The organism is Caulobacter sp. GW821-FHT10F06 (genome assembly GCF_058809215.1).
Genome location: NZ_JBXASK010000002.1, coordinates 1 through 55,037 on the forward strand (window position 1 = coordinate 1; position 55,037 = coordinate 55,037).

General features: G+C 67.4%; 54 protein-coding genes, 1 pseudogene and 1 riboswitch (1 of these 56 running past the window's edge). Of the genes and pseudogenes, 24 read left to right on the top strand and 31 right to left on the bottom strand.

What is annotated here, in order from left to right:
- The first annotated feature begins 278 nt into the window (after positions 1-278).
- Positions 279-614 carry a TFIIB-type zinc ribbon-containing protein gene (locus AC1RUS_RS03225; RefSeq protein WP_492912988.1) on the top strand — a complete coding sequence of 112 codons (336 nt, stop codon included), beginning with the start codon at positions 279-281 and terminating at the stop codon, positions 612-614.
- Between the two features lie 12 nt (positions 615-626).
- Positions 627-1,553 carry a zinc metalloprotease HtpX gene (gene htpX / locus AC1RUS_RS03230; protein ID WP_492912990.1) on the top strand — a complete coding sequence of 309 codons (927 nt, stop codon included), beginning with the start codon at positions 627-629 and terminating at the stop codon, positions 1,551-1,553.
- A 96-nt stretch (positions 1,554-1,649) separates the two neighbouring features.
- Here the strand turns inward: htpX and AC1RUS_RS03235 are convergent, their stop codons facing one another.
- Complete coding sequence (locus AC1RUS_RS03235) at positions 1,650-2,786, bottom strand: serine hydrolase domain-containing protein (protein WP_492912992.1); 1,137 nt, start codon at positions 2,784-2,786, stop codon at positions 1,650-1,652.
- Between the two features lie 56 nt (positions 2,787-2,842).
- Here AC1RUS_RS03235 and AC1RUS_RS03240 point away from each other — a divergent pair, with 56 nt between their 5' ends.
- Positions 2,843-3,214: a hypothetical protein gene (locus AC1RUS_RS03240; protein WP_492912994.1), complete on the top strand. Its 372-nt coding sequence runs from the start codon at positions 2,843-2,845 to the stop codon at positions 3,212-3,214.
- Between the two features lie 80 nt (positions 3,215-3,294).
- On the opposite strand, the gene AC1RUS_RS03245 is transcribed toward AC1RUS_RS03240, so the two are convergent.
- From AC1RUS_RS03245 to AC1RUS_RS03260, 4 genes are all read right to left on the bottom strand, one after another.
- A complete protein-coding gene (locus AC1RUS_RS03245) occupies positions 3,295-3,714 on the bottom strand; it encodes an acyl-CoA thioesterase (RefSeq protein ID WP_492912996.1) in 420 nt (139 codons plus the stop codon).
- Positions 3,711-4,052, bottom strand: a complete 342-nt coding sequence (gene grxD, locus AC1RUS_RS03250) for a Grx4 family monothiol glutaredoxin (RefSeq protein WP_492912998.1) — start codon at positions 4,050-4,052, stop codon at positions 3,711-3,713. The genes AC1RUS_RS03245 and grxD overlap by 4 nt, the downstream gene beginning before the upstream one ends.
- 67 nt (positions 4,053-4,119) lie before the next feature.
- Entirely contained in the window at positions 4,120-5,010 is an 891-nt protein-coding gene (locus AC1RUS_RS03255; RefSeq protein WP_492913000.1) for an aldo-keto reductase family protein, read from the bottom strand.
- Positions 5,011-5,014: 4 nt separating this feature from the next.
- Positions 5,015-5,251: a BolA family protein gene (locus AC1RUS_RS03260; protein WP_492913002.1), complete on the bottom strand. Its 237-nt coding sequence runs from the start codon at positions 5,249-5,251 to the stop codon at positions 5,015-5,017.
- Positions 5,252-5,400: 149 nt separating this feature from the next.
- On the opposite strand from AC1RUS_RS03260, the gene AC1RUS_RS03265 reads away from it, so the two are divergent.
- Positions 5,401-6,339, top strand: coding sequence for a M20/M25/M40 family metallo-hydrolase (locus AC1RUS_RS03265; RefSeq protein WP_492913004.1), 939 nt, complete (start codon positions 5,401-5,403; stop codon positions 6,337-6,339).
- 142 nt (positions 6,340-6,481) lie between these two features.
- Positions 6,482-8,314 carry a PAS domain-containing hybrid sensor histidine kinase/response regulator gene (locus AC1RUS_RS03270; protein WP_492913006.1) on the top strand — a complete coding sequence of 611 codons (1,833 nt, stop codon included), beginning with the start codon at positions 6,482-6,484 and terminating at the stop codon, positions 8,312-8,314.
- 577 nt (positions 8,315-8,891) lie between these two features.
- Here the strand turns inward: AC1RUS_RS03270 and AC1RUS_RS03275 are convergent.
- From AC1RUS_RS03275 to AC1RUS_RS03285, 3 genes are read right to left on the bottom strand one after another with little or no spacing between them, the layout of a single operon-like run.
- A complete protein-coding gene (locus tag AC1RUS_RS03275; protein ID WP_492913008.1) occupies positions 8,892-9,239 on the bottom strand; it encodes a hypothetical protein in 348 nt (115 codons plus the stop codon).
- Positions 9,240-9,250: 11 nt separating this feature from the next.
- A complete protein-coding gene (gene purL / locus AC1RUS_RS03280; RefSeq protein ID WP_492913010.1) occupies positions 9,251-11,467 on the bottom strand; it encodes a phosphoribosylformylglycinamidine synthase subunit PurL in 2,217 nt (738 codons plus the stop codon).
- A 44-nt stretch (positions 11,468-11,511) separates the two neighbouring features.
- Positions 11,512-11,769, bottom strand: coding sequence for a hypothetical protein (locus tag AC1RUS_RS03285; RefSeq protein WP_492913011.1), 258 nt, complete (start codon positions 11,767-11,769; stop codon positions 11,512-11,514).
- Positions 11,770-11,972: 203 nt separating this feature from the next.
- On the opposite strand from AC1RUS_RS03285, the gene AC1RUS_RS03290 reads away from it, so the two are divergent.
- Complete coding sequence (locus AC1RUS_RS03290; protein WP_492913013.1) at positions 11,973-12,581, top strand: peptidylprolyl isomerase; 609 nt, start codon at positions 11,973-11,975, stop codon at positions 12,579-12,581.
- Here AC1RUS_RS03290 and AC1RUS_RS03295 read toward each other — a convergent pair.
- The 6 genes from AC1RUS_RS03295 to purC form a co-directional block, all read right to left on the bottom strand.
- Positions 12,578-12,910, bottom strand: coding sequence for a hypothetical protein (locus AC1RUS_RS03295; RefSeq protein ID WP_492913015.1), 333 nt, complete (start codon positions 12,908-12,910; stop codon positions 12,578-12,580). The genes AC1RUS_RS03290 and AC1RUS_RS03295 overlap by 4 nt on opposite strands.
- Positions 12,911-12,929: 19 nt before the next feature.
- On the bottom strand, positions 12,930-14,843 hold the full coding sequence (locus tag AC1RUS_RS03300) for a CocE/NonD family hydrolase (protein ID WP_492913017.1): 1,914 nt from the start codon (positions 14,841-14,843) through the stop codon (positions 12,930-12,932).
- Between the two features lie 69 nt (positions 14,844-14,912).
- Entirely contained in the window at positions 14,913-15,575 is a 663-nt protein-coding gene (gene purQ, locus AC1RUS_RS03305; protein ID WP_492913019.1) for a phosphoribosylformylglycinamidine synthase subunit PurQ, read from the bottom strand.
- 55 nt (positions 15,576-15,630) lie between these two features.
- Positions 15,631-16,119, bottom strand: coding sequence for a DUF3291 domain-containing protein (locus AC1RUS_RS03310; RefSeq protein WP_492913021.1), 489 nt, complete (start codon positions 16,117-16,119; stop codon positions 15,631-15,633).
- Positions 16,120-16,209: 90 nt separating this feature from the next.
- Positions 16,210-16,449, bottom strand: coding sequence for a phosphoribosylformylglycinamidine synthase subunit PurS (gene purS, locus AC1RUS_RS03315; RefSeq protein WP_035044512.1), 240 nt, complete (start codon positions 16,447-16,449; stop codon positions 16,210-16,212).
- A gap of 130 nt (positions 16,450-16,579) precedes the next feature.
- Positions 16,580-17,338 carry a phosphoribosylaminoimidazolesuccinocarboxamide synthase gene (purC, locus tag AC1RUS_RS03320; protein WP_492913023.1) on the bottom strand — a complete coding sequence of 253 codons (759 nt, stop codon included), beginning with the start codon at positions 17,336-17,338 and terminating at the stop codon, positions 16,580-16,582.
- Positions 17,339-17,608: 270 nt separating this feature from the next.
- On the opposite strand from purC, the gene AC1RUS_RS03325 reads away from it, so the two are divergent.
- On the top strand, positions 17,609-17,926 hold the full coding sequence (locus AC1RUS_RS03325; RefSeq protein ID WP_492913025.1) for a DUF1476 domain-containing protein: 318 nt from the start codon (positions 17,609-17,611) through the stop codon (positions 17,924-17,926).
- A 198-nt stretch (positions 17,927-18,124) separates the two neighbouring features.
- Here the strand turns inward: AC1RUS_RS03325 and AC1RUS_RS03330 are convergent, their stop codons facing one another.
- The 9 genes from AC1RUS_RS03330 to AC1RUS_RS03370 form a co-directional block, all read right to left on the bottom strand.
- On the bottom strand, positions 18,125-19,621 hold the full coding sequence (locus tag AC1RUS_RS03330) for an amino acid permease (protein WP_492913027.1): 1,497 nt from the start codon (positions 19,619-19,621) through the stop codon (positions 18,125-18,127).
- Between the two features lie 218 nt (positions 19,622-19,839).
- Entirely contained in the window at positions 19,840-20,622 is a 783-nt protein-coding gene (eutC, locus tag AC1RUS_RS03335) for an ethanolamine ammonia-lyase subunit EutC (RefSeq protein WP_492913029.1), read from the bottom strand.
- Positions 20,619-21,995, bottom strand: a complete 1,377-nt coding sequence (locus tag AC1RUS_RS03340) for an ethanolamine ammonia-lyase subunit EutB (RefSeq protein ID WP_492913031.1) — start codon at positions 21,993-21,995, stop codon at positions 20,619-20,621. Before AC1RUS_RS03340 ends, eutC begins: the two co-directional genes overlap by 4 nt.
- Positions 21,996-22,080: 85 nt before the next feature.
- Entirely contained in the window at positions 22,081-22,590 is a 510-nt protein-coding gene (locus AC1RUS_RS03345; protein WP_492913033.1) for a DNA-deoxyinosine glycosylase, read from the bottom strand.
- Positions 22,580-23,320 (bottom strand): 2OG-Fe(II) oxygenase, encoded by a 741-nt coding sequence (locus AC1RUS_RS03350; protein ID WP_492913035.1) that lies wholly within the window; start codon positions 23,318-23,320, stop codon positions 22,580-22,582. Before AC1RUS_RS03350 ends, AC1RUS_RS03345 begins: the two co-directional genes overlap by 11 nt.
- Before the next feature lie 2 nt (positions 23,321-23,322).
- Positions 23,323-24,633 (bottom strand): adenylosuccinate lyase, encoded by a 1,311-nt coding sequence (purB, locus tag AC1RUS_RS03355; RefSeq protein ID WP_492913037.1) that lies wholly within the window; start codon positions 24,631-24,633, stop codon positions 23,323-23,325.
- A gap of 283 nt (positions 24,634-24,916) precedes the next feature.
- Complete coding sequence (locus tag AC1RUS_RS03360) at positions 24,917-25,414, bottom strand: RidA family protein (protein WP_492913039.1); 498 nt, start codon at positions 25,412-25,414, stop codon at positions 24,917-24,919.
- Between the two features lie 22 nt (positions 25,415-25,436).
- The gene (locus tag AC1RUS_RS03365) at positions 25,437-25,826 is read right to left on the bottom strand and encodes a c-type cytochrome (protein WP_492913041.1); all 390 of its coding nucleotides are present in this window, start codon (positions 25,824-25,826) and stop codon (positions 25,437-25,439) included.
- 15 nt (positions 25,827-25,841) lie between these two features.
- The gene (locus AC1RUS_RS03370; RefSeq protein WP_492913043.1) at positions 25,842-27,446 is read right to left on the bottom strand and encodes a flavin monoamine oxidase family protein; all 1,605 of its coding nucleotides are present in this window, start codon (positions 27,444-27,446) and stop codon (positions 25,842-25,844) included.
- 305 nt (positions 27,447-27,751) lie between these two features.
- Here AC1RUS_RS03370 and AC1RUS_RS03375 point away from each other — a divergent pair, with 305 nt between their 5' ends.
- Positions 27,752-28,297, top strand: coding sequence for a GNAT family N-acetyltransferase (locus tag AC1RUS_RS03375; RefSeq protein ID WP_492913045.1), 546 nt, complete (start codon positions 27,752-27,754; stop codon positions 28,295-28,297).
- A 108-nt stretch (positions 28,298-28,405) separates the two neighbouring features.
- Positions 28,406-28,735, top strand: a complete 330-nt coding sequence (locus AC1RUS_RS03380) for a hypothetical protein (protein WP_492913047.1) — start codon at positions 28,406-28,408, stop codon at positions 28,733-28,735.
- 72 nt (positions 28,736-28,807) lie between these two features.
- Here the strand turns inward: AC1RUS_RS03380 and AC1RUS_RS03385 are convergent, their stop codons facing one another.
- Both AC1RUS_RS03385 and AC1RUS_RS03390 read right to left on the bottom strand, forming a co-directional pair.
- On the bottom strand, positions 28,808-31,444 hold the full coding sequence (locus AC1RUS_RS03385) for a TonB-dependent receptor plug domain-containing protein (RefSeq protein ID WP_492913049.1): 2,637 nt from the start codon (positions 31,442-31,444) through the stop codon (positions 28,808-28,810).
- A gap of 272 nt (positions 31,445-31,716) precedes the next feature.
- The gene (locus tag AC1RUS_RS03390) at positions 31,717-32,061 is read right to left on the bottom strand and encodes a hypothetical protein (RefSeq protein ID WP_492913051.1); all 345 of its coding nucleotides are present in this window, start codon (positions 32,059-32,061) and stop codon (positions 31,717-31,719) included.
- Between the two features lie 72 nt (positions 32,062-32,133).
- On the opposite strand from AC1RUS_RS03390, the gene AC1RUS_RS03395 reads away from it, so the two are divergent.
- Positions 32,134-33,114, top strand: a complete 981-nt coding sequence (locus tag AC1RUS_RS03395; RefSeq protein ID WP_492913053.1) for a helix-turn-helix transcriptional regulator — start codon at positions 32,134-32,136, stop codon at positions 33,112-33,114.
- Here AC1RUS_RS03395 and AC1RUS_RS03400 read toward each other — a convergent pair.
- Positions 33,111-34,121 carry a DNA topoisomerase IB gene (locus AC1RUS_RS03400; RefSeq protein ID WP_492913055.1) on the bottom strand — a complete coding sequence of 337 codons (1,011 nt, stop codon included), beginning with the start codon at positions 34,119-34,121 and terminating at the stop codon, positions 33,111-33,113. The two genes, AC1RUS_RS03395 and AC1RUS_RS03400, sit on opposite strands and share 4 nt — an antisense overlap.
- A gap of 73 nt (positions 34,122-34,194) precedes the next feature.
- On the opposite strand from AC1RUS_RS03400, the gene rlmJ reads away from it, so the two are divergent.
- The 3 genes from rlmJ (at position 34,195) to phaH (ending at position 37,130) form a co-directional block, all read left to right on the top strand.
- On the top strand, positions 34,195-35,025 hold the full coding sequence (gene rlmJ, locus AC1RUS_RS03405) for a 23S rRNA (adenine(2030)-N(6))-methyltransferase RlmJ (protein ID WP_492913057.1): 831 nt from the start codon (positions 34,195-34,197) through the stop codon (positions 35,023-35,025).
- The gene (chrA, locus tag AC1RUS_RS03410; protein ID WP_492913059.1) at positions 35,022-36,302 is read left to right on the top strand and encodes a chromate efflux transporter; all 1,281 of its coding nucleotides are present in this window, start codon (positions 35,022-35,024) and stop codon (positions 36,300-36,302) included. The genes rlmJ and chrA overlap by 4 nt, the downstream gene beginning before the upstream one ends.
- An 81-nt stretch (positions 36,303-36,383) precedes the next feature.
- On the top strand, positions 36,384-37,130 hold the full coding sequence (phaH, locus tag AC1RUS_RS03415; RefSeq protein ID WP_492913061.1) for a phasin PhaH: 747 nt from the start codon (positions 36,384-36,386) through the stop codon (positions 37,128-37,130).
- A gap of 4 nt (positions 37,131-37,134) precedes the next feature.
- On the opposite strand, the gene AC1RUS_RS03420 is transcribed toward phaH, so the two are convergent.
- The gene (locus AC1RUS_RS03420; protein ID WP_492913063.1) at positions 37,135-39,165 is read right to left on the bottom strand and encodes an alpha/beta hydrolase family protein; all 2,031 of its coding nucleotides are present in this window, start codon (positions 39,163-39,165) and stop codon (positions 37,135-37,137) included.
- Between the two features lie 275 nt (positions 39,166-39,440).
- Between AC1RUS_RS03420 and AC1RUS_RS03425 the strand changes: the two genes are divergently transcribed.
- Together AC1RUS_RS03425 and AC1RUS_RS03430 are read left to right on the top strand one after the other, a co-directional pair.
- Positions 39,441-42,404 carry a TonB-dependent receptor plug domain-containing protein gene (locus tag AC1RUS_RS03425; protein ID WP_492913065.1) on the top strand — a complete coding sequence of 988 codons (2,964 nt, stop codon included), beginning with the start codon at positions 39,441-39,443 and terminating at the stop codon, positions 42,402-42,404.
- Between the two features lie 84 nt (positions 42,405-42,488).
- Complete coding sequence (locus tag AC1RUS_RS03430) at positions 42,489-43,277, top strand: hypothetical protein (protein WP_492913067.1); 789 nt, start codon at positions 42,489-42,491, stop codon at positions 43,275-43,277.
- On the opposite strand, the gene AC1RUS_RS03435 is transcribed toward AC1RUS_RS03430, so the two are convergent.
- Positions 43,274-43,591: a YbjQ family protein gene (locus AC1RUS_RS03435; protein WP_035044492.1), complete on the bottom strand. Its 318-nt coding sequence runs from the start codon at positions 43,589-43,591 to the stop codon at positions 43,274-43,276. The two genes, AC1RUS_RS03430 and AC1RUS_RS03435, sit on opposite strands and share 4 nt — an antisense overlap.
- Positions 43,592-43,784: 193 nt before the next feature.
- Here AC1RUS_RS03435 and AC1RUS_RS03440 point away from each other — a divergent pair, with 193 nt between their 5' ends.
- The gene (locus AC1RUS_RS03440; protein WP_492914127.1) at positions 43,785-44,249 is read left to right on the top strand and encodes a DUF4112 domain-containing protein; all 465 of its coding nucleotides are present in this window, start codon (positions 43,785-43,787) and stop codon (positions 44,247-44,249) included.
- A gap of 37 nt (positions 44,250-44,286) precedes the next feature.
- On the top strand, positions 44,287-44,733 hold the full coding sequence (locus AC1RUS_RS03445; RefSeq protein ID WP_492913069.1) for a DUF4112 domain-containing protein: 447 nt from the start codon (positions 44,287-44,289) through the stop codon (positions 44,731-44,733).
- Positions 44,734-44,738: 5 nt separating this feature from the next.
- Here the strand turns inward: AC1RUS_RS03445 and AC1RUS_RS03450 are convergent, their stop codons facing one another.
- A complete protein-coding gene (locus tag AC1RUS_RS03450; protein WP_492913071.1) occupies positions 44,739-45,050 on the bottom strand; it encodes a Uma2 family endonuclease in 312 nt (103 codons plus the stop codon).
- A gap of 26 nt (positions 45,051-45,076) precedes the next feature.
- Between AC1RUS_RS03450 and AC1RUS_RS03455 the strand changes: the two genes are divergently transcribed.
- Complete coding sequence (locus AC1RUS_RS03455; protein WP_492913073.1) at positions 45,077-45,418, top strand: hypothetical protein; 342 nt, start codon at positions 45,077-45,079, stop codon at positions 45,416-45,418.
- A 20-nt stretch (positions 45,419-45,438) separates the two neighbouring features.
- Here the strand turns inward: AC1RUS_RS03455 and scpA are convergent, their stop codons facing one another.
- Both scpA and AC1RUS_RS03465 read right to left on the bottom strand, forming a co-directional pair.
- Positions 45,439-47,592 carry a methylmalonyl-CoA mutase gene (gene scpA / locus AC1RUS_RS03460; RefSeq protein WP_492913075.1) on the bottom strand — a complete coding sequence of 718 codons (2,154 nt, stop codon included), beginning with the start codon at positions 47,590-47,592 and terminating at the stop codon, positions 45,439-45,441.
- A 2-nt stretch (positions 47,593-47,594) separates the two neighbouring features.
- Positions 47,595-49,046, bottom strand: a complete 1,452-nt coding sequence (locus AC1RUS_RS03465; RefSeq protein WP_492914129.1) for a methylmalonyl-CoA mutase family protein — start codon at positions 49,044-49,046, stop codon at positions 47,595-47,597.
- A 172-nt stretch (positions 49,047-49,218) separates the two neighbouring features.
- On the opposite strand from AC1RUS_RS03465, the gene AC1RUS_RS03470 reads away from it, so the two are divergent.
- The 6 genes and pseudogenes from AC1RUS_RS03470 to AC1RUS_RS03495 form a co-directional block, all read left to right on the top strand.
- Positions 49,219-50,226, top strand: a complete 1,008-nt coding sequence (locus tag AC1RUS_RS03470) for an NAD(P)H-dependent flavin oxidoreductase (RefSeq protein ID WP_492913077.1) — start codon at positions 49,219-49,221, stop codon at positions 50,224-50,226.
- 104 nt (positions 50,227-50,330) lie between these two features.
- The gene (locus tag AC1RUS_RS03475; RefSeq protein WP_492913079.1) at positions 50,331-51,068 is read left to right on the top strand and encodes a DUF2793 domain-containing protein; all 738 of its coding nucleotides are present in this window, start codon (positions 50,331-50,333) and stop codon (positions 51,066-51,068) included.
- Positions 51,049-51,192 (top strand): hypothetical protein, encoded by a 144-nt coding sequence (locus tag AC1RUS_RS03480; protein ID WP_492913081.1) that lies wholly within the window; start codon positions 51,049-51,051, stop codon positions 51,190-51,192. The genes AC1RUS_RS03475 and AC1RUS_RS03480 overlap by 20 nt, the downstream gene beginning before the upstream one ends.
- A gap of 25 nt (positions 51,193-51,217) precedes the next feature.
- Positions 51,218-51,326: riboswitch (yybP-ykoY riboswitch) on the top strand.
- Between the two features lie 86 nt (positions 51,327-51,412).
- A complete protein-coding gene (locus AC1RUS_RS03485; RefSeq protein WP_492913083.1) occupies positions 51,413-51,988 on the top strand; it encodes a TMEM165/GDT1 family protein in 576 nt (191 codons plus the stop codon).
- A gap of 12 nt (positions 51,989-52,000) precedes the next feature.
- Positions 52,001-52,075: pseudogene (locus AC1RUS_RS03490) on the top strand (hypothetical protein); the annotation flags it as partial.
- Positions 52,076-52,154: 79 nt separating this feature from the next.
- On the top strand, positions 52,155-55,037 hold the 5' portion of the coding sequence (locus AC1RUS_RS03495) for a hydantoinase B/oxoprolinase family protein (RefSeq protein ID WP_492913085.1). It continues 714 nt past the right edge of the window; 2,883 of the gene's 3,597 nt are visible here — the first part of the coding sequence; its start codon is at positions 52,155-52,157; the stop codon falls past the right edge of the window.

Genomic DNA, 55,037 nt, shown 5'->3' on the forward strand with positions numbered 1-55,037 from the left:
CCTCTCCGGCCTGCACCGTTGAGGACCCCCTCAGTCGCTCTGCGACAGCTCCCCCAGAGGGGGAGCATCTTTTGATCTTTTTTGCATCCGCCCCCTTGAACCGCGTTTCAGCCTGCTTAGCTTCTAGGAGCGGGCCGGGCCCCTCTGGCGAGTGATGCAAGCACTCGTGATGTCGGACCGCATCGGGTGTTCTCGATGTCTGGGTCCGGTGTCTCCCCCTCCCCCTCGGTCCGGATCCAGCGTCGAGAGCACCCATCCCAACCGGATAGGAGCCCCGAATGCCGCTACTGATGTGCCCCAATTGCGATGGATCGATGCAGGCCGTGCAGCGCGCGGGCGTCGAGTTCGACATGTGCCCCAAGTGCCGTGGCGTGTGGCTGGATCGCGGCGAGCTGGAAAAGCTGATGGCCCTGGAGCACGCGGAAGCCGCCGCCCAGGCCGCGCCGCCGCCTCAAGCCCAGACCTACGCCCCGCGCCCCCAGGAACACGTCCAGCAGCCCTACGCCCAACAGCGCTATGACGAGCCGCGCCGCTACAAGGACGACCACGGTCGTCGTGGCCAGCACGGCCATCACAAGAAAAAGCGCTTCGACCTGTTCGACATCTTCGACTGATCCCTGAAAGCCATGAACCACCTCAAGACTTACATCCTGCTCGCCGGCCTGACGGCCCTGTTCATGGGCGCGGGCTTCCTGATCGGCGGCCCCACAGGCATGCTGATCGCCTTCGTGCTGGCGCTCGGCATGAACGCGTTCTCGTACTGGAACGCCGACAAGATCGTGCTGCGCACCTATGGCGCGGTGGAGGTCGACGAGACCCACGCCGACCGTCGCATCCGCGACTATGTGGTCGACGTCCACGCCATGGCCGACAAGGCCGGCCTGCCGCGCCCGCGCGTCTGCGTGATGGAGAACGACCAGCCCAACGCCTTCGCCACCGGCCGTGATCCGCAACATGCCGCCGTGGCCGCCACGACGGGCCTGCTGGCCATGCTGGAGCGCGACGAGATCGCCGGCGTGATGGCCCACGAGCTGGCCCACGTGAAGAACCGCGACACCCTGACCATGACCGTGACGGCGACCATCGCCGGCGCGATCTCGGCCCTGGCCAATTTCGCGTTCTTCTTCGGCGGCCGCGACGACGAGGAGCGGCCTGGCGGCATGATCGGCGCGATCGCCATCGCCATCCTGGCGCCGATCGCCGCCATGCTGGTGCAGATGGCCATCAGCCGGGCCCGCGAATACGAGGCCGACCGCATCGGCGCCCAGATCGGCGGCGATCCCTCGGCCCTGGCCCGCGCGCTGGAGAAGATCGAGGCCTATGCCCGGGGCGGCTACGAGAACCACCAGGCCGAGCGCAATCCGGCCACGGCTCACATGTTCATCATCAACCCGCTGGCGGGCCGGGGCGCGGACAACCTGTTCTCGACCCACCCGGCCACCCACAACCGCGTCGAGGCCCTGCTGGCCTTGGGCGTGGGGCAGGGGACGCGGCGCATGGCGGCCACGACGGCCGTGCCGGTGAGCGGTAAGGCGGCGGGGCCTTGGAGCTAATCCACACTGTCATCCCGGCCGCAGCGTAGCGGAGAGCCGGGACCGCCGCATGCGCATGGGTTTCCGGCGGTCCCGGGTCTTCGCCCGGGATGACAATCATTGAGCCGCGGTGGGATCGTTCTCCCCATACTCCCAGCCCCACGGCATGCCCACATCGCCCAGCGCGGCCTTGGCCAGGGCCGGGAACACCCGCGCACCGACGCCGCTGTTGGTCAGCATCACCACGCAGCGACGGCTCTTCTCGACGCAGATCATCTGGTTGTCGGTGATGTCGTTGTGGCCGCCCTTGTAGAAGACGTGGCCCTGCGGTCCGTCGAACACCACGACACCGATCCCGGCCGCCAGGCCGATCCTGGCGTTGGCCGGGTTGTCGCGGATCAGGAACGGCGGAAACTGGCTCTGGCTGACGATCGGAAAGCTGGCCTTGGACAGCTCGGCCCGCGCCTTGGCTGACAGGTCCTTGCCCGACACCATGGCGGCGGCCAGCTTGCCCAGGTCGCTGATGGTGGTGTCCAGCGAGCCGGCGGCCTTGACGCTGGAGCGGTCGTCGTGGGCCTCCCACTTGCCGTCGGCGTGACGGCCGTCGGCCAGGTTCTCCTTGAAGTCGTCGCGCCAGATCATGCTGCTGCGGGTCATGCCCAGCGGCTGGAAGATCCGCCGGTCCATCTCGTCGCCGACCTTCAGGCCAAAGCTCTGTTCGATGACGAACTGCGCCAGGTTCACGCCTTCGTTCGAATAGGCGTAGCGGCTGGCGGGCTCCAGGTTGAAGCGGAACTTGTTTTCCGGATCGTAGAACCGCTGGTCGGCCAGCCCCGAGCTGTGGGTCAGCAGGCGGCGAATGGTGATCGTCTCCCAGCGGCTGTCGACGCCCAGGTCGGCGTAGCGGGGATAGTCGGGCAGGGGCTTTGGCAGATAGGCCTTGATCGGCTTGTCCAGGTCCAGCTTGCCGTCGCTGACCAGCATCAGCACGTAGTACGAGAACGCCGCCTTGGTGATCGAGGCGGCGTACATGATGGTGTCGGGCGTCAGCGGATCGCCCTTCTCGTTGCGGATCCCCAGGGCGGCGACGTGAATGACCTTGCCGTTGTCGACCAGCGCATAGGCCAGGCCCGGGGTCTGGCCCGTGGCCAGCAGGCGGGCCGCCTCGGCGTCGAGCGCCTTGTGGTCGGACGCCGCCAGTGCAGGGGCTTGGAGCGCCAGAGCCGCCATCAAGCCAAGAACGCCATTGCGCATGAACCATCTCTCCCCAAGACTCGCGCGGAGAGTTCCCTGAGGTTGTACAGCCGTCAATGCCGCCCTCGCGTCGATCCCTGCTGGTCTGCGGCGTCGCCTTGCTGGCGGCCGGCTGCGCGACGACGCCCAGCCTGGTGGCGAGTGACGGAACCTGGCCCGAGCTGGAGCCGATGACGGTGACCGCCGGGCGCGAGAGCCTGACGATCCGTGTGACGTCCAGGGGCTGCGCGCGGCGAGAGGATTTCGTGTTCCGGACGGATCGGAGCGGCGGAAAGGCGGTGATCGCCTTCGCGCGGCGGCGTCTGGAGACCTGCCGGTTCGGCGAGGTCGGGACAGCCGATCTGACGTTCAGCTACGAGGAGCTGGGCTTGAAGCGCGGCGAGCGTTTCGCGGTGGCTAATCCCACCCCTCTGTCATCCCGGCCGTAGCGTAGCAGAGAGCCGGGATCACAAGAGGCCCGGCGCTTGCGACGATCCCGGGTTTTCGCCCGGGATGACACTGAGAGCTCTCACCCCTTCGGCGTGAACCGCTCGACCATCCACGGCAACACCCGCGCGGGGCGCTTGGCGGCGATGTCGATGAGCACCCAGTCGGTGCGGCTCTGGGCGCACATCTCGCCATCGGGACCGTCGATGCGGACATAGCGCTCGAAGCGCGGGCCCTTCAGTTCGCCCACCCAGGTGTAGCCGGTGGCGACTTCATCCAACAGCAGTTCGCGGCGGTAGTCGATCTCGTGCCGGCGCGCGACCCAGCTCCACGGCGCGCGCTGTTCGGGCGTGGCCCAGGCTTCCCAGTGCGCGATCGCCAGGTCCTGACCCCAGGCCAGATAGACCACGTTGTTGACGTGGCCGTTGGCGTCGATGTCCGACGCCTTGGGCGTGAAGGTCAGGGGAAAGGCGTCGGCCGGCGGGACGAACAGTCGGCTCAAGCCGAGATCACGCCCTGCTCGACCAGCATCGTCTTCAGCTCGCCCGACTGGAACATCTCGCGGACGATGTCGCTGCCGCCGACGAATTCGCCCTTCACATAGAGCTGGGGAATGGTCGGCCAGTCGGTGAAGGTCTTGACGCCCTGGCGAAGCTCGTCGTCCTGCAGCACGTCGACGCCGATGAACTCGACGCCCAGGTGGTCCAGGATCTGCACGGTCACGGCCGAGAAGCCGCAGCGCGGCTGGTCGGGAACGCCCTTCATGAACAGCACCACGGCGTGATCGGCCACGGTCTTGGCGATGAAGTCGAGGGCGGGGGAGGAGGCGACGTCGGTCATGGTCGGAGAGATCCTTGCAAGTCTCTTCAGCTAGGCGCCCGAAGGTCGTGGGTCAAGGACATCCGCGTCAGGCGGGGCGCGTCTTTCGCTCGTTCTCCTGGGCGGAAAAGCGGGCCATTTCGATCTGGGCGGCGCAGCCGGTGGGCAGATCGCGCTCGACCACGGCGGCCAGGGCCTGGACCTGGTCGCGCTTGGTGGCGGTGATGCGCACCGTGGCCAGCGAGGGTTCGGTCAGGGCGTAGGACAGGCACAGCTCCTCGGCCGTCCAGCCGGGGGTGTTGTCCAGGAAGGCGTAGCCGCCGATGTCGACCAGCGGGTCGGTGCGCCGGCGCCACAGCGAGGGCTTGGGGGCCTGCTTGGCCTCGCGGTCACGCAGGGCCTGGGGCCAGAAGTCCTCGCCGATCACCGCCACGTCGCGGGTCACCGCGTCGCGGATGCGATTGCGCTCGGCCCAGCCCGACGACAGGTTGAACGGCGCGGCCAGGGCGGTGAACAGGCCCGAGGTGAAGACGAACGGATCGGAATCGCCTCGGCTGGCCAGGCCCAGGTCGCGGATCGCGCCGGTCTCGCGCATGGCGCGCAGGGCCTTGGCGGCGGCGTCGGGAAACTGCGGCGCCAGCGGATCGTCGATGACGGCCAGGTCGACATGGTCGATGCCGGGGTGATCGAGGGCGGCTTCGGCCATGGCGTGGACGGCGTCGGCCGTCAGTTGGCCCGCCGTATTGCGCAGCCGCCAGCTGATGAACAGCAGATGCCGCTCCACCGAGGCGAAGGCCTGGGCCGCGCCGCTCAGCAGGGCCGGCGAGGGGCCGTCGATCTGGAAGCTGTTGATCCCGCTTTCCAGCGCGCTGAACACCAGCCCCCGCCAGTCCTCGGCCCGCAGGCGCGGGGCGTCGGCCAGGCGCAAGGTCACGGCCGAGACCGCCACGCCAGACTTGCCGAAGGGGCGGTAACGCACGGCCCTAGTCCGCCGGGGCCGCGGTTTCGAGCGCCAGGGCGTGCAGCGTGCCGCCCAGCACGTCAGCCAACGCGCGGTTGACCATCTGGTGCTGCTTGACCCGGTTCAGGCCGCGAAAGGCCGGCGAGACGATGCGGGCCTTGTAGTGGTCGCCGTCACCCGCCAGATCGGTCAGCACGATCTCGGCGTCGGGAAAGGCGGCGTTGAGGCGCGCCTCGAGGTCGGCGGGGGACATGGGCACGGGAGGGAAGCTCCAATCCTAGCAAGGGTTGTATCGCCGCGAATCCTTAAGAACGGGCGTACGGCCAGCAAATAGGGGGTCTTTCGGTCCTGTGCATGGTTAAGTGGAATTAACTCCCTTTCCAACTGGTTGCCGGGCATAGGGTCGCCATGACATCGCGCATTCTTCTCCGTTTCGCTCCCGTCGCGGTTTTCGTGGCGCTCGCCGCCGCAGCACCGGCCCTGGCCGCCCCGGGCGACAAGGCGCTGGCCGACGTCCAGACCCTGTCGGCCGACGACATGCAGGGCCGCGCGCCCGGCACGCCCGGCTCGGCCCTGGCGCGGGCCTATATCCTCAAGCGTTTCGGCGAGATCGGCCTGGCCCCGGTCGGCGCCAGCTTCGAGCAGCCCTTCACCTACGAGAAGCGCGACGGGACCAAGGTCGAGGCCGTCAACCTGGTGGCCCGCATCCCGGGAACGGGCAAGAGCGGCAAGGCCATGGTCGTCTCGGCCCACTACGACCACCTGGGCGTCCGGGGCGGCGAGATCTTCAACGGCGCCGACGACAACGCCTCGGGCGTCGCCGGCCTGCTGGCCGTGGCCGAGGCCTTCAAGGCCCATCCGCCCAAGCACGACGTGATCCTGGCCGTGGTCGACGCCGAGGAGGGCGGTCTGCGCGGGGCCAAGGCCTTCGTCGCCAATCCGCCCGTGCCGCTGGCGTCCATCGTGCTGGACGTCAATTTCGACATGCTCAGCAAGAACCCCAAGAACGAGCTCTACGCCTCGGGCGCGGCGCCGTTCCCGGTGCTGAAGCCGATCCTGGTCAAGCTGGCCGCCAAGGTCCCGGTGACCCTGAAGCTGGGCCACGACACCGACGCCGATGGCAAGCAGAACAACTGGACCGACCAGTCGGATCACTATGCGTTCGGCGAGAAGGGCGTGCCGTGGATCTATTTCGGGGTCGAGGATCATCCCGAGTATCACAAAAGCACCGACGACTTCGCCACGATCCCGCAAGACTTCTTCAAGCGTTCGATCGCGACGGTGGTCCAGGCCAGCCTCGCCCTGAACGACGAGCTGGACGGCATCGCCCAGGCGACCGGTCGCTAAGTCCTTCGAAATGCGTCGGAATCCCGACGGAAGAAGCCGCGACCGATTGTCGCGCGGGTTGGCGAAGTTAATCTCTGTCCCATAGTCTTGCGGCGATCAGTACGGTTCTGATCATCCAAGGACGCCCGCGATCGCCCGCCTCATGCTGCGAGACAAGATCCTCAAGGCCGCCCCTATCGTGGGCGTTGTGGTCGCGATCGCCATGGTGGCGGACTACGTCCTCAACATCCTGATCCTGAAGATGCCGGCGGCCTATTCGCCGGTGGCCACCTTGTTGATCTCGGGCCTCATCGCCGCGCCGCTGTCCTATTCCCTGATCGGTCAGAAGATCGACCTGCAGCGCCTGCGCGACGACCTGTCCGGCAGCCTCGTCGCCAAGCAGGCCGCCATTGAGGAGGCTGAGCGCCGTCGCGCCGAGGCCGAGGACGCCCTGGCCAAGCTGGAGGAGAGCGACCGCCTCTATCGCCTGCTGGCCGAGAACCTGACCGACAATCTGGGCCTGTGGTCGGCCAATGGCGAGCGGCTCTACATCTCGCCGTCGATCGAGAAGCTGACCGGCTACACGGTCGAGGAGTATCTGCAGATGCCGGCGGCGGCCAACGCCGACCCCGAGCAGTTCAAGATGATCTTGCGCCTCATCCGGGGCCTGATTCCCGGCGGCCCGCCCGCCACGGCGGAGTACCAGCTGACCCGCAAGAACGGCGCGGTCATCTGGATCGAGAGCACCTATTCCAGGGTCGGCGACGGCTCGGGCGCGCTGATCACCGCCTCGCGCGACATCACCGAGCGCAAGACCCTGGCGCTGGAACTGACCCAGGCCCTGGAAGCCGCCCAGGCCGCGACGGCCGCCAAGTCCGACTTCCTGGCCAACATGACCCACGAGCTGCGGACGCCGCTGACGGCGATCATCGGCTTCGCCGAGGTGCTGAAGGGCTCCAAGGGCCTCAGCAAGCGCGACGCGCGCCATGTCGGCCTGATCCGCGACGCCAGCGGGGCCCTGCTGGGCGTGGTCAACGATGTGCTGGACTTTTCGCGCCTGGAGGCCGGCGCGCTGGAGCTGGACCCGCGTCCGTTCGATCCCGGCGCGATCGTCGCCTCGGCGGCCGCCCTGGTCGAGGACCAGGCGCGCCAGCGGGGCCTGGCGCTGGTCGTCTCGGCGCCCAAGCGGCTCAAGCCGATGGAGGCCGACGCCAACCGGCTCAGCCAAGTGCTGCTGAACTTCCTGTCCAACGCGGTGAAGTTCACCGAGGCGGGTTCGATCACCATTTCGGTCAAGCAGAAGGTCGAGGGCGACAGCGCCCGCCTGCGGATCGAAGTGGCCGACACCGGCATCGGCATCGCGCCCCACCAGCTGGACGGGGTGTTCGACCGCTTCTCGCAGGCCGACGCCACCGTCTCGCGGCGCTTTGGCGGCACCGGCCTGGGCCTGGCCATCTCGCGCCGGATCATCGAGCGCATGGGCGGCGACATCGGCGTCCACAGCACGCAGGGCGAAGGCTCGCGGTTCTGGTTCGAGATCGTCGCCCCCCTGCGCGGCCTAAAGCCCGAGCCCGCCGTCGCCGAACCCGCGCGGCCCGAGGCCGAAGGCGGCGTGCGGCTGCTGGTCGTCGAGGACAACGCGGTCAATCGCGAGCTGGTGCGGGCGATGCTGGAGCCCTTCGACATCGACATCCAGACCGCCAACGACGGCGCGGCCGGCGTCGAGGCCATGCGCCAGGGCCGCTACGACCTCGTGCTGATGGACGTGCAGATGCCGGTGATGGACGGGCTGACCGCCACCCGCACGATCCGCACGTTCGAAGAGCCGGACGGCGGGCGCACCCCGATCGTCGCCCTGACCGCCAACGTTCTGCCCGAACAGGTCGCAAACTGCCTGGCTGCCGGCATGGACGACCACCTGGGCAAGCCCATCAACCCCGTCAAGCTGCTGGAGACCGTGGCCCGCTGGTCCGGCCGTCAGCACGCGACGGGGTAGGGGGCCGCGCCCTCTTCCACAAAGAGAGGGGCCGAGCGCGAGCAAACTCGCCGCTCAATCCCCGCGCTTTGCGCGAGAAAACCGAACAATCCCAACGCCCTGGAACTAAATGCAGCGCGCCGGTCCTCGGAGGCGTAGACCCGCCCATACTGACCTCACCCCGAAGCACGGGAAGGGACGTCGGCCGGCGACCGGATGGGCTTTGGGAGGTGGTCGAGCGGGAAGCGCTTGTCGGGGGTCTTTGATGACCGCCTCCGCGACGGTCCAGGTCGGGTTCCCTGAAAGATCAGGACGAAGGCCTGGCGGCGAGGGTTCGATGGGCGCGGCAGGCATGGGCTGAAATCGCCCATGCGGTCCGGACGGGGCGGCCAGCCCCTCCGCCCGCCGGAGGCCGAACGTCGGGAGCGGGTTAAAACCCCGCGCCTCGCAGGCTTCCGTCCGAAGGCCACGCGGAGCGGACGGCTTCGTCGAAACGGTGTTTATCTATCCACTCTTCCGGGCGACGCCCGGACGCTCCGCGACCCTTCCCACCATCCTCGCAGCAACAGCGCGAGGCGGCGAAGCCGTGCCAGGAGATCTAGTCGACGCACATCGCGTAGCTGGCCTGGCCGTTGTTGATCCGGGCGAAGCAGCCGAACTGCGAACTGGACGCTTGGCACTGGCCCGAAACCTGGCCCTTGGGCTCCAGATTGCCGATCAGGATGCACTCGCCCTGGCACTGGGACTTGTCGGTGCAGACCTTGCCGGCGTCGGCATAGGGCACCACGCAGGTGGGCATGTGCAGCCGGCCGACCGGCTTGATTGATCCGCCGCGCGCGGCGCAGGCGGCCTCGGGGCTCTGGGCCACCGGCTTGGGCGGCGGCGCGTCCGGGGCGCAGGCGGTCAGGACGGCCAGGGCCGCCAGGGCGCACAGGGTGCGGATCATCGTCAGCTCTCCTAAGCCGTCGCGCCCATGAAGCCCGGCAGCCAGGCTTCGTGAGCCGTGCGCAGGGTCTCCAGGGGAATATTGAACAGGTCCTTCGAGGCGAAGGCGTCGCCGCCCGCCACGCCGGCCAGGTTGGCGTGGACGCCGGCCTCCTTGGCCGCCGCCAGCACCGCCTCGGGGTCCGGGGTGGCGATCAGATAGCGGGCCTGGTCCTCGCCGAACAGATAGGGGTGGGCGTGCAGGTGGCTGGAAGCGTTCAGGCTGATCCCGACCTTGCTGGCCAGGGCCACGTCGGCCGCCGCGATCAGCAGGCCGCCGTCCGACAGGTCGTGCAGGCCGGCGATCACGCCCGTGGCGATCAAGCCGCGCACGAAGTCGCCGTTCTTGCGCTCGGCGGCCAGGTCGACCGGCGGCGGGGCGCCGTCCTCGCGGCCCAGGATCTCGCGCAGATAGATCGAGGCGCCCAGCTCGCCGTGGCTCTCGCCGATGACGATCAGGGTGTCGCCCTCGGCGACATTGCCGAAGCCGGCGCGCAGGTCGTAGTCGTCCAGCAGACCCACGGCGCCGACGGTCGGGGTCGGCGGAATGGCGACGCCGTTGGTCTCGTTGTAGAGGCTGACATTGCCGCTCACGACCGGGAAGTCCAGCGCCCGGCAGGCCTCGGCCATGCCGTCGGTGGCGCGGACGATCTGGCCCATGGTCTCGGGCTTTTCGGGGCTGCCGAAGTTGAGGTTGTCGGTGATGGCGATCGGCAGCGCGCCGGCGGCCGTCAGGTTGCGCCAGGCCTCGGCCACGGCCTGCTTGCCGCCCTCATAGGGGTCGTTCTGCACATAGCGCGGGGTGACGTCGCTGGTCACGGCGATGGCCTTGCCCTTGCCGTGGATGCGCACGATGCCGGCGTCGCAGCCGGTGGCGCTGTCTTCGAGTGTGTCGGCCATCACGTGCCGGTCGTACTGCTCCCACAGCCAGCGCTTGGAGGCCATGTCGGGGCAGCCGACGACCTTCAGCACCGCCTGGGTCCAGTCGGTCGGGGCGGGCACCAGGGCCGGGTCGAGGCGCGGATGCAGGGCGGGCTGCACCCACGGGCGGTCATACAGCGGCGCGTCGTCGAACAGCGGGGCCAGCGGCACGTCGCAGACGGTCTCGCCGTGATGCTTCAGCACCAGGCGGCCGGTGTCGGTGGTGTGGCCGATGACGGCGGCGTCCAGGCCCCACTTCTCGAAGATGGCGTGGCCTTCGTGCTCGCGGCCGGGCTTGAGGACCGCCAGCATGCGCTCCTGGCTTTCCGACAGCATCATCTCGTAGGCGGTCATACCCTCTTCGCGCTGGGGGACCATGTCCATGTTCAGCTCGATGCCGACGCCGCCCTTGCCGGCCATCTCGACCGACGACGAGGTCAGGCCCGCCGCGCCCATGTCCTGGATGGCGGCGACGGCGCCGGTGGCCATCAGCTCCAGCGTGGCCTCGATCAGCAGCTTCTCGGCGAAGGGGTCGCCGACCTGCACGGTGGGGCGCTTCTCCTCGGAGTCCTCCGAGAACTCGGCCGACGACATGGTCGCGCCGTGGATGCCGTCACGGCCGGTTTTGGAGCCGAAATAGACGACCGCCAGGCCCGCGCCCGGGGCGGCAGAGTAGAAGATCTTGTCGGCCTCGGCCAGGCCCACGCACATGGCGTTGACCAGGATGTTGCCGTTGTAGCCGCTGTGGAAATTGGTCTCGCCGGCCACGGTGGGCACGCCCACGCAGTTGCCGTAGCCCGCGATGCCCGCGACCACGCCGTCAACCAGGCGCTTGGTCTTGGGATGGCTGGGATCGCCGAAGCGCAGGGCGTTCAGCAGGGCGATCGGCCGCGCGCCCATCGTGAAGACGTCGCGCATGATGCCGCCCACGCCCGTCGCCGCGCCCTGATAGGGCTCGATGTACGAGGGGTGATTGTGACTCTCCATCTTGAAGATGATCGCGTCGCCGTCGCCGATGTCGATGACGCCGGCGTTCTCGCCCGGTCCGCAGATCACGCGGTCGCCGGTGATCGGGAACTTCTTCAGCTGGTTCTTGGAGGACTTGTACGAGCAGTGCTCGGACCACATCACCGAGAACACGCCCAGCTCGACCAGGTTGGGTTCGCGGCCCAGGCGGTCGAGAACGACGGCGTATTCCTCGGCGTTGAGACCGAATTCACGGGCCGTATCGGCCATCGACTTTGCGGGTGTGGCGGAGGGGGTGCTCATGAGGGCGCCTTCTAGCGCGGCCTCGCGGATTCCGCCACCGTTCGTCAGGGTTTGGGCGACGCGGTTCCCGCGGCTTGGTCGAACTTGGCCTTGCCCAGCGCGATCCAGCCATCGACGACCTTGCCGCCGCGCTCGACCGATCCCATCCGGAGCGAGGTTCCGGCCACGACGGCGCCGAACAGGGCCAGCAGCAGGATGACCAGGGCGATCAGCGGATGGACCGTACGGGGCCGCTTGCGCTTGGCCCAGACGGGGACGCCGCTGACATAGGTCTCCGGAAATCTGTTGTCTTGGTCGGCCATGGTTCTGCGTTTCCACCTGTCCAAGTCGTGGAACGAGCAGCTCGTTCCAGGCCAGGTTCTGTATTTCCTGGAGTTGGCTCGTCGCGGCGGCCTTGTTCCAGTCTCCTCTCCCATTCGGCGATCCCGACCGCGCGTGTCGGGCGAGCGGGGAGTGGCGCGGGCCGCGAAGTCGTGCAGGTTGCGGGTGGGACAGGAGACTCCATATGCCGACGTCCAGGATCGATCGCCGCGCCTTGCTTGTGGCGCTAGCCGCCGCGCCTCTGATGGCCGCCGCGCCGGTCGAGATCCGCGTGCGGATGACCACCGATCTCGGCGTCATCGTCATCGCGCTCTATCCGAACAAGGCGCCGATCACCGTCGCCAACTTCCTGGCCTATGCCGACAGGCATCTTTTGGACGGCGGCAGCTTCTCTCGAACGGTCGGGCCTAAGAACGATAACAATCCAGCGACCATCAGCGTCATCCAGGGCGGCCTGAACCTCGACGAAGGCCCGTTGCCCGCCATCGCCCACGAAACGACGAAGGCCACGGGCCTCCGTCACACCGACGGCGTGATCTCGATGGCGCGCGGCGATCCCGGCACGGCCGGCTCTGAGTTCTTCATCTGCCTGGGCGACAATCCGGCCCTGGATTTCGGCGGCGCCCGCAACCTCGACGGCCAGGGCTTCGCCGCCTTCGGGCGGGTTGTGCAGGGCATGGATGTAGTGCGGAAGATCCACGGCCTCGCGACGGTCAGCGACGCCGCCGATCCGTATCTGAGGGGTCAGATGATCGCGAAACCCGTGACGATTCAGAAGCTAAGCCGGAACTAAGGCAGCGGAGCCTTAGGAACGTCCGGACTCTGGGGCCGTTCTTTCATCGTGCGCCACAAGCGCGCTGTGCAAAGGAGTAAAGGCCGATGGCTGATAACAATCGCAATCCCCAGCAACAGCAGAACGATCCCGCCCGACAGGCGACCCCGCAGCAACAGCAGCAGGGCCAGCCGAGGCAGAATGAGCAGGGACGAAATCCCGGCGGCCAAGCCGATCAAGGCGATCAGGCCGGCCGAGGCGACAGGTCCGATCAGGTCAGGCGAGACGACGCCGAGCGGCGTGAGCGCTGACGACCAATAGAGCTCCAACGGTGGAGGGCCGGCGATCATTCGCCGGCCCTTTTCGTGGTTACTGTCCGACCACCGGCAGCTCGATGAAGCTGGCCGTATCCCCCGCGTGGAACACCCGCTGGGTCGCCTTCACATAGTCGGCCGGCTTGGCCAGGAAGATGTTGGGCGTGAAGGTCTGCGGGTTGCGATCATAGAGCGGGAACCAGCTGGACTGGACCTGCACCATGATCCGGTGGCCCAGCTGGAAGGTGTAGTTCGCGGTCGGCAGGATGAACTGGTACTTCAGTGGGGTGTTCGACTTGATCGCCTTGGGATCGCTGAAGCTTTCGCGATAGCGACCCCGGAAGATGTCCATGCCCACGGCCAGTTGGTAGCCGCCCAGTTCGGGCTGGCTGGGGACCTCGTCGGGATAGACGTCGATCAGCTTGACCACCCAGTCGCTGTCGCTGCCGCTGGTCGAGGCCACGAGGTTGACCTTGGGCACGCCGGCGATCTTCAGCGGTGCGGTCAGGGGTTCGGAGACATAACTCAGCACGTCGGGGCGATCGGCCACCGCGCGCTGGTCGGTCAGCAGCCAGGGCGTCCAGCGGTCGCGATCGCCGAACTTCATCGGGCGGGGGATGTAGGGCACCGGCTTGGCGGGATCGGAGACGTACTCATCATAGGCCGCCGGGCCCTTGGCCGGGGCGGGAGCGCTGAACGACAGGCCACCTTTTTCGGTCAGGTACAGCGGCTTGTTCCCGCCTTGCGGCCAGGACTTGTAGCGATCCCAGCGGTTCTGGCCGGGATCGTAGATCAGCACTGGCGGCGTGTCGGCCTTGGGCGCGCCGTCCTTCAGGTACTGGTCGAAGAAGGGCAGCAACACGTCGCGGCGGAACTGCAGGGCGGTGTCGCCGTCCCACTTGAACGCGCCCAGGCCGAAGGCGTCGTAATTGACCTGGCTGTGCCGCCAGGGCCCCAGCACCAGATAGCTCTTGTCGTTATTGACGTCCTTGGGCTCGGTGGCGGCATAGGAATGCACCGCGCCCCACATGTCTTCCTGGTCCCACAGGCCCTGGATCCACATGGTCGGCACGGTCAGCGGCTGCTGGGCCATCGTCTTGTCCAGCGCCTGCTCGCTCCAGAACGGCGTGTAGGCGGCGTTCTCGACCAGCTTCTTCCACCAGGGCAGCTGGTCGATCCCATTGACCTTGGCGTAGTCGCCGGCCGAGCCCGCGCGGCGGAAGGTCTCGTAGTCGTCCGGACCCGGCCGCACGACGCCGTCGCCCGCGCCGCGCTTGGTGGTCTGGCCGGTGAAGTAGTCGAAGTTCACTTGCCGGAAGGCCCCGAAGTGGAACCAGTCGTCGCCCATCCAGCCGTCGACCATCGGGCTCATCGGCGCGGCCACCTTCAGGGCCGGGTGCGGATTGACCAGGGCCATCACCACCGTGAAACCCTCGTACGAGCTGCCCAGCATGCCGACCTTGCCGTTGCTCTCGGGCACGTTCTTGGTCAGCCACTCGATGGTGTCATAGGCGTCGGTCGAGTGATCGACCTCGCTGTTGTTCAGCGGCCCCTTCAGGGGACGGGTCATGACGTACTCGCCCTCCGAGCCGTACTTGCCGCGAATGTCCTGGATGACCCGGATGTAGCCGTCCTTGACGAAGACCTCGTCGCCCTGGGCCAGGGTGGCCAGCATGGTCGGGCTCTCGTTGCGCGCGGTGCGCTTGGCGGCGTTGTAGGGCGTACGGGTCAGCAGGATCGGCGCGTTCTTGGCGCCCTTGGGCACGACGATGACGGTGTAGAGCTTGGTCCCGTCGCGCATGGGGATCATCACCACACGCTTGTCGTAATCGTAGCCGACCTTGGGCGCGACGTACTTGCCGTCGATGTCGGGCGTCAGCGCCGGGGTCTGGGCATGCGAGACCGCCGTGAAGGCGGTCAGGGCGACAGCGGCCAACAGGCCGGCGCGGAACGTGGAAACGAGACTCATGGATGGCCCTCCAATGCGAGGGCGGCACCTTAGGAGCGGTTTTCGCGGGGTGCTATGGTGTAACGCCCGTCAGGCGCTGGCGAACACGCTGCGGAACAGGATCGCGCCGTCTTCCGACCCGAGATCGGCGTCGAACGCACGGTCGGGATGGGGCATCAGGCCCAGGACATTGCCCTTGGGGTTGATGATGCCGGCGATCGCGCGGGCCGAGCCATTGGGGTTGTCCTTGTAGCGGAACACCACCTGGCCTTCGCCCTCGATGCGGTCGAGGGTGTCCTCGTCGGCGAAGAAGTTGCCTTCGCCGTTGCCTACGGTCATCACCGCGTCGCGCTGCTCTCCGAACTCGGCGGTGAAGCGGGTCTGGCTGTTGACTATGTCCAGCTCGACCGGCTTGCAGATGTACTTCAGCTTCTCGTTGCGCAGCAGGGCGCCGGGCAGCAGGCCCGCCTCGCACAGCACCTGGAAGCCGTTGCAGATGCCGACCACGGCCATGCCGTCATTGGCGGCCTTGACCACTTCGCGCATCACCGGGCTCTGGGCCGCCATGGCCCCGCAGCGCAGATAGTCGCCGTAGGAGAAGCCGCCGGGCAGGACGACCAGGTCCAGATCGTCCGGCAGGGCCGTCTCCTGGTGCCAGACCATCTCGACGCGGGCTCCGGCGGAGCGCTCGATGGCGACCTTGCAGTCGCGATCGCAGTTGGAACCTGGGAAGACGATGACGGCGGCTTTCATGGCGCGGGCCTGTAGCACCGTTCGCGCCGCCTGTCAGCGGTTGGGGCTGCTAAAACTAAGCCCCGCACTCATCGAGCACCGGCGTCACGGGAGCGGCGTCGGGAGCCGGGAAGGGGACCTTGAACGTGAAGGCGTCCGGCGTCGGGCCGAACTTTTCCAGCCGCGCCAGGCGGTCCTTGGCCTCGTCGATGGTGGGCTGGTGGCCAGCGGCCACCCACCACAGGACTTGGAACACGTCCATGTGCTCAAACCACTCGCGGCGGCGGCGCATGATCTTCACGTGGTCGCCGCGATAGACGAAGGCGCCCAGCGACGGGATGTCGGTCCAGACCGACATGTTGATGGCGATCAGGGGGTCTTCGTAGGGCGCCAGGTCGGTGGCGTTGTTGCCCTCACCGGTCAGACGCCAGACGAAGCCGGGCGAGGCCTCGGCGATCGCGTTCACCGCGTCGAGATTGTCGGCGAAGTCCTTGATCATGGGATGGTCGATCGGCGCCTTCAGGCGGCCGATATTGACCTGTGCGAGTTGGAATTTCGCGCCCATGACGCTCCCCATGCTGCTCAGACCGAACATTGTGCGGCCAAGCTGCGAGGGAAAGGGGCGGCGCTGAGAAAAATCCGCGCCGCGCCGAATTCAGGCGATCTCGACCCGATAGCTTTCGATGACCGTGTTGGCCAGCAGCTTGTCGCACATGGCCTTGACCTCGGTCTCGGCCTTGGCGGCGTCGCCGTCGGCGACGTCGAACTCGATGGTGCGGCCCACGCGGACGTTCTTGACGTCAGCCCAGCCCAGGCCGTGCAGCGCGGCTTCGACGGCCTTGCCCTGGACGTCGAGCACGCCGGGCTTGAGGAACACTTGGACCTTGGCTTTCATAAATCCTCCCTCGCGCAGCGGGGGAGGGGGACCGCGAAGCGGTGGAGGGGGCTCCCATCCACAGTGCTTGAGGTCTTCCCCCTCCGTCGCCTGCGGCGACACCTCCCCCTTCAGGGAGAGGATCAAAAAACTAGTGCACGCCGCCTTGGATGACGGTGGGCATTTCCTTCATGATGCCGAGGCGGCGGGCCACCTCGGTGTAGCTCTCAATGACGTTGCCGAGGTCGCGGCGGAAGCGGTCCTTGTCCAGCTTCTCGTTCGTGGTCGAATCCCACAGGCGGCAGCTGTCGGGGCTGATCTCGTCGGCCAGGATGATCCGCGAGAAGTCGCCTTCGTAGATGCGGCCGAACTCGATCTTGAAGTCCACCAGCGTGATGCCGACGCCGCTGAACAGGCCCGACAGATAGTCGTTCACCCGCAGGGCCATGGCCATCATGTCGTCGATCTCCTGGGTGGCGGCCCAGTTGAACGCGGTGATGTGCTCTTCCGACACCATGGGGTCGTTGAGCTTGTCTTCCTTGTAGTAGAACTCGATGATCGAGCGCGGCAGGGGCTGGCCCTCGGTCAGGCCCAGGCGCGTGGCGATCGAGCCGGCGGCGATGTTGCGCACCACGACCTCGAGCGGAACGATCTCGACTTCCTTGATCAGCTGCTCGCGCAGGTTCAGGCGGCGGATGAAGTGGTTCTGGACGCCGATCGAGTTCAGGCGAGTCATGATGTACTCGCTGATCCGGTTGTTGATAACGCCCTTGCCTTCAAGCTGGGCCTTCTTCTCGCCGTTGAAGGCGGTGGCGTCGTCCTTGAAGTACTGGATCAGGGTGCCGGGCTCGGGGCCCTCGTACAGGATCTTGGCCTTGCCTTCGTAGATCTTCTTGCGGCGGGTGGTCATGGCTCTCGTCGAGGCCCTTCTGGATGCAAACCGCGCCCCCGTCGAAGAAACGAAAAGCGCGCGCGGCCGGATAGCTGCGCGCGGCGTTCGACTCAAGGCCGCTTACTGAAAATGTCCAGCGGAACCTACCTGAATGGGGGCTGTGGCGCAAACCCGAGCTCAGGTTCCGTTCAGGTTGGGAGCCCTAAAGCAGCCCCTGCGGCGTATCCGCCGATTGCGGCCAAGCCCGTCACGGGATATGCAGCCGCCTTAGATGCTATTGGGGCCTTCATGACCACCTTCGACGACCGCGAACAGGCTTTCGAAAACAAGTTCGCTCACGATCAAGAGCTTGAATTCAAGGCGACCGCGCGCCGCAACCGCCTGCTGGGCGAATGGGCGGCCGGCCTGATGGGCCTGGCGACCGTGGAAGAATATGCGCGCGCCGTGGTGAAGTCCGACTTCGAACAGCCGGGCGACGAGGATGTCCTGCGCAAGGTGTTCGGCGACCTCAAGGGTTCGGGCGTCGCGGCGACCGAGGGCGAGGTCCGCATGAAGATGGACGAGCTGCTGGCCCAGGCCCGCGAGCAGATCAAGAACGGCGAGTGAGGCTCTCGGGCCATTGACCGTCTGAACGAGGCCGCCCTACCGGGCGGCCTTTTTCTTTGCGGCGCCGCCAACCAAGCGCTTGTCATTCCGGCCGCAGCGAAGCGGAGAGCCGGGACCCAGGAGACGCCGCAGTGCGGTTGCCCCTGGGTCCCGGACAGCCTCTGCGAAGCTTCCGGGATGACAGACTTTGAATTGTGCTCAATGCGTCTCGTAGGCGGTCTTGCCGCCGCTGATCGCGAACGACTCCTCGGGCGACAGCACCAGCTTCTTGCGGCCGACGGCGGCGAAGTAGGCGATGCCGACCGCGAACCAGATCGCCACCCCGATGACGCCCGTCCGGTAGATCGGGTCCTTCAGCTGGTAGACGATGGTGACCAGCGAGATGATCACCGTCAGGGCCGCGCCGGGCACGCCGAACTTGCTCTTGTAGGGCCGCTCCATGTCCGGGAACTTCCTGCGAAGCAGGATGAACGACAGCCCCTGGGCGACGTAGGACAGCATGGCCCCGAACACGGCCATGTTCAGCAGGGTGCCGCCGATCACCGCCGCGCCCTTCTCGGCGCCCAGCGCGAACCACACCGCCAGCATCACCAGCAGGCCGGCCAGCGAGCCGAAGATCAGCGCGATGTCCGGCGTTTTGCGCTCGCCATGCGTCACCGACAGGGCGCGGGGGAAGTAGCCGGCGCGCGACAACGAATAGATCTGCCGACCATAGGCGAAGATGATGGCATGGAAGCTGGCCACCAGGCCCGCCACCGCGACGGCCGCCAGGACCTTGGCCAGGCCGCCCGCGCCATAGATGGCGCGGAAGCCGTCCAGGATCGGCTCGCCGGACTTGGACAGGGCGAAGGTCCCCGCCGGGATCGACGAATTCAGCCACAGCACCAGCAGGGCCGAGACGATCAGGGTCAGCATGCCCAGGATGATGCCCTTGGGCAGGTCGCGCTGCGGGGTATGAGATTCCTCGGCCGCCAGGGGCAGTTGCTCGATGGCCAGGAACAGCCAGACCGCGAAGGGCAGCTGGGCCAGGGCCCCGCCGATGCCGGCCGGAAGGAAGGGCCCATGCCCGCCCGGCAGCTCAGTCCCGCCTGGTCCGACGTTCAGGGCGTACTTGGCGAAGTCAGCGTGGGGCAGGGCGCTGACCCAGAACACCGCAAGGCAGGCCAGTGCCAGCAGGGTGATGAACACCGTGAAGCGGAAGCTCATCGCCACCCCGCCGGCGTTCAGCCCCACGAAGACGACATAGGCGCCGACCCAGTACAGCGGCTGCACCCAGGCTGGTGTCTCGAAGATGCCGCCCAGATAGCTGCCGATGAAGAAGCAGACCACGGCCGCGGTCAGCACATACTCGACGTTCTCGCACAGGCCGGTAATGAAGCCGCCCCACGGCCCCATGGCGGCGCGGGCGAAGCTGTAGGCCCCGCCGGTGTGCGGCTGGGCGGCGGCCATCTCGGCGATCGAAAAGGTCAGGCCCAGATACATGACGGTGATGATCAGGGTGGCCACCAGCATGCCGCCCCAGCCGCCGACGCCCATGCCTAGGTTCCAGCCCGAGAACTGGCCGGAGATCACCGCCCCGACCCCCAGGGCCCATAGCGAGAAGACGCCCGCGTAACGCTTGAGACCCCGCTTGTCGAAATAGGCCGCGTCGACCTTCTCGTAGCTGACGCCGCCGCCGGCTGCTGGTTCGCTCATCGTTTCCCCCTGAATTGCGAAGCTGGCGTGAGGTTGCGCGCGGTTTCGCGTATTCGGCGACTCTCCGGCCAGGGCCGATGTCGTTTGGTCGACCGACGTTCACTATTTCGGCGCCGGAACAGGTTGGCCGTCCAAAACCCTGTCATCCCGCGTAGCGGAGACCCGGGACCGCAATAGGCGTCGGCGTTTCCGGCGGTCCTGGCTCTTCGCGCGACGCGCTATGGCCGGGATGACAGCATTGGGGCGCCGACCAACAGCGCCGTGTCGCTCTCGTCCTTCAGAGCCACGCCGCTCTCGCCCAGCCGAAGGGCTTCGCGCGCCAGCCAGGCCAGCTTGAAGGCGGCCTGGTCATAGGACAGGCCTTCGCCTCGGATGTTGGAGACGCAATTGCGCGCCGCGTCGGTCAGGCCGACGCGCGGGGCGAAGGTCAGGTAGGCCCCCAGGCTGTCGGGCGAGGACAATCCCGGCCGCTCGCCGACCAGCAGCAGGACCAGCCGCGCCCCGAGGATCTCGCCGACCTCGTCGCCCAGGGCCACGCGAGCCTGACTGGCGATGACGACGGGCGCGAAGGTCCAGTCTTCGGCCTGAGCCAGCGGCAGCAGGGCGGCGATCAGCGAGGCGGCGTGGGCGTGGACGGCGGTGCTGGACAGGCCATCGGCGACGACGATGGCTAGGTCGACAGGCTTTGACGGTCGGGCGGACAGCAGCACGCGGCTGGCCTCCGACAGCCGACGACCCAGGTCGGGTCGACGCAGATAGGTGGCGCGGTCAGGCGCGGCGCTGTCGGCCATGAGAGTGGCCAACCCCAGGGTCCCTATGGCCTCGGCGACGCTCTGGGCGTTGAACGCCGTGTGCACCGCATCGCGGGCCTGGGCATGCGCCAGGGAGAAGGCCAGCACCTCATGGGTGGGCAGGCTGGCGCCGCTGCGGCCCAGAGCGATGCGGGCCGGGGTGTGGGCGCGCAGGGCGGTCCAGGGATCGGGCGGAAACGGAGCGCTCATCCGCCGACCGTCAGCAGCGGATGGCCGGCCGAGGACGGCGCGAGGCGGCCGTCGGGACCGGTGATGCGCAGGCGCTCCAGCCAGGACTCGAACTCTGGCGCGCGCTTCAGGCCCAACAAGTCGCGGACATAGAGGGCGTCGTGGAACGAGGTCGACTGGTAGTTCAGCATCACGTCGTCGGCGCCCGGCACGCCCATGATGAAGGTGACGCCCGCCGTGGCCAGCAAGGTCAGCAGGCTGTCCATGTCGTCCTGGTCGGCCTCGGCGTGGTTGGTGTAGCAGACGTCCACCCCCAGCGGCGCGCCCAGCAGCTTGCCGCAGAGATGGTCCTCCAGCCCGGCGCGGATGATCTGCTTGCCGTCATAGAGATATTCGGGGCCGATGAACCCGACCACGGTGTTGACCAGCAGCGGCTCGAACGCTCGGGCGACGCCGTAGGCGCGGGCCTCCAGGGTCTGCTGATCGATCCCGTGATGCGCCCCGGCCGACAGGGCCGAGCCTTGGCCGGTCTCGAAATACATGACGTTGTCGCCGACCGTCCCGCGCTTCAGCGAGCGCCCGGCGTCGAGGCCTTCCTTCAGCAGCGACAGGGTCACGCCAAAGCTGGCGTTGGCCGCTTCCGTCCCGGCGATCGACTGGAACACAAGATCCACCGGCGCGCCGCGCTCGATCAGGGCGATGGCGCTGGTGACGTGGGTCAGGACGCACGACTGCGTCGGGATCTCGAACCGCTGGATCAGGTCGTCCATCAGCCGCACGAGGTCACCCAGCACCGAGAGATTGTCGCTGGCCGGGTTGATGCCGATCACCGCGTCGCCGCAGCCGTAGAGCAGGCCGTCCAGCATGGACGCGGTGATCCCAGCCGGATCGTCGGTGGGATGGTTGGGTTGAAGCCGCACCGCCATGGTCCCGGGCAGGCCGATGGTGTTGCGGAACCTCGTGGTGACTTGGCACTTGCTGGCCGCCAGGATCAGGTCCTGGTTGCGCATGATCTTGCTGACGGCGGCGACCATCTCCGGCGTCAGGCCGGGCGCGAGCCGGGCCAGAACGGACGGCGTCGCGACCTCTGACAGCAGCCAGTCGCGAAAGGCTCCGACGGTCAGGCTGGCCACCGGCGCGAACGCCGCTGCGTCGTGGTTGTCGAGGATAAGCCTGGTGACCTCGTCGGTCTCGTAGGGGATCAAGGCCTCCGAGAGGAAGGCCTTCAATGGCGTGTCGGCCAGCACCATCTTGGCGGCGACGTTCTGCTGGGCCGAGGTCGCGGCGACGCCGGCCAGCACGTCACCCGACCGCAGCGGCGAGGCCTTGGCCATGACGTCGCCCAGCCCGTCGAAGGCGTAGGTCGTTCCGGCCACGGCGCGCGCGTAGGTCATGGCCGGAGGGTGATCCGGAAAACGCAGGCCGACAAACGAAAGCGGAAGCGCTGGCGTTCTCGCTCCCAGGATGCCGTGTTCGGCGTCAATCGCTAGGCAGCCACCTCCGCAACAAGCCCCAAGCCTCCGCCTTCTGCGCGAAGTTGCGCGCGGCGTGGGCTGGACTGGAAGAGGGCAGGTTAATCAGTTCGATCCGCCCCGCCACCGGAGCCAGCAGGCGCGCGCCCAGCTTGGCGGAGGTCCCGCCGTTGAAGGCGACGGCGCGCAGGGCGGGCAGGGTCCCGACCAACGCCAGCAGGTCGTTGGAGGCGGGATTGAGGATCGCCGCGTCGAGACTGCCGCGCCGTTCGGCCTCGGCGATGACGTCCCATAGGCCCACGCCGCGCGAGCGCAGCGACGCAAGGCGATCTTCGTAGGGCAAGGCGACCAGCGGCGTGTCGAGCAGCGTCTCCAGCAGTCGCCAGAAAGCGTTCCGAGGATGGGCGTAGTACTGGGTCGCGGCCAGCGAGGCCTCGCCGGGCAGGCTGCCCAGGATCAGGACGCGGGTGTTCTCGTCGACGACCGGCGGGAAGCTGCGCTTGCGCTCAGCGTCCATCGGGCGGGTCGTTGCGCAGCCAACCGGTGACAGTCAGGCGCGGCGCGCCGGCATAGGGCGCGACCGGGGCCACCGAGTGTCGGCGCGGCACCTTGAACAGGGTCAGTACGTTGAAGGCCGGCGCGAAGCCGCGTTCGACGTCGCCCTGATCGTCATGGAACAGAAGCTGGCCGCCCCAGTCGGGCCGCCACCGGCGCGTCAGGCCCAGAGTGTAGGCCGCCACGCGCTCGCCGACGCCGGTGTCGTCATGCAGCGTCAGGAAGTCGGCGGGGCGATAGAGGGTCGCCTGGGCGTCGATCTTGGTCACGCCAGGCTCGCCGGTCACCGCCTTGCCGAAGTCGATCATCTCGGGGCTGTTGAGGAACGCCGTCAGGGCGTGGATTGGGTGACCCGGGTCGCGGCCTTCGACATAGGCGTTGATCATCGGATAGCCGAGATAGACATAGGCGAAGCCCGTGCGGGCCCGCAGGGTCGCCGCGTGCAGCCGGCTGGCCACGACGTCGCCGCCCAGTTGCGCGCGGCGCTCACGCGTCAGGACGTCCGCCTTGCCGGTGTCGGTCGAGCAGATTACATCCCAGTCGATGGTCTGTTCCAGAATGCCAGCCAGACGGTCGACGACCTCGGGCTCGAAGACGTCGGGAACGCGCACCAGGCCGTCGCGGGCATAGGCCTGTGCGAAGGCCGCCGGATCCAGCGCCGGATTGAGGCGGAGGACCGGCGCTTCGCTCATGCTCAGCCTTGCTCGCCGAACACGCGCTTGAAGATCACGTCGACATTCTTGGTGTGGTAGCCGTAGTCGAACAGCTCATCGAGCTCGGCGTCCGACAGGGCCTTGGAGACCACCGGGTCGGCCTTCAGGAAGGCGATGAACTTGCCTTCGCCGCGCCACACCTTCATCGAGTTGCCCTGCACGGCGGCGTAGGCGTCCTCGCGCGACACGCCCTTCTGGGTCAGGGCCAGCATGACCCGCTGCGAGAACACCAGGCCCCCCAGCTTGTCGAGGTTCTTGGCCATGTTCTCGGGATAGATGTTGAAGCGCTCGATGACGCTGGCCATGCGGCGCAGGGCGAAGTCGAGGTGGACGGTGGCGTCAGGGCCGATGCCGCGCTCGACCGACGAGTGGCTGATGTCGCGCTCGTGCCAGAGGGCGACGTTTTCCAGCGCTGGCGTCACGGCCGAGCGGACCAGACGCGCCAGGCCGGTGAGGTTCTCGGTCAGGATCGGGTTGCGCTTGTGCGGCATGGCCGACGAGCCCTTCTGGCCCGGATCGAAGGGCTCTTCGGCTTCCAGAACTTCCGTACGCTGCAGGTGGCGGATTTCGGTGGCCAGGCGCTCGATCGACGAGGCGACCACGCCCAGGGCCGCGAAATAGGCCGCGTGGCGGTCGCGCGGAATGACCTGGGTCGAGACCGGCTCGACGGTCAGGCCCATCATCTTGGCCACGTGTTCTTCGACGCGCGGATCGACATTGGCGAAGGTGCCCACGGCGCCGGAGATGGCGCAGGTGGCGATCTCGAACTTGGCCATCGCCAGGCGCTCCTTGGCGCGCTGGAACTCGGCGTAGTAGCCGGCAAGCTTGAGGCCGAAAGTGATGGGTTCTGCGTGGATGCCGTGGCTGCGGCCGACGCAGACGGTCATCTTGTGCTCGAGCGCCCGGCGCTTCAGGGCGGCCAGCAGCAGGTCGACGCCCTCGATCAGCAGATCGGTGGAGCGCGACAGCTGCACGGCGAAACAGGTGTCCAGCACGTCGGAGCTGGTCATGCCCTGGTGCAGGAAGCGGGCCTCGGGGCCGACGATTTCCGACACGTGGGTCAGGAAGGCGATGACGTCGTGCTTGGTGACGCGCTCGATCTCGTCGATGCGATCGCTGTCCCAGACCGCGTCGCGGCCCTTTTCCCAGATCGTCTCGGCGGACAGCTTGGGGATGACCCCAAGTTCGGCCATGGCGTCGGCGGCGTGGGCCTCGATCTCGAACCAGATCTTGTACTTGGTCTGGCTGGACCAGATGGCGGCGGCTTCGGGGCGGGCGTAGCGGCTGATCATGGACCGGCCGTTTCGGCCGGAGCGGCCCTGGAGTCAAGCGTGATGGCCGGCATGGGCCGGACAAAAGAACGGCCGCCCTCCAGGAGAAGAAGGCGGCCGAGTCATTGGGAGGAAACGCCCTGGAAGGGCAGCTCTTCTATAGCGCAGCTGATTTGATCTGACAACGTTGTCATGACGAAATAGTTTCGAAGCTGGCGATACGCAGCGCAAGCCGGAGCCCAAACAAAAAGGGAGACGAGCGCGGGCTCGTCTCCCTCCAGACTCCGAGCTTCGGGCGCTGGGCCTACTTCGGCTTGCGCGCGGCCTGGACCTCGATCTCGACCAGCATGCCGCCCTGGACCAGCGAGGTGACCTGGCTGGTGATGCGCGAGGGCTTGTTGGGCTGTTCGGGCGTGCCGAAGAAGGTCTTGTAGGACTCCATCATGCCGGGGAAGTCCATCTTGCCGCCCTTGGCCGGGTCGCCGACCAGCAGCACGCGCATCATCACGACGTCGGCCATGGTCGCGCCCTGCGACTTCAGCGCGTCCTCGATGCGCTTGAGCACGCCCAGGGTCTGGGTCTTGGTGTCACCGAAGGTGGCGGTCAGGGCGGGGTCGCCCTTGGGGTCGAGCATCGGCGGGGTCATGCCGCTGACATAGATGGTGTCGTAGCCGGCCGGCACGGTGACGACGCTGGCGATGGGCGACTTGGGATCGCCGCCGCGGACGATCTGGGCCGAGGCCGAGCCGGCGAAGACGGCGGCCAGGGCCAGGCCGGCGGCGAGGGGAGCAAAGCGTTTCATGGTCTTCTCCTTGAGAGGGCGATCAGTGGGCTTGCAGGCCGCGGGCCTTAGGGGGCGCTTTGCGGACCTTGGCGACATCGGCGGCCGTAACCGGTTTGGCCTTGTTGCCCCAGGATGAGCGGACATAGGTCAGGATGGCGGCCAGGTCGGCGTCGCTGAGGTCGTCCTTGAAGGCGGGCATGCCGGCGCGGCCGTTGAGGACCGTCGTCGTGACGATCACCGGGTCGCCCTGCACGAACGCTGAGCCGGCAAGGGCCGGGAAGGCGCCCTTGACGCCCTTGCCGGTCGCCTGGTGACAGGCCGAGCAGTTGTCCATGAACAGGCTCTGCGGCGGCGGGGCGGCCAGGGCTGCGACGGGAGTCGTCGCCGAGGCCAGCACGGCGATGAAGGCGATACGGGAAGCGAGGGTCATTGGGTCCTTTCGGGCTCAGGCCTGCTGCACGCGGGCATGGATCTTGGCGATCTGCTGCCAGGCCGACTCGATGGCCCCGGCCTGCCAGCCGCCAAGATAGCTGAGGTGTTCGCCGGCGAGATAGAGGCGGCCGTCGGGTTCGCACAGCACCGGATAGGCGTCGCGACGACCTTCCTCGCGCCACTCGGCCCAGCCGCCCAGATTGAACTCGGCCAGGTGCCAGCTGAACGAGAAGGCGTTCTCGAAGTTGTCCTTGTACTCTGGGAAGATCTTCTGGCCGGCGTCGACGGCGAAGGCCGCGCGCTCGGCCGGAGGCTTGGCGCTGATCTTGGCCGCCTCGCCGCCGAAGGCGTAGTAGCCCAGCAGCACGCCTTTCTGGCTCTGCCAGCCGGTGGAGGGCAGGGTGATCGTGCCGATGCCGGGAATGTCGTTGTAGATGTGCCCGCCATAGATGTGGTGGTTCTCTTCCCAGAACCGGGTCTTCATCTGCAGGCCGATCTTGTTGACCGGGGCGTAGGCCACGCCCTCCATGGCCGTCTTAAACGGCGCCGAGGCGTCCAGGTCGATCTGCTTGAGCACGCTGAGCGGGATGGTGCAGACGCAGTAGTCGGCGGTGATCTCGCCGGTCTTGCCCGACGCGTCCTTGAACGAGACCGTCACGCCCTTGTCGGACTGCTTGATCTTCTCGACCACGGTCGAGTAGCGGATCATCGAGCCTACGTGCTTTTCGAAGCCCTTGGCGATCTGGTCCATGCCGCCGATCGGCTGCAGCATGGTGCGCTGCTGCTCGTAGCCGGTGACCGAGCTCAGCACCCGCCAGGCGCCGCTGTCGAGCACATCCTTGAAGGCGAAGGGCGGCAGCTCCTTGCCGGGGCCCGGATCGACGCCGGCGCCCGGGTGCACCGAGAAACCTCGGCCCTCGGTGCCCTTGTAGGCGAGGTCCTTGGGCGAAAGCCGGCCTTCATTGATCATGTAGGCGACGAACGTGTCGCGATCGGCGGGGCTGAGCGCCGCGTCCAGGTCGCCCTTGCTGGCGGCCTTGGCGATCAGTTCGGCGGCGTAGCCGCGTGCGTCGGCTGCGATCTCGCCCTTGCGGACCGGCTTGCCGGCCAGCGGTCCCTTGCCCTTCTGGAAATAGACATAGGCCGCGTCGTTGTCGTTGACGAAGCTCTCCAGCAGCACGCCGAACAGCTTGGTGTAGTGCAGGGTCGAGCGGTGATGATACGGGATCCGCCACGGGCCGTGGTTGATGTAGAGACCCTCGTCGAACTCGCAGGTCTGCTTGTTGCCGATCAGGTCGGTGTGCTGGAAGCCCTTGCGCGCCGTCTGGCAGCGGCCGCCGGCGAAGGATCGCGCCTCAAGGATCTGCACCTGGTAACCGGCCTTCGACAGTTCGTAGGCGGCGGTCATGCCGGCCAGGCCTGCGCCGAGGACGACGATCTTGGTCCCCTTGGCTCCGCCGGTCAGTTCGGGCGGCAGCTCGGTGGCCGACGCCATGCCAAAGCCCAGGGCGTCCATGCCCGAGAGCGCCAGGGACATCCCGCCGATCGCCGCGAGGCCCTCGAAGAACCGCCGCCGGGTGAGAACGCCACCCGTCGCCGCGCCGTCATTCATATCCATGAAAACCCGCCCGCCTGTTTAGACCCCGACGCTTTTTGCAATGTGTCCACCGCCTCGACGATACACACAAATCGCCCCGGTCGAACGCGTCTCCGCCGAGGTCCCGCGCATCACGAAATTTCAGCGCAATGGGCGCAACCCATTTCGGACACGGTTGGATCTGACATGTTAGATCCCGCGCGGATGCCCCCCGCTTGGGCACCGCGAGCGGCCCGTGTGCGAACCGTGGGCGAGCCGAAAAGATCGCGCCGTCAAGCGTGAATCGGACTTTCCCCGATCGCGCTCAAGGCGCCGTAGGAGACCTGATGAGCCCGACCCCGCCCGCCCTTCGCCTGCGCCTCGCCACCCACGAAGACATGCCCGTCCTGTCGGCCCTGATGGACGCGGCGATCGGCGAGCTGCTGCAGGCCTTCCTGCCGCCGGAGGGGGTGAAGGCCTCGTACGAGGTTATGGGCCTGGACACCCAGTTGATCACCGACGGCACCTATTTCGTCGTCGAGGACGGCGACCAGATCGCCGGCTGCGGCGGCTGGAGCCGGCGGGCCACGCTGTTCGGCGGCGATCACTCGGCCGGTCGTGACGCGGCGCTGCTGGACCCGGCCGTCGACGCGGCCAGGGTGCGGGCGATGTACACCCACCCCGACCACACGCGGAAAGGCGTGGGGCGGATCGTGCTGGACGCCTGCGAGGCGGCGGCGCGGGCCGAAGGGTTCTCGCGGGTCGAGATGGCCGCGACCATGGGCGGCGTGCCGCTGTATCGCGCCTGCGGCTACCACGACATCGAGCCGTTCACGGCCTCGACCTCTACCGGTTACGAGGTGCCCTTGATCCGGATGGGCAAGCAACTCTGACCCTTGGCGATGAAACAGGACTGTTGCGGACAAATGCGCTGCTGTAGGCATGCGATCATGCATAGCCCCAGGCGCCTTTCGCATCAGGCTCTCCTGTCGAGCCTTCTCTTGATCGCGCTCTCGGGCTGTGTCTCGACCACCGGCCTGAAGGACGCGACGGGCGTCTGCTATCGCCGGGTGCTGGCCAGCGACGGCGGCGCGGCGCAGGAGCGATTCGAGACCGTCGTGGTGCGGCAGTCCTCCAACGCCGACGCCGACAAGGTGCGGGTGCAGGCCATTCAGGACCTAGGCTCCACGCCGTTCTACCAGAACCTGGAGCCCAATCGCTGGCACAGCGCCTGGATGGGCGGCGCGCAGGACGACTTCGAGCGCGGACCCAGCTGCTTCAAGCTGCGGCTCGCCTCGGCCAAGCCGCCCGAAACGCCCCGCACGCCTTAGGGCTTTCCGACGCCGCAAAGCAAAAGGGCCGGACTTGCGTCCGGCCCTTCGCGTTGGTGGAAACGTCGCGTCCTAGAAGGTCGCGGTCGCCTTCAGGTACCAGAAGCCGCCTTGCCAATCGACGATGGCGTCCGAGCGATAGATGCGGCCGTTGGTGGCCGACTCGCCGGTCTTGTCGGGATCGGGGTGGTTGGCGAACAGGTTCCGGGCGCCGACCGAGACAGTGTAGGTGTCGGTGGCCTTGTAGCTGAACTCGGTGTCGACGAAGACCTCCGGATCCCACTTCTGGACGACCGGGTTGGCGACGCTGAACATGTTCTTGTACGGGCCCCAGATGTTGGCGCGGGCCACGGCCTTGAACTTGCCGATCTCGTGGCTGGCCGACACCACCGAACGCCAGCGGGGCTGGGCGTTCTCGAAGTCGAACACGCCCTCGGCGTCGAAGAAGTTGGCCGAGAACACCTTGTCGATCTTGAACTTGTTGTAGTTGCCGCTGACCGTGAAGCTGGTCGACTGGCCGCTTTCCCAATTGACCTTGTAGGTGGCGACGACGTCGACGCCCGTCGTCGTGGAGTCGAAGGCGTTCTGGTAGAACTGCACCTGGCCGATGGTGTCGGCGCCGGGCACGTTGGCGGCCAGCAGCGCGGCCTTGATCGACGCCGTCACCGTGATCGGGGTGGTGGCGTAGAACTGGTCCTTGATCTTGATGCTGTAGGCGTCGACCGTCAGGCTGAGGTTCGGCAGCGGCGTGGCGGTGAAGCCGGCCGCGATGTTCAGCGACTTTTCGGGCTTCAGCACCTTGGCGCCCATGAACTGGGCCACCGGGTTGGTGGCCGGGAACAGGCCCGAGGCGATGATCGCGCCGTTCTCCACGCGGGTGGAGACGTTGGTCGTGAACAGCTGGCCCGGGGTCGGGGCCCGGAAGCCTGAACCGATCGAGGCGCGGAGGCCGAAGTTGTCGGTCAGCTGGTACTGGGTGGCCAGCTTGCCGTTCCAGGTGCTGCCGAAGTCCGAGAAGTGCTCGCCGCGCACGGCGGCGTCCACGAACCAGGCCTCGGTGACATTGGCCGAGGCTTCCAGGTAGCCGGCGTAGGAGTCGCGGGTCAGCTTGCCCGAATAGGACGGGGGCGAACCCGGGGCGCCGTTCGAGCCGACGGCCAGGGCGTTGTAGGTCGGGTCGATGCCGGCGAAGCCGTCCGACGCGTCCGACAGATAGTTGGCGCAGTTCAGGCCCGCTGTGGCCGGCAGGGCCAGGCCGGCGGCCGTGGCGGTGTGGGTGGTCGTGTTGCAGAAGCCATAGGCGTTGGGCACGGCGTAGGTGCCGGCGACGTACGAGGCCAGGTCGCCGGGCTCGATCTCGTAGCCTTCCTTGCGGTATTCGGCGCCGAAGTTCAGCGTCACCGGCGTGTTCAGGCCCTCGACGCCCCAGTCATAGGCGAAGTCCGCGTTGGCGGCCGATTCCGTCGAGATCAGCGAGCCGACATAGAAGGACTTCGGCGAGGCCGGGCCCATCGACGGGTTCACGGTGTCCCAGAGGGTGTAGGACAGCTTGTCGTTCCCGTACCGGCCCGAGATGTCATAGGTCAGGCCACTGGAGAACTTGCCCTTGAAGCCGCCCGTCAGGCTGTAGTCGGTGATGTCGCCGCCGAACATCGGCGTAAAGCCGGCGGGGAAGATCGAGCTGAACAGGAAGATCGAGCCGTCCTGCTGGCGGATCGGCGTAGCGTTGACCGCGTTGCTGACCGGCGGGCGATAGTTGAAGTACTCGGTCGCCTTGCTCTTGGAGTAGTTGGCGAAGGCGTAGATCGACAGGTTGTCGGAGAAGTCGTAGCCGGCGTTGACCACGCCGCGCAGGGCTTCGGCGTCGGGTTGACCCCACTTCTGCACGTAGTCGTGGATCAGGGCGCCGTACGACGGGTTGGCGGCCGCATAGCTGGTGACGCAGAAGCCTGCCGACTGGTTGGGAATGCCGACGTTACAGTACTGCTTGCCGCGGTTGACCTGGTTCTGGCTGGTGTATTCGAACGTGCCGTTGACGAAGCCGTTCTCGCCGATGGGCAGGCCCAGGTTGCCGGTGACCAGCACGTCCTCGCCGTCGCCCAGATAGAACTGGCCGTACTGCGCCGTCAGCGAACCGCCGCTGGGGCTGTCCTTCAGTTGGAAGTCGATGACGCCGGCGATGGCGTCCGAACCGTACTGCGCGCCGGCGCCGTCGCGGGTGACGACCACGTTCTTCAGGGCCGAGGCGGGAATGGTGGCCGCGTCGGGCGCCTGGGCGCCGGTGCCGCCAATGCTGACCAGCGCCGAGCGATGGCGGCGCTTGCCGTTGACCATGAACAGGGTCTTGTCGGTGGGAAGCCCGCGCAGGCTGGCGGGGCGGATGAAGGTGGCGCCGTCCGAGATCGGCTCGCGAGCCAGGGTGTAGGACGGGACCAGGGTCTTCAGAATGTCGTTGGTGTCGGTGAAGGCGGCCGATTTCAGGTCGCTTTCGCTGAAGGAGTCGACCGGGACCGCGCTGTCCAGAACGGTGCGCGGCTTGCCGCGAGCGGTGACGACCAGGGTGTCGATTTCGGAGGCGGTTTCCGCAGCGGGATCGGCCGGAGTATCAGCGGCATGCGCCGCGACAGAGTAACCCAAAGTAACTGACATCGCAGAAATACCTGCGAGCAGAGTCTTCTTCAAACGCCGATTCATAAATAGCCCCCTCATTTCATTTATAAACGCATGGTTGATTCCTTCTCCATGGCGCTCATCTCCCGACCTTTTATTGTTGTTGGGTACTGACGCTATTTTCACTCGGTCTTTGCCGACGAAATCAGCGTGGAGGGAAGGCGAGGGCTTCCGCAATGGGGGGCGTCGGCAGGAAACCCTTACAGAGACGCGCGACGGCCCCGGCGCCCCTTTGCGTGGCGTCGAGACCGGTTTTTTAGGCAGAACATTGCTCTCCGATTGCTCGGATCACGCCGCGCGGCGACGTTTCGTCAGGCGACAAGGCGTTCGTCGGTCTGATTTTGCGCTTCGGTTTCAAAGAGATCGAAGGCGTCTTCCCAGGCGGCCAGTCGCGACTCGCGCAGTTCGGCGTCGTCGATGATCCGGATGATCTGGTCCTCGCGGTCGTTCCACACGACGCCTAGGTCGACCACTCGATCGGCGTCGCGGCCCAGCAGCAGGATGACGTCGGCGCGGGCGGCCCGCTCGTGGCTGATCCGCATCAGCGTGCGTCCGGCCCCCAGGTCGCGATGGATGTCCGCGAAGGCCAGCACGGCCGAGATCATCGGGGCGTTGACGGGGGCGATGGCCCAGGCGGGGCAGGCGAAACGGGACATGGACGTCTCCTTCGGTTCGGACAGATCCTGTTTGCGCGTGCCCTGCGCCAGAATCGGTCGTATGGAGAACGAATGAGGCACGAAAAGGCTGCACGGCTCTTGGACCTGGCGCGCATGTTGGCGAGCTCGGCCGAAGGCATGACATTGGACGAGATGGCCCAGGCGCTGGACGTCGGGCGACGCACCGCCGAGCGGATGCGCGACGCCGTATGGGCGGCTTTCCCCCAGCTGGAGGTGGTGGACGACCCGCCGACCCGACGATTTCGCATCCCCGCCGGGCTCGACGGCCTGTTCCAGACGCCCACCGCCGAGGAGCTGGCGGCGCTGCGCACGGCGGCGGATTCGTACAAATCCTCCGGCGCGGAGGGCAGGGCGGCGTCGCTCTATGGCCTGGAGCGCAAGCTGCTGTCGGCCCTGCGCGGCGCGGCTCGACGCAAGGTGGCCCCGGACGTCGAGGCCCTGGTCCAGGCCGAGACCATCGGCGTCCATGCGGGTCCTCGGCCTTACGAGGATGACGCCGTGTTGGGCGCCATCCGCATGGCCATCAAGGGCTTGAGCGCGTTGGCCTTCCGCTATGACGGCGGCAGCACGCCGGGCCGCATCCGCGAGGTGACGCCGCTGGGCATCCTGTTCGCGCGCAGCAACTATCTGGTCGCCCTGGAAGGCGACGACCCCCGCCCACGCTCTTGGCGGCTGGACAAGATGAAGGACCTGCGGGTCTTGGACCGGCCCGCCCCGCCGCCGGAGGACTTCTCGCTGCAGGCGTTCGCCGACGAGAGCTTCGGCATCTATCACGGGGCCGTCGAGGACGTGGTGCTGCGCATCCGTCCCGATCGGGCCGAGGACGCCATGCGCTGGCGCTTCCATTCCACCCAGACGGTGCGGCCCGAGCCCGACGGCTCAGTCACCGTCGCCTTCCGGGCGGCGGGGATGCTGGAACTGGCCTGGCACCTCTTCACCTGGGGCGACGGGGTGGAGATCGTCGCGCCGGCCAGCCTGCGCGAGCTGATGGTGACGGAGCTGAAGCGGGCGCTGGCGGCGCACGAGGTTTAGGCTTCCACCAACCTCAGCAAGGCCAGCTCGCTGGCCCGCGCCGAGGCCCGCTTGCCCAGCGGCAGCTCGCCGGCCTCGTAGGCCATCAGCACGCGGGGGTGGATATAGGCGGCGCGACACACGGCCGGGGTGTTGCCCAGCAGACCGGCCACCGCCTTGACGCAGGTGTTCACCGATCGCTTGGCCGCCGTCTTGGTTTCGGCCGGCGGCAGAAGGCGCAGGCCCTCCATCGCCGCCAGCGAGCCGGCCCAGGTGCGGAAGTCCTTGGCCGAGAAGTCCGCTCCGCAGGCCGCGCGGATGTAGTTGTTGACGTCGCTGGACTCGATGGCCCGCTGCTCGCCGTCCTCGCCGACATACTTGAACAGCCGCTGGCCGCGGAGTTCCTGGCAGGCGCGGACGATCCGCGCCAGGCGCTTGTCCTGGAAGCCGGTCTTGTGGGTCTTGCCGCTCTTGCCGCGGAACTCGAACACCGCGCCGCCACTGGCCAGCCGCAGGTGGCGCTTCTGCATGGTGGTCAGGCCGAAGCTCTTGTTGGTGCGGGCATATTCGTCGTTGCCGACACGGATCAGGGTCAGCTCCAGCAGCCGCACGACGGCGGCCAGCACCTTCTCGCGCGGCAGGCCGCGACGGGCCAGGTCGGCCTCGACCCGCTTGCGCAGACGGGGCAGGGCGCGGCCGAAGGCGGCCATGCGCTCGAACTTCTGCTTGTCGCGGTCGGCGCGCCAGTCGGGATGATAGCGATACTGCTTGCGGCCCTTCACGTCCCGGCCGACGGCCTGGATGTGGCCGCGCGGACTGGGGCAGATCCAGACGTCGGTCCAGGCGGGCGGAATGGCCAGGCCCTTGATCCGAGCCAGCGTCGCCTCGTCCTTCAGCGGCTTGCCGTAGTTGTCGATGTAGCGGAAGCCCGATGCGGTCGCGCGGCGGCTATAGCCGTTGGAGTGGTCGTCGCAATAGACGAGGGCGGCGCTGGGTGGCGGTGAGATCTGGTGCGTGTCGCGAGCCATCTTGGTGACTTGCCTCCCTATCCACGAGCAACGTGATAGAGGGAGCGCCAGTTCCGGGAGCGCCTCGCCAGACATGAACTATCGCCACGCCTTCCACGCCGGCAATTTCGCGGACCTGCAGAAGCACGCCATCCTGCTGGCGCTGCTGGAGGCGCTGAAGGTCGAGAGTCCGACGCTGTCGGTGATCGACACCCACGCCGGCGCGGGCGCCTACGACCTAAGCGGCGACATGGCCAAGCGTTCAGGCGAGGCCGAGTCGGGGATCTTCAAGCTGATCGCGGAAGGCGACGCTCCCGCGGTGTTCGCGCCGCTGGTCGCGCGCTTCCGCGAGATGAACAAGGGCAAGGACGGGCCGCTCTATCCGGGTTCGCCGCTGCTGATCGCCGACGCCCTGCGCCGCGAGGACCGCTACACCGCCTGCGAGCTGCGAGAGGACGACTTCGAGCTCCTGCGCCGCTCGCTGGCGACCTACGCCTTCGCCCAGGCCTCGCGCGCCGACGGCTTCGAGACGGCGTCGGAGAAGGCCGGTCGAGGCGGGCGGGCCTTCGTGCTGATCGATCCGCCGTTCGAGCGCCCCGATGACTATGCCCGCATCGTCGCCGTCACCCGCGGCGTGCTGGCCCGCGATCCCGAGGCCGTGCTGGCGATCTGGACGCCGCTGAAGGATCTCGAGACCTTCGACGCCTTCATTCGCAGGCTAGAAACCGTCACGGACGACGCGCTAGTGGCTGAGGTCAGACTTCGCCCCTTGCTGGACCCCATGAAGATGAACGGCAGCGCCATGGTGATGATCGGAGCGCCGGCCAGCGTCGAGCCGGCGGTCGCGGCCGCCACCGACTGGATCGTCAAGCGCCTGGGTCAGGCCGGCGGCGCGGCGCGGGTCTGGCGCACGGCTGGCGCGTGAACCTGACCCCGCCGTCCTTTCGTGAGGCCTTGGGGGTCTGGCTGAAGGTCGGTTGCCTGGGCTTTGGCGGACCGGCGGGACAGATCGCCCTGCTGCACCGGACGGTGGTCGAGGAGAAGGGCTGGGTCGACGAGGCGCGCTTCGCCCACGCCCTGAGTTTCTGCATGTTGCTGCCCGGACCCGAGGCCCAGCAACTGGCCGTCTGGCTGGGCTGGCGCCTGCATGGGATCAAAGGCGGAGTGGCTGCCGGGTTGTTGTTCGTGCTGCCGGGCCTGCTGGTGATGCTGGGCCTGTCGGCGCTGTATGTCGTCCATGGCCGCTCTGAATGGGCTGGGCCGGTGCTGATGGGCTTGAAGGCGGCCGTCGTGGCGCTGGTGGCCCAGGCCCTGGTGCGGATCGGCAAGCGGACGGTGCGGGACCTGGCCGGGCTGGCCGCCGCCGTGCTGGCCTTCGCGGCCCTGACCTTCACGATCCTGCCGTTCCCAGTGCTGATCCTGACGGCCGGCGCGGCGGGCTGGGCGCTGGGCGGAGGCCGTGTCGCCGAGCTCGCGCCGATCGCGGCGGACCGCCAGGGTCGGCTGAAGACCGTGCTGGTCTGCCTGATGCTGTGGCTGGCGCCGCTGGCGGCCGCCTGGCTCATCGCGCCCGACTCGGTTCTTGCCCGCATGGGCGCGGTGTTCGGCGGCCTGGCGGTGGTCAGCTTCGGCGGCGCCTATGCGGCCCTGGCCTATCTGGGACAGGCGGCCTCGGCTTTCGGCTGGCTGACGCCCGGCCAGATGCTGGACGGCCTGGGCCTGGCCGAGACCACGCCGGGACCGCTGGTGCTGGTCTTCACCTTTGTCGGCTTCGTCGGAGCCTTCCAGGCGGCCTCGCCGCAATGGGTCTGGGTGGCCGGCCTGACGGGCGGGCTGATGGCGGCCTGGATGACCTTTGCGCCGTCGTTTCTGTGGATCTTCGCCGGAGGGCCGTTCTTCGACAGCCTGCGGACGCGACCTCGACCGGCGCGGGCCCTGGCCATGATCTCGGCGGCGGCGGTCGGCGTCATCGGCCAGCTGGCGGTCTGGTTCGCGGTCCATTTCCTGTTCGGAACCAGCGAGACCTTCCGAGCCGGCGCGCTCAAGGTCGTGGTTCCGCAGCTGTCGAGCCTCGATCCGGCCGCTCTGGGGCTGACGATCCTGGCGCTGGGACTGACCTTCGCCTTGCGGCTGCCGGTGCTGGCTCTGGTGGTCGCCATGATCGTCGCGGGGCTGGCGCTGAGATTTGTCGGACTGAGTTGATGTTACGACATTTTCGCACTTGCGAACGTTGTAACTGTGTTATGTTGCGTTGCACAAATCGCGGTTGCCGGAGCGCGCGCCATGGTTTCTTCCTCGCCTTTCCTTCCTGTCTTCAAGACCGATCGGGTCGACCCCGAAGCGGCGCCACGCCTGATGGTCGGCGCGGCCTCGCCGTTGTGGCTGATGTTCGGTGGCGCGGCCGCCGCCGGCGCCACCTGGTGGTGGTGGGCGTCGCGCTGGCGTGAGGCCACCAATCTGGAAGCCTTGTCGGCCCTGAAGCCCGAGCCCGTCGCGACGCCGGTTCCGGCGCCCGAGGCCTTGGCCGTCGAGGTTGTCGAAACGGTAGAAGCCACTGTCGATGCGGTTGCTGAACCGGCCAAGATCGTCGCCGAGGCGATGACCGAGAGCGTCGTCGAGACGGCCGAGGCCGCCAATGACGCCGTCGCCGAAACCGTAGAAGCGGTCGCCGAGAGCGTCGAGGCGGTGGTCGACGACGCCGAGCCGGCCGTGCTGGCGGCCGTGGAGGCGCCGGTCGAACTCGTGGCAGAAGCGCCGATCCCGGAAGCGCCCGTGATCGAGACCCCGGTCGCCGAGGCGCCGGTCGAGGCCGCCAAGGCCGTGGTCGACGACCTGACCCGGCTGGTCGGCATTGGTCCCAAGCTGGCCGTGTCGCTGGGCGAGCTGGGGGTGACCAGCTTCAGCCAGATCGCCGCCTGGACCCCCGATGAGTTGGCCTCGATCGATCAGCTGCTGAATCTCAAGGGACGCGCCGACCGCGACGCCTGGATCGCCCAGGCCAAGCGCTTCGTCACGACGCCCGAGGCCTGACCGACTAACGCGGCGCGGGCGCGCCTATGCCGCCCGCGCCGCATTCAGTGTTCAGGTACTTCTCGATCTCGACCAGCTGGGTCTCGACCATGGCCGGCTCCATGGTCACCAGCTGGTGGCCCATGTCCTTGATCTCGAGATAGCGATAGGGCTTTCCGGCCGCCTTCAGGGCGTCGGCGAACTTGCGCGACTGCTTGACGTCGACCGTCTGGTCGCGGTCGCCATGATAGATGAACAGCGGGATCTGTGCGTCCTTGGCGTGCTCCAGGGCGTCCAGGCCCCGGATGGTCGGGTTCTGGAATTCGCGCTGCAGGCGGTTGTCGAAGGTGGCCCGCTTGAGGCTGGCCAGGTCGCCGGCGCCCGCGCCCGAGATGGCGCAGCGATAGAGGCCGTTGGGCCGGATGGCGGCGGCCAGGGCCGAATAGCCGCCGTAGGAATAGCCGAACATGGCGATCTTGTCGGGAGCGGCGATCTTCTGGGCGATCAGCCATTTGGCGCCGTCGTCCTTGTCGTCCTGCATCTTCTGACCCCACTCGCCGTCACCGGCGCGCCAGAGCTTCTGGCCCCAGCCCTCCGAGCCCCGGAATTGCGGCTGCAGCACCGCATAGCCGCGGCTGGCGAAATACTGGATCCATCCGGCTGGATCCCAGCCCAGGTCGTCGCGCGCCCAGGGACCGCCGTGCGGCTCGATCAGGGTGGGGTAGGGGCCTGGGCCGTACTTGTCGGCTGGCGGGGTGGTCAGGAAGGCCGGGATCGTCAGGCCGTCACGGGCGGCGTACTGCACCAGGCGCGTGCTTCCCAGGGCGGCGACATCCAGGTCGGGCCGCGCCTTGCCCAGCAGGCTGAGCGCCCCGCTGGCGTCGAGCAGGTAATATTCGCCGGGATTGCTCGGGCCCGTCTTGGTGACGATGAAGTGCTTCCGGTCTTCGGACCAGTCGGTGATGTAGGCGTCCGCGCCGTCGGCGACCGGCAGTCGGGTGACCGCCCCGGTCGCCGGATCGGTCCAGCTGGTCACGGTGGTCTTGACGCCCAGCGCCGACCGCAGGGTCTTGTTCAGCGCCGAAAGTGTCTCGTCAGTCCAATAGACGGTGTTGCTGGGGCCGGCGTAGCTGAAGCCCAGCACCCGGCCGTAGTCGGCCTGGGCGGTCGAGGCGACGATGCCGCCGGCGTCGAACAGCTTGTGTTCCAGCAGCGGCTCGACGATCTGCCGGGCCTTGATGTCGTAGACATAGAGTCCAGCCTTATCGTGGCCCTTGCTGGACGAGATGTAGATGATGTTGGGATCATCGGTGAACCCGACGATCGACACCGGCTCGCGGTCTTTGGCGTACCAGCGGAAGTGCTCGGACCATTCGCCGCTGACCGGATCGCGGATCCACTGGGCGAAATAGACCGCGCCGTTGTCGTAGTTCAGTTCCTGGCGCGCGCGGATCTGGCCCTTGAGATCCAGCTGGAAGCCGCCGAATCGGTCCGAGCCGCGCATCAGCCGCTCGGTCGTTCCCGAATAGATGTCGACCTTCAGGATGTCGCCGTTGGTGTCCAGGCGATGGTCCTCGACGACCACGTGGCGCGGATCGGCCGGCAGGGAGTCGATCAGCCGCGAGTCGTCGAACTTGTTGACGTAGTCCTCGTAGCTGGAGCGCGAGCGGCCGTCGGACAGCATGGTTGTCCACGACTTGCCCTCGAGGTCGGAAATATAGTGCCGGCCCAGGTGGCCCTTGATGTTGCCCTGGGTGAAAGTCTGGATCGTCTCGACCAGCAGGCGGTCGTTCTTCAGGAAGGTGACGCCGAGAATCCGGACCCGTTCGGCCGAGATCACGGTCGGCGGCTTGTCCAGAGAATCGGTGCTCCACACCGAGATCGTCGCGGGTCCGCCGTTGGCCGAGGTCAGGGCGACGATGTGCTTGCCGTCGCGCGAGATCTGCACGTCGCTGATCGCCGGCGGGTCGGAAAACACCTTGGCGGGCAAGGGCGCGGCGCGGGGCGCCAGGGGCAGGGCGGTGAGCAGCAGGGCGGCCGCGGCGAGCAGTCTCACGAGGAACTCCGGCACTGGCGGAAACAGGCCGCTCCACCATAGCGATCGCGGGATTGTGGCCAAGCCGTCATGAGCGACGCCGAAAGCATCGGCAGGTCTCTCAACTGCGTGCGCAATGCCACACCACGGCGGAATTGCGACGGGAACGCGACGCAAAAGTTGCAGGGACCTTGCGGAGCAGGTTCTTGTCGCCATGCGGTAAAGCGTCACAGGCCTGCTGGGGGCGGCAGGGCGAAATTACCGCGTTACGTGAAACCTGGGAGGCGTTACCTCTAATGTCCATTCGTCGAAAGCATCTTCTCGCCTCCACGGTGATCGCCGGCCTGGCGGTCAGCGCCCTGGCCCCGACCCTCGCCATGGCTCAAGCGGCCGCGCCGCTGACGACCACCGACGAACAACCCAAGGCTGACGCCACCGAGGTCGAAGCCCTCGTGGTGACGGGCTCGCGCATCAAGCGCAGCGAATTCAACAGCCCCGACCCGATTCAGGTAATCAGCGCCGAGCAGGCCAAGCTGAAGGGCATCGGCTCGACGGCAGGCCTGCTGATGAGCTCGACGATCGCCTCGGGCTCGCCCCAGATCAACTCGGCCATCTCGAGCGCCTTCGTCACCGATGGCGGCCCGGGTTCGGAGACCATCTCGCTGCGCGGCCTGGGCGCCAACCGCACCCTCGTGCTGATCAACGGTCGCCGCACCGGCCCGGCCGGCGTGCGCGGCGGCGTGTCCGCCGTCGACCTGAACACCATCCCCGTCTCGGCCATCGACCGCGTCGACATCCTGAAGGACGGCGCCTCGTCGGTTTACGGCTCGGACGCCGTGGCGGGCGTCGTCAACATCATCACCAAGCGCGACACCGACGGCCTGGAGCTGGACGCCTTCTTCAGCCAGCCGCAGAAGCACGGCGGCGAAGAAGCCCGCGGCAGCCTCAGCTGGGGCAAGACCTTCGACCGCGGCTTCTTCAACATCTCGTACGACTATTCGAAGACCGCCGAGCAGAGCAACGGCCAGCGCAGCTGGACCAATTGCGGACGTCAGTACATCACCGGCTCGAACGGCCAGCGGAAGGACACCATCGATCCCCGCACCGGCGCGGGACAGTGCCGCGACCTGCTGTACGATCAAATCTGGCTCTACGACTTCAGCTTCGCCGGCCTGCCGGGCAAGCTGCAGTACGACTATTCGGGCAAGCTGGGCGGCCTGATCCCGCAGATCCCGCCGGGCCAGGCGGCCCTGTATCCAGGCGTGCCCGCCGGCTTCTACACCGTCGGCTACAGCACCGATCCGCAAGCCGCCGACATCGGCGTGCTGGACTATAACAGCCCGTTCAACCTGGCTTCGTCGCTGACCCCGCGCACCGAGCGCAACACGGTCTACGCCCAAGGCTCGTTCGACATCACCGACAGCGTCGAAGCCTATGGCGAAGTGCTGCTGAACCGTCGCGCCACCAAGACCAATGGCTATCGCCAGTTCTGGAGCTACTTCTACACCGGCGACTACGACCCGTTCTCGGCCGGCTTCACGGGCGACATCATCCTGTCGCCGACCCCGGTGACCAACCGCAACCGTTCGGGCCAGCGCGTCGACTACCAACGCTATGTCGGCGGCCTGCGCGGCGACTTCGGCAAGATCGACTTCCTGAAGGGCTGGGACTGGGACGTCTTCACCCAGTACAGCCACAGCAAGGGCTCATACTCGCAGGACGTGATCCTGCAGGACGCCGTCGACGCCGGCGCGTTCCGCACCGGCTCGTGCGTCGGCACCGTCACGCCGATCAGCAAGAAGCCGTGCGTGGACGTCAGCTGGGTCACGCCGGACTTCCTGGCCGGCAAGTACACCGCCGCCGAAGAAGCCTTCCTGTTCGACAACGAAACCGGCCACACCACCTACAAGCAGCTGGTGTTCGAAGGTTCGGCCTCGGGCAACCTGTTCAAGCTGCCGGCCGGTCCGGTGGGCGCCGCCGTCGGCTTCCACTACCGCAAGGACTCGATCAACGACGTCCCGGGCGAGATCACCCTGGCGGGCAACGTCTGGGGCGCCTCGACCGCTGGCGTCACCAAGGGCGACGACCTTGCGCGCGAAATCTTCGGCGAACTGAGCGTTCCGCTGCTGAAGGGCCTGCCCTTCGCCGAGAACGTCGAGCTGTCGCTGTCGGGCCGTCACACCAAGGTCAACAGCTACGGTGAGGACGACACCTACAAGATGGGCCTGAACTGGCAGATCGTGCCCGCGCTGCGGGTCCGCGCCACCAAGGGCACCTCGTTCCGCGCCCCGGCGCTGTTCGAGCTCTACAAGAACCGCGAGACCAGCTTCGCCAGCCAGCGCACCCTGGACCCCTGCATCAACTGGGCCCAGAACCTGGCGCAGGGCAACCTGCAGCAATACGTGGCCGACAACTGCCGCGCCGCCGGCGTCCCGGGCACCTATTCGGGCGCGGGCGCTTCGGCGACCGTCACCGCCGGCGGCGGCAAGGGCACGCTTGAAGCCGAAACCTCCAAGGCCGTGACCTATGGCGTGATCTGGACCCCCAGCTTCGCCGACCTGAACGTGGCCGTCGATTACTTCGAGATCGACGTCAGCAACGAAGTCGACCAGCTGGGCGCGGCCAATATCGTCAAGGGCTGCTACACCTCGCGGTCCTACCCGACCGATCCGCTGTGCACCCTGTTCACGCGCAACTCGGGCTCGCACCTGATCACCAGCGTCACCAACAACTACATCAACATCGCCAAGCAATCGAACCGCGGCATCGACCTGACCGTTCGCTACGGCCAGGAACTGCCCTGGGACACCAAGCTGACGGTCGACCTGCAATCGACCTGGCAGCTGGAGGACACGGTCGAGAAGTTCGCCGGCACGGTTGAGGACAACAACGGCTATGTCGGCGACCCCGACTGGACCGGTCAGCTGAACTTCCGCTTCACCCGCGGCGAGTGGACCGGCTTCTGGGGGATCGACATGATCGGCAAGGCGTCCGACGCCGAGTTCTACGCCGACCGCAACACCGCCGGCACGACCTTCTACAAGATCCACACCGAGTTCACCGCCTATCACAGCGTCTCGCTTCAGAAGAAATTCGACAACTGGGAACTGCTGGGCGGCGTGGCCAACGTCTTCAACGAGGCGCCCCCGGCGGTCTCGTTCGGCCAAGGCAACTACAACACGGTGGGCAACTCGGTCCTGTCGTCGCAATACGACTATATCGGCCGCCGGGTGTTCATGAACATCACGGCCCGTTTCTAGTCGACGTCTGATTGGCTAGCATGGCGGCGGCGGGGCGACCCGCCGCCGTTTTTGTATCCGGGTTCGTATCGAGGAACGTCGCGCGTGAACGCCATCATCCGGGGCAAGCCCGACAATCTCGACGAGATCGGCCAGCGCTTCGACCGCGCCCGACTGAGCGGCCCGGTCTATCTCAACAGCGTGCCCAAGGCCGGCACCCACCTGATGCGCAACATCATGCGGATGTTCGTCGCGCCCGATCAGCACTGGCGGCGCGAATACATCCAGCACGCCATTCTGCGTCAGTACGGCGCCGAGGCCTTCTCCAAGACCAAGCCGATGATCAGCTGGGGGCACATGCTGTTCTCGGACGAGTCGGCGATCGCCTTGCGCGACGTGCGCCACATCGTGTTGGTGCGCGACCCCTATGACTGGGTGCTGGCGCGGGCGCGCTTCTACCTGTCTGACGAATTCCAGGGCAACCTGAACCACATCAAGAACGGCGGGGCGGCGATCGAGGACGTCATCATGATGATGATCCTGGGCGCACATGGCCGCGTGCCCGATCTGAAGGACGTCTTCAGCATGAACGCCGTGGCCTGGATGGGCTCCAGCGCCGTGATCGTCCGCTACGAGGACATCGTCGACGCCCTAAACGACCTGGGCTCCAAGCGCGCCGAGGCGTTCTTCGGCAAGCTGCTGGCCGATTGCGGCCTAGACCTGCCCGCCGACTGGCGCGATCGCGTCGAGGCCGGCGCCGACCGTCGCGAGAGCCGCACCGCCAGCGAGAACCTCAACGTCACGGCCGATTTGCCCAAGACGCTGTCGGACGTTCACAAGCGGGTGGTGGACTTCCACGCGCCCGGCCTACGAGCGCTTCTGGGCTACAGCTAGAGGACGACCGCCGTCCCGGACACCGACACCATCATCATCGAGCCGTTCGGGCCCACGGTGTTGTAGTCGAGGTCGACGGCCAGGATGGCGTTGGCGCCCAGCTTCTCGGCTTCCTTGACGAGGTTCTTCATGGCGTCCTCGCGGGCGCGGGCCAGCACGCGCTCATAGGACTTGGAGTGGCCGCCCACGAAGTCGCGGATCGCCGCCAGCAGATCCAGCACGACATTCGCGCCGAGGATCGACTGGGCATAGATCGCGCCCTTGTAGTCCTGAACCGGCCGGCCTTCGATGAAGGGTGTGGTCGAGATCAGCATGGATGAACCCCTGTGCGACGCGTGCGCCAACGTCCTTAACTTAGGCGCAAACGCCGCTGTTCGCGAGGGGCTCCCCCGGAAAGCGAGACAATCGTGCGCCGTTCTCCCGTGACAAGGGAATCTGGTGTTACGCCACTTCCTGCGCGGCCGTGGTTAAGGCAGATTGCCCCTCGGTTCTCGCCCCCGGAGTCTCCTGGTGATCTTCGCCAAGTCGCATCTCGACCTGCACAACATCCGCAACAACGTGGAGCGGGTGAAGAAGCTGTCGGACAATGTCGTCGGCATCGGTCCCCTGGGCATCGGCCTGGACGGTCTGCTGACCTGGATCCCGGGCGCCGGCGAGCTCTACAGCCTTGGCGCCGGCGGGCTGATCATCATGGACGCCGTGCGCGCGCGGGCCGCGCCGATGATCGTCATCCAGATCCTGGCCATCATCCTGATCGACACCGTGGCCGGCGCCTTGCCGGTGGCCGGCAAGGTCGCCGACATGCTGTTCACCGGTCACAAGTGGTCGGCCGACATGCTGACCAAGCACATGGACGACACGATCTATTTCGAAGGCACCCGCAAAGAAGCGCAGGGCACGGCCGAGTATCGCGACCTGCTGGCCCGTATCCAGGCGGGCAAGGAAAAGCGTCGGGTCGTCTTCCTGGGCTGATCGACAACCAAAGCACCGGCGAGGCGTTGACGAGAGCATGACCATCGATGACGCCCACGTTTCCGCCTCAGGCGACAGCCGCCGCGCCCGCGCTCACCGGGCCTGGAAGTCCGCCGAGACCATCAAGGGCCTGTCCGATCGCCTGATCGGCATCGGCCCGTTCGGCCTGGGCCTGGACGGCGTCCTGTCCTGGGTGCCGGTCGTGGGACCGCTCTACAGCATGGGCGCCGGCGGTCTGCTGCTGCTGCACGGCATGTCGGGCGGGGCCTCGTTCTTCACCCTGGCGCGCATGCTGGCCTATGTGGCCATGGACACCGCCACCGACGCCGTGCCGGTCGCCGGCTCGATGGTCGACATGCTGTTCCCCGGCCACCTGATGGCCGCCAAGGCGCTGCAGAAGGACATCGAGTCCCGCCACGGCCTGCCCGACGACGTGGCGATGGCGCGGGTCAGGAAGAAGCGCGGCAAGGCCAAGCGCCACTAGGCCGTTCACTCGGTCGTCGGCAGGTCGGCGACATGCATCGTCAGGTCGGGAAAGGCGAGGGGAACGACCTCTCCGTCCCGATCGACTTGAGTGATCTCGCCATAGCCGTCTGGTCCGGGCTGGCGATGGACGAAGATCCGTCGCCCGGAGGCGTCGACAACCCAATAATCGGCCACGCCGTGGCGCGCATAGAGCGACGCCTTGAGGTTCAGGTCGTAGAGCAGAGAGCTGTCGGCCACTTCGATCAGCAGAAGCACATCGGGGCCACGCACCTCGTCCACGCGCGTGTCCGTCGAATGGATGAAGATGTCCGGCATGGGGCTGACGCCCTTCGCCAGCGACAGTGTGCCTTCAACGTGGATGGCGTGTCGAGAAGCTCTCCGTCGATCAGCTCTACTCGCTCATCGGGATTGAGTGCGCCAAGCTCAACCATATGGAGAATCTCTTCAAGGGTGAAGCGGACTGGCTTGTCGGTCGTGCGGTCAACAAAACGACCCTCGACCAGCGTCAGGTTGTCGTTCGACGGCAGCAGCCCCGCTGCCTGCATGATGGCGATCTCATCATGGGTGAAGCGGTGATGGGGCGTCGACTGCTGGAAGCGGACGGGCGCGTTCATGGCGGAAACGATACCACGTTATCCCGTTTTGCGGATACGCATCCCGCGAACGGGATTTGGTGCGTTTAGCGCAGACCTCTCGCTAAACGCTAAGCCGCCGCGCCCTGGCTGTAGCCCAGTTGCACGTTCAGCTTCTCCAACACCTCGATGGCCGCCTCGGCGATCACCGTGCCGGGGGGGAAGATGCTGGCCGCGCCGGCGTCGAGCAGAGCCTGGAAGTCCTGGGGCGGGATCACGCCGCCGACCACCACCACGATGTCGGAGCGGTCGCGCTTGGCCAGTTCGGCCTTCAGTTCCGGCACCAGGGTCAGATGCCCGGCGGCCAGGGACGAGGCGCCGACCACATGGACGCCGGCCTTGATCGCCTCGTCGGCGGCCTCGGCGGGGGTCTGGAACAGCGGGCCGATCTCGACCTTGAAGCCGAGGTCGGAGAAGGCGCTGGCGATCACCTTCTGGCCCCGGTCGTGGCCGTCCTGGCCCATCTTGGCGACCATGATGCGCGGCGGGCCGCCATCGGCTTCCTTGAAGGCGGCGACCATGGCCTTGGCGCGAGCGGCCTTGGGATCGGCGCCGGCCTCCTTGCCATAGACGCCCTCGATAGCCTGGATCACGGCGCGGTGGCGGCCGAAGACGTTCTCCATCGCCAGACTGATCTCACCGACCGTGGCCTTGGCGCGGGCGGCGTCGACGGCAAGCGCCAGCAGGTTGCCGTCGCCGCGTGCGCCATCCTCCAGCGCCTTCAGCGCTGCGGCCGTGGCCTCCGGATCGCGCTCGGCCTTCAGGCGGGCCAGCTTTTCCAACTGCTGCTTGCGCACCGAGCTGTTGTCGACCTTCAGCATCGGGATCACGTCCTCGACGTCGGGCTTGTAGCGATTGACGCCGACCACGCTCTGGCGATTGGCGTCGATGCGAGCCTGGGTCTTGGCGGCGGCTTCCTCGATGCGCAGCTTGGGAATGCCGCGCTCGATGGCCTTGGCCATGCCGCCGGCCGCCTCGACCTCCTCGATGTGTGCTAGCGCCTTCTGGGCCAGGTCGTGGGTCAGGCGCTCCACATAGTAGCTGCCGCCCCAGGGATCGGCGACGCGGGTCGTGCCGCTCTCCATCTGCAGGAACAGCTGAGTGTTGCGGGCGATGCGGGCCGAGAAGTCGGTCGGCAGGGCCAGGGCTTCGTCCAGGGCGTTGGTGTGCAGGCTCTGGGTCTGGCCGTTTACGGCGGCCATCGCTTCTACGCAGGTGCGCGAGACGTTGTTGAACACGTCCTGCGCCGCCAGCGACCAGCCGCTGGTCTGGCTGTGGGTGCGCAAGGACAGCGAGCGGTCGTCCTTTGGATCGAACTCGCGCTTCATCAGGCGAGCCCACAGCAGGCGGGCGGCGCGCATTTTCGCGACTTCCATGAAGTAGTTCATGCCGATCGCCCAGAAGAACGACAGGCGGGGCGCGAAGGTGTCGATGCTCATGCCCGCCGCCACGCCGGCCCGGGCGTATTCGACGCCGTCCGCCAGGGTGTAGGCCAGCTCCAGGTCGGCCGTCGCCCCGGCCTCCTGCATGTGATAGCCGCTGATCGAGATGGAGTTGAACTTCGGCATATTGGCCGAAGTGTATGAAAAGATGTCGGAAATGATCCGCATCGAAGGTGCGGGCGGATAGATGTAGGTGTTGCGGACCATGAACTCCTTGAGGATATCGTTCTGGATGGTCCCTGACAGCTTCTCGGGTGAAACGCCCTGTTCCTCGGCCGCCACGATGTAGAGCGCCAGGATCGGCAGCACCGCGCCGTTCATGGTCATCGACACGCTCATCTTGTCGAGCGGGATGCCGCTGAACAGCGTGCGCATGTCCAGGATCGAGTCGATGGCGACGCCCGCCATGCCGACGTCGCCCTTCACCCGCTCGTGGTCGGAATCGTAGCCCCGGTGCGTGGCCAAGTCGAAGGCCACCGACAGGCCCATCTGGCCGGCCGCGAGATTGCGCCGGTAGAAGGCGTTGGAGTCCTCGGCCGTCGAGAAGCCCGCATACTGGCGCACAGTCCACGGGTTGGTGACGTACATGGTCGGGTAGGGGCCGCGGACATAGGGCGCGACGCCGGGATAGCCGCCGGTGAAGTCCAGGCCCTCGACGTCGGCGGCGGTGAAGGCCGGCGCGACGTCCACGCCTTCCGGCGTCGCCCAGGCCTCGCCCTGGGGCGCAGGCGCGGCGGCGACCTCGGCGAAGTCGACGGTGGTGAAGTCGGGGAACTTGCTCATGGTCAGGCGCCCTCGAACGCGGCGGCGAAGCGGACGGGCGTCAGCGGCGGGCACCTTGAGTCCGGTCCCGGCAGGCGAACATCCGGACCGGCGACCGCGAAGGCGGCGGGATCAATGGCCTCGACCTCGGCCGGCTTGTCGTCGGCGTTGGGGAAGGCGGTGACGCCCAGGATCTTGCGGCTCTTGTCGGCGAAGGCGGCGTCCTGCGCGGCGCGGGTGGCGGCGACCGCCTCGGCGACCGCGCCGCTCTCCAGCGCCTTGACGATGCCGCCGGCGGCCTCAATGGCCTGGAAGCCGCCCCAGGCGGCGCGGGCGATCTGGTCGGTCAGGCTGTCGAGGTACCAAGCCCCCCCGGCCGGATCGGCGACACGGCCCAGATGGCTCTCTTCCATCAGCACCAGTTGGGTGTTGCGGGCCTGGCGGCGGCCGAAGGTGGTGGGCAGGCCTATGGCGTCGGTAAAGGCGCCCAGCACGATGGCGTCGGCCCCGCCGACCGCCCCGGCGAACCCGGCCGAGGTCAGGCGCAGGAGGTTGGTCCACGCGTCCTTCGTCGTCAGCATGCGGCCCGAAGACCGCGCCTCGATGGTCGCCGGCACCTCGACGCCGCAAGCTTGCGTGAGCCGCGCCCACAGCGCCCGCGCCGCCCGAAGTTTGGCCACGCCCGTAAAGTACTCGCCATCCAGGCTGACGCCCAGGGTGATGCGCTGGAAGGCCTCTTCCATCGACAGGCCCGCGCGCACCAGCGCCTTGGCGTAGGCGAGGGCGGCGGCGGTCATCAGCGCCAGTTCTTCGGTGTTCGAGCCACCCGCCTCGTGGGCGGCGCGGCCGGTGGCCAGGAACAGACTGGCCTTGGCGTAGGTCCCCGACAGTCGCGCGCCGACATTGGCGGCGTTGAAGACGTGGGCCTCGACCGGACCCGGGCTGACGCCGGTGGTCGCGAAGGTCGTCAGCGGATCCATGTGAAAGGCCATCGGCGCGTTGGGCGCGGCCTTGGCCAGCGAACCCAGCCAGTCGGCGGCCTTGGGCCCAAGATAGCCGGCGTCCAGCGCCACGGTCGCCAGGTCGATCAGCACATTGTCCAGCGCCTTGGCCAGATCTTCGGCCGAGCCGATGGCCACGCCGCTGACGCCGGTCGGGTCGACGGCCAGCAGCACCGAGGCCGCGCCGTTCTCCAGATCGACCAGGATGTCCTTGGCCGCGCGGGCCGGATCGGGGGTGGCGGCGCGCATCCGCAGGTCCCAGGGACGCTCGGCGTCGCGGGCGCGCAGGTCGCGGGCGACGGCCACGCCATCCTTGGCGGTGTAGAGGGGCTGGATCGTCAGGCCGTCGGGCGTCCTGACTGTCAGGGCCTCGTCGAAGCTTTGACCTTTCAGGGTTTTCTCGACCAGGGCCGTCCAGCGCGCGCGGACGGCCGCGTCGTCCGGGGCGACGAAATCATCGGCCAGAGGCGTCACGGCCTGGGTCAAACGTCTCTCTCCTGCGGCGCAGCATTTTCTTATTTTCGACCGTGATGCGCCCCTGCCGTTAGGGCCGTCAAGCCTTGCGCCGGGACCAAACGACCGTTTAAGCTAAACGCTGTTCACATGCGCGGCGCTCAACGCCGCCTGAAAAGGGGAGCCTGACTCCATGGCCTTGCCGCCGATCCTGCGCGACCGTCTCCGACTGCCGATCATCGCCTCGCCGCTGTTCATCATCAGCAACCCGGACCTAGTGATCGCCCAGTGCAAGGCCGGCATCGTCGGCTCTTTCCCGGCGCTGAACGCCCGCCCGATCTCGCAGCTGGACGAGTGGCTGGCCCGGATCACCGAGGAACTGGCCGCTCATGATCGCGCCCACCCGGAAGCCCCGTCGGCGCCGTTCGCGGTCAACCAGATCGTCCACAAGACCAACAACCGCCTTGAGGAAGACGTCGCCCTCTGCGTCAAATACAAGGTGCCGGTGGTGATCACCTCGCTGGGCGCGCGCGAGGACCTGAACCAGGCGATCCACAGCTACGGCGGCGTCACCCTGCACGACGTCATCAACGACAAGCACGCCCACAAGGCCATCGAGAAGGGCGCCGACGGCCTGATCCCGGTCGCGGCCGGCGCGGGCGGCCACGCCGGCGCGCTGTCGCCGTTCGCGTTGGTTCAGGAGATCCGCCAGTGGTTCGACGGGCCGGTGGCGCTGTCGGGCTCGATCGCCTCGGGCCGCTCGATCCTGGCCGCCCAGGCCATGGGCGCGGACCTGGCCTATATCGGCTCGGCCTTCATCGCCACGGCCGAGGCCAACGCCCCGCAGGGCTACAAGGACACCATCGTCGAGGCCCGGGCCAACGACATCGTCTATTCCAACCTCTTCACCGGCGTGCACGGCAACTATCTGCGCCAGTCGATCGTCAAGGCGGGTCTGGACCCGGAGAACCTGCCCGTCAGCGATCCGTCAGCCATGAACTTCGGCTCGGGCGGCAACCAGGAAGCCAAGGCCTGGCGCGACATCTGGGGCTCGGGCCAGGGCGTCGGCGCCATCGACAGGGTGCTGAGCGCGGGCGAACTGGTGGCCAAGTTCGCCGAAGAGTACGAGCAAGCCAAGGCCGAGCTGGCCGCCAAGACGGCGCTGACCTCGGGCAACCATCTGGCTTTCGCGGCCGAGTAGCGACACGTTTGAGCGGGGATGGCGCGGGGATTGGCGAGGGCCGGTCCTCCGCGCTCCCGGCGGGGTGATCCTAGGGGTGTTTTCAACGCCCCTGGAGGTCCCCGATGTTCGACGAAACCACCCCGCGCCTTGGCCTGCCCTATGTGGTCGCCGCCCAGGCCCAGAAGCACATCCCCATCAATGAAAGCCTCGCCCGGCTGGACGGCCTGGTCCAGCTGGCGGTCGAGAGCCGCGCCGTCTCGGCCCAGCCCGCCAGCCCCGTCGCCGGTGGGGTCTGGATCCTGCCCTCCGGCGCGACGGGCGCCGTGTGGGCTGGCCAGCCGGCCGGCGTGATGATGCGCTTCGAGGCCGGCGCCTGGGAGACTCTGGCTCCGGCCGAGGGCGTGCTGGCCTGGGTCAAGGACGAGAATCAGATGGTCGCCCACGACGGCGTCGCCTGGGCCCCGCTATCGGCCAGCTTCAAGAGCCTCACCGCCGCCGCCTCGCCGGGCCTGGCCAACACCCGGTTGGAGATCCGTGAGGAGGAGACCAGCGTCCTCGGCGCGACGACCTCGACGGCGATCGTCATCCCGGCGCGGGCCATCGTGCTGGCGGTCTCGACCCGCACCACGGTGGCGGTGACCGGGGCGACGTCGTTCAACTGCGGCGTTTCGGGCGATGCGTCGAAGTTTGGCGGTTCGCTGGGCGTGGCCAAGAATTCCAGCAATGTCGGGGTGGTTGGGCCGACGGCCTATTACGCCGACACGCCGGTGCTGCTGACGGCGGTCGGGGCCAACTTCACGGCCGGCAAGGTGCGGGTTGCGGTGCACCTGCTGCGGTTCGATGCGCCGGCCAGCGTCTAGTTTTTTAGCCTGTCATCCCGGCCGCAGCGAAGCGGAGAGCCGGGACCCAGGGGCCAATGCAGTGCGGTTGCCCCTGGGTCCCGGACAGCCTCTGCGAGGCTTCCGGGATGACAAGAATTATTGACGTCACAGATCGAACGACCTAAACGCACCCCACCTTTGGGGAGTAGCCGCCCGCGCTTATCAGCGGGCCCCGCCGCCAACACACTTGATCCTCGGATCATGGCGCGGGGAGGGAAGCGATCGATCCGCTTCCATGGCGAGACCAATGGCGCCGATATCCTCCCGGGCTGGGTGGGCTATCGACGCTATTGGCATGCGCCCGGCCCGGAAGGTTTATCACGATGGAATCCCTGCTCGTTTCGACCCTGGTCGTGGCCATCGCCGAAATCGGCGACAAGACCCAGCTTCTGGCCATGATCCTGGCCACGCGGTTCAAGAAGCCGGTGCCGATCATCTTGGGCATACTGGTCGCCACCCTGGCCAACCACGCCCTGGCCGCGACGGCCGGCTACTGGGTTTCGGACCTTCTCGGCGGCCCATGGTTCAAGTGGGCCATCGCCGTGTCGTTCATCGCCATGGCCGCCTGGGCGCTGATCCCCGACAAGGCCGACGACGAGGAGGCCGGCGCGGCCAGCCGCTACGGTGTGTTCCTAACCACCACCATCGCCTTCTTCCTGGTCGAGATGGGCGACAAGACCCAGATCGCCACGGTCGCTCTGGGCGCGCGCTTCCACAACATCGCCTGGGTCGCCGGCGGCACCACCCTGGGCATGATGATCGCCAACATTCCGGCGGTGTATCTGGGCGAGGCGGCGACCAAGATCGTGCCGCTGAAGTATGTGCGCATCGGCGCGGCGGTGATCTTCTTGCTGTTGGGCGTCTGGGCGGCGATCGAGGCTTCTGGTTTGCTGAAATAGGCTTCCCAACCTTGTCATCCCGGCCGTAGCGAAGCGCAGCGCCGGGACCCAGGGGCAACCGCGCTGCATTGGCCCCTGGGTCCCGGATAGCCTCTGGGAGGCTTCCGGGATGACAAGGTTTTTGAAGGCGCTATGACGAGAGCGCGCAAAGGAGCCCCGCCGCCTCATGACCGACGATCAGAACCTGCGCGGCTGGGAGTTCTGGATCGATCGCGGCGGCACATTCACCGACATCGTCGCGCGACGGCCGGACGGGTCGCTTGTCACCCACAAGCTGCTTTCGGAGAACCCCGAGCAATATGCCGACGCCGCCGTCGCGGGCGTGCGCGCGCTGCTGCCGGCCGGTGCGACCATCGACGCGGTCAAGATGGGCACCACGGTGGCGACCAACGCCCTGCTGGAGCGCAAAGGCGAGCCGACGGTGCTAGCGATCACGGCGGGCCATGCCGACGCCCTGCGGATCGGCTATCAGGCCCGGCCCAAGCTGTTCGACCGCCATATCGTCAAGCCCGAAGCCCTCTACGATTGCGTTGTCGAGATCGACGAGCGCATGAGCGTCGACGGCGCGGTTCTGAAGCCGCTAGACGAGGCCGCCGCCCGAGAGCGCCTGCAAACGGCCTTCGACGCCGGCTTCCGGGCTGTGGCCATCATGCTGCTGCACGGCTTTCGTTTCACCGATCACGAGGCGCGCGTCGCCGCCATCGCGCGCGAGATCGGCTTCACCCAGGTGTCGGTCAGCCACGAGGTCAGCCCGCTGATGAAGCTGGTCGGGCGCGGCGACACCACGGTGGTCGACGCCTATCTCTCGCCAATCCTGCGCCGCTATGTCGACCGCGTTGCCGGCGAATTGGGCGAGGACACCCGGCTGCTGTTCATGCAGTCGAACGGCGGCCTGACCGACGCGCGCGCCTTCCGGGGCAAGGACGCCATCCTGTCGGGTCCCGCCGGCGGCGTAGTCGGCATGGCGCAGACGGCGGCCCAGGCCGGGTTCGAGCGGGTGATCGGCTTCGACATGGGCGGCACTTCGACCGACGTCTGCCACTATGCCGGCGAGTATGAGCGGGCCTTCGAGACCGTGGTCGCGGGCGTGCGGATGCGCGCGCCGATGATGAACATCCACACCGTGGCGGCCGGCGGCGGCTCGATCTGTTCGTTCGACGGCGCGCGGCTGCGGGTGGGGCCGGCCTCGGCCGGAGCCGTGCCGGGACCCGCCGCCTATCGCCGGGGCGGGCCGCTGACGGTCACCGACTGCAACGTCATGCTGGGCAAGCTGCGGCCGGAGTTCTTCCCCGCCGTCTTCGGACCCAACGCCGACCAGCCGCTGGACGCGCAAGCCGTGGCCGCCGGCTTCGCCAAGCTGGCCGCCGAGATCCTGGCCGCCACCGGCGAGGCCATGAGCCCCGAAGCCATCGCAGAGGGCTTCCTGACCATCGCCGTCGAGAACATGGCCAAGGCCGTGCGGCAGATCTCGATCCAGCGGGGCTACGACGTCACCCGCTATGTGCTGGCCTGTTTCGGTGGGGCGGGCGGGCAGCACGCTTGTCTGGTGGCCGACGCCTTGGGCATGACCAAGGTGATGATCCATCCCTTCGCCGGGGTGCTGAGCGCCTACGGCATGGGCCTGGCCGACCTGCGTTTGATCCGTGAGGCGACGGTGGAGCGACCGTTGGCCGAAGCCGCCGCCGACTTGGCCGAGCAGGCGAGGGCGCTTTCCGTCGAGGCCGAGGCCGCCCTGCGCGCCCAGGCCGTACCGGTGGCCTCGGTCGAGACCCTGGCGACCTTGCGCGTGAAATATGCCGGGACCGATACGCCGCTGGTCGTGCCGCTGGCCGACGAGGCCGGCGTGCGCGCGGCGTTCGAAGATATGCATCAACGGCGCTTCGGCTTCACCTCGCCGACGACGGCCTTGGTGGTCGAGACCCTGTCTGTGGAGGCTATCGGTCATTCCGACGCTGGAGGCGCGCCAGATTTAGGTTCTGGCGCCGACAGTGATCCTGAAGCCCTCACCATCGTCGATGTGCGCATGGCCGGGCAGGCGCGAGCCACGCCCGTCTTCGACCGCGAGGCCCTGGCGGTCGGCGTGCAGATCAAAGGCCCCGCCATCATCCGCGAAGCCACCGGCACGACCGTGGTCGAACCTGGCTGGCGCGCCACGGTCGATACTCATCTAAACCTGATCCTCGACCGCATCGAGGCACTGCCGACCCGCCGCGCCATCGGAACCAAGGCCGATCCGGTGATGCTGGAGGTGTTCAACAACCTATTCATGGCCGTGGCCGAGGAGATGGGGTTCGCCCTGCAGAACACGGCCTACTCCGTGAACATCAAGGAGCGGCTCGACTTCTCCTGCGCCCTGTTCGACCGCGACGGAAACCTGATCGCCAACGCCCCGCACATGCCGGTGCACCTGGGCTCGATGGGCGACAGCGTTCGAGCCATCCGCGAGGCGTGCGAAGGCGATGGCCGAGGCATGAAGCCGGGCGACGTCTACATGCTGAACGCCCCCTACAAGGGCGGCACCCACCTGCCGGACGTCACGGTGGTCATGCCGGTATTCGACGCGGCCGGGGCGCTGCTGTTCTACGTCGCCGCGCGCGGGCACCAGGGCGACATCGGCGGCATCACGCCGGGCTCGATGCCGCCCAACAGCCGCACGGTCGAGGAAGAGGGCGTCCTGATCGAGAACTTCCTGCTGGTCGAGGGCGGGCGGTTCCTTGAAGCAGAGACTCGCTTCCTGCTGGCCTCTGGCCGCTGGCCGGCCCGCAATCCCGATCAGAACATCGGCGACCTCAAGGCCCAGATCGCCGCCTGCGCGCGCGGGGCCGAGAGCCTCGCGGGTCTCGTCGCCGAGTTCGGCCAGGACGTGGTCGAAGCCTACATGGCCCACGTGCAGGACAACGCCGAGGAAGCCGTCCGCCGGGTGCTGGCGACGCTGAACGACGGCGCGTTCGCCTATGAACTGGACGACGGTTCGGTGGTGAAGGTGGCGATCACCGTCGACCAGACGGCCCGGACGGCGCGGGTAGACTTCGCCGGCACCAGCGACCAG

Excerpts from the sequence above, each read along its gene's own strand:
- AC1RUS_RS03270 (WP_492913006.1), top strand. The coding sequence starts at position 6,482 with ATGCTGCGAGACAAGATCCTCAAGGCCGCCCCTATCGTGGGCGTTGTG.
- AC1RUS_RS03235 (WP_492912992.1), bottom strand. The coding sequence starts at position 2,786 with ATGCGCAATGGCGTTCTTGGCTTGATGGCGGCTCTGGCGCTCCAAGCC.
- AC1RUS_RS03445 (WP_492913069.1), top strand. The coding sequence starts at position 44,287 with ATGACCATCGATGACGCCCACGTTTCCGCCTCAGGCGACAGCCGCCGC.
- grxD (WP_492912998.1), bottom strand. The coding sequence starts at position 4,052 with ATGACCGACGTCGCCTCCTCCCCCGCCCTCGACTTCATCGCCAAGACC.
- AC1RUS_RS03285 (WP_492913011.1), bottom strand. The coding sequence starts at position 11,769 with ATGGCCGACCAAGACAACAGATTTCCGGAGACCTATGTCAGCGGCGTC.
- AC1RUS_RS03470 (WP_492913077.1), top strand. The coding sequence starts at position 49,219 with ATGGCCTTGCCGCCGATCCTGCGCGACCGTCTCCGACTGCCGATCATC.
- eutC (WP_492913029.1), bottom strand. The coding sequence starts at position 20,622 with ATGAGCGCTCCGTTTCCGCCCGATCCCTGGACCGCCCTGCGCGCCCAC.
- htpX (WP_492912990.1), top strand. The coding sequence starts at position 627 with ATGAACCACCTCAAGACTTACATCCTGCTCGCCGGCCTGACGGCCCTG.
- AC1RUS_RS03300 (WP_492913017.1), bottom strand. The coding sequence starts at position 14,843 with ATGAGTCTCGTTTCCACGTTCCGCGCCGGCCTGTTGGCCGCTGTCGCC.
- AC1RUS_RS03485 (WP_492913083.1), top strand. The coding sequence starts at position 51,413 with ATGGAATCCCTGCTCGTTTCGACCCTGGTCGTGGCCATCGCCGAAATC.
- AC1RUS_RS03225 (WP_492912988.1), top strand. The coding sequence starts at position 279 with ATGCCGCTACTGATGTGCCCCAATTGCGATGGATCGATGCAGGCCGTG.
- AC1RUS_RS03295 (WP_492913015.1), bottom strand. The coding sequence starts at position 12,910 with ATGATCGCCGGCCCTCCACCGTTGGAGCTCTATTGGTCGTCAGCGCTC.
- AC1RUS_RS03395 (WP_492913053.1), top strand. The coding sequence starts at position 32,134 with ATGAGGCACGAAAAGGCTGCACGGCTCTTGGACCTGGCGCGCATGTTG.
- AC1RUS_RS03450 (WP_492913071.1), bottom strand. The coding sequence starts at position 45,050 with ATGCCGGACATCTTCATCCATTCGACGGACACGCGCGTGGACGAGGTG.
- AC1RUS_RS03330 (WP_492913027.1), bottom strand. The coding sequence starts at position 19,621 with ATGAGCGAACCAGCAGCCGGCGGCGGCGTCAGCTACGAGAAGGTCGAC.
- phaH (WP_492913061.1), top strand. The coding sequence starts at position 36,384 with ATGGTTTCTTCCTCGCCTTTCCTTCCTGTCTTCAAGACCGATCGGGTC.
- AC1RUS_RS03365 (WP_492913041.1), bottom strand. The coding sequence starts at position 25,826 with ATGACCCTCGCTTCCCGTATCGCCTTCATCGCCGTGCTGGCCTCGGCG.
- AC1RUS_RS03400 (WP_492913055.1), bottom strand. The coding sequence starts at position 34,121 with ATGGCTCGCGACACGCACCAGATCTCACCGCCACCCAGCGCCGCCCTC.
- AC1RUS_RS03325 (WP_492913025.1), top strand. The coding sequence starts at position 17,609 with ATGACCACCTTCGACGACCGCGAACAGGCTTTCGAAAACAAGTTCGCT.
- AC1RUS_RS03370 (WP_492913043.1), bottom strand. The coding sequence starts at position 27,446 with ATGGATATGAATGACGGCGCGGCGACGGGTGGCGTTCTCACCCGGCGG.
- AC1RUS_RS03480 (WP_492913081.1), top strand. The coding sequence starts at position 51,049 with ATGCGCCGGCCAGCGTCTAGTTTTTTAGCCTGTCATCCCGGCCGCAGC.
- purS (WP_035044512.1), bottom strand. The coding sequence starts at position 16,449 with ATGAAAGCCAAGGTCCAAGTGTTCCTCAAGCCCGGCGTGCTCGACGTC.
- AC1RUS_RS03290 (WP_492913013.1), top strand. The coding sequence starts at position 11,973 with ATGCCGACGTCCAGGATCGATCGCCGCGCCTTGCTTGTGGCGCTAGCC.
- AC1RUS_RS03435 (WP_035044492.1), bottom strand. The coding sequence starts at position 43,591 with ATGCTGATCTCGACCACACCCTTCATCGAAGGCCGGCCGGTTCAGGAC.
- AC1RUS_RS03390 (WP_492913051.1), bottom strand. The coding sequence starts at position 32,061 with ATGTCCCGTTTCGCCTGCCCCGCCTGGGCCATCGCCCCCGTCAACGCC.
- purB (WP_492913037.1), bottom strand. The coding sequence starts at position 24,633 with ATGATCAGCCGCTACGCCCGCCCCGAAGCCGCCGCCATCTGGTCCAGC.
- AC1RUS_RS03345 (WP_492913033.1), bottom strand. The coding sequence starts at position 22,590 with ATGGACGCTGAGCGCAAGCGCAGCTTCCCGCCGGTCGTCGACGAGAAC.
- AC1RUS_RS03310 (WP_492913021.1), bottom strand. The coding sequence starts at position 16,119 with ATGGGCGCGAAATTCCAACTCGCACAGGTCAATATCGGCCGCCTGAAG.
- AC1RUS_RS03265 (WP_492913004.1), top strand. The coding sequence starts at position 5,401 with ATGACATCGCGCATTCTTCTCCGTTTCGCTCCCGTCGCGGTTTTCGTG.
- rlmJ (WP_492913057.1), top strand. The coding sequence starts at position 34,195 with ATGAACTATCGCCACGCCTTCCACGCCGGCAATTTCGCGGACCTGCAG.
- purC (WP_492913023.1), bottom strand. The coding sequence starts at position 17,338 with ATGACCACCCGCCGCAAGAAGATCTACGAAGGCAAGGCCAAGATCCTG.
- AC1RUS_RS03425 (WP_492913065.1), top strand. The coding sequence starts at position 39,441 with ATGTCCATTCGTCGAAAGCATCTTCTCGCCTCCACGGTGATCGCCGGC.
- scpA (WP_492913075.1), bottom strand. The coding sequence starts at position 47,592 with ATGAGCAAGTTCCCCGACTTCACCACCGTCGACTTCGCCGAGGTCGCC.
- AC1RUS_RS03360 (WP_492913039.1), bottom strand. The coding sequence starts at position 25,414 with ATGAAACGCTTTGCTCCCCTCGCCGCCGGCCTGGCCCTGGCCGCCGTC.
- AC1RUS_RS03375 (WP_492913045.1), top strand. The coding sequence starts at position 27,752 with ATGAGCCCGACCCCGCCCGCCCTTCGCCTGCGCCTCGCCACCCACGAA.
- purL (WP_492913010.1), bottom strand. The coding sequence starts at position 11,467 with ATGAGCACCCCCTCCGCCACACCCGCAAAGTCGATGGCCGATACGGCC.
- AC1RUS_RS03275 (WP_492913008.1), bottom strand. The coding sequence starts at position 9,239 with ATGATCCGCACCCTGTGCGCCCTGGCGGCCCTGGCCGTCCTGACCGCC.
- AC1RUS_RS03340 (WP_492913031.1), bottom strand. The coding sequence starts at position 21,995 with ATGACCTACGCGCGCGCCGTGGCCGGAACGACCTACGCCTTCGACGGG.
- AC1RUS_RS03240 (WP_492912994.1), top strand. The coding sequence starts at position 2,843 with ATGCCGCCCTCGCGTCGATCCCTGCTGGTCTGCGGCGTCGCCTTGCTG.
- AC1RUS_RS03350 (WP_492913035.1), bottom strand. The coding sequence starts at position 23,320 with ATGAGCGAAGCGCCGGTCCTCCGCCTCAATCCGGCGCTGGATCCGGCG.
- purQ (WP_492913019.1), bottom strand. The coding sequence starts at position 15,575 with ATGAAAGCCGCCGTCATCGTCTTCCCAGGTTCCAACTGCGATCGCGAC.
- AC1RUS_RS03385 (WP_492913049.1), bottom strand. The coding sequence starts at position 31,444 with ATGAGGGGGCTATTTATGAATCGGCGTTTGAAGAAGACTCTGCTCGCA.
- AC1RUS_RS03475 (WP_492913079.1), top strand. The coding sequence starts at position 50,331 with ATGTTCGACGAAACCACCCCGCGCCTTGGCCTGCCCTATGTGGTCGCC.